Annotated in this window: 45 protein-coding genes (2 of these 45 cut by a window edge); 19 read left to right on the plus strand and 26 right to left on the minus strand. The window is 40.6% G+C overall.

Annotation, left to right across the window (positions count from 1 at the left end):
- From BLS32_RS11110 to BLS32_RS11135, 6 genes are all read right to left on the minus strand, one after another.
- On the minus strand, positions 1-710 hold the start of the coding sequence (locus tag BLS32_RS11110; RefSeq protein WP_091395524.1) for a family 16 glycosylhydrolase. The gene continues 943 nt to the left of window position 1, outside the view; only the first 710 of its 1,653 coding nucleotides appear in the window; the start codon lies at positions 708-710; its stop codon lies beyond the left edge, outside the window.
- A 5-nt stretch (positions 711-715) separates the two neighbouring features.
- Positions 716-2,269, minus strand: coding sequence for a hypothetical protein (locus BLS32_RS11115; RefSeq protein WP_139171758.1), 1,554 nt, complete (start codon positions 2,267-2,269; stop codon positions 716-718).
- A gap of 13 nt (positions 2,270-2,282) precedes the next feature.
- Positions 2,283-3,758, minus strand: coding sequence for a RagB/SusD family nutrient uptake outer membrane protein (locus BLS32_RS11120; RefSeq protein ID WP_091395530.1), 1,476 nt, complete (start codon positions 3,756-3,758; stop codon positions 2,283-2,285).
- 11 nt (positions 3,759-3,769) lie between these two features.
- Entirely contained in the window at positions 3,770-6,823 is a 3,054-nt protein-coding gene (locus BLS32_RS11125) for a SusC/RagA family TonB-linked outer membrane protein (RefSeq protein WP_091395534.1), read from the minus strand.
- A 239-nt stretch (positions 6,824-7,062) separates the two neighbouring features.
- Complete coding sequence (locus tag BLS32_RS11130) at positions 7,063-9,879, minus strand: helix-turn-helix and ligand-binding sensor domain-containing protein (protein ID WP_245699418.1); 2,817 nt, start codon at positions 9,877-9,879, stop codon at positions 7,063-7,065.
- 135 nt (positions 9,880-10,014) lie between these two features.
- Positions 10,015-10,857, minus strand: coding sequence for a T9SS type A sorting domain-containing protein (locus tag BLS32_RS11135; protein WP_091395537.1), 843 nt, complete (start codon positions 10,855-10,857; stop codon positions 10,015-10,017).
- 395 nt (positions 10,858-11,252) lie between these two features.
- Here BLS32_RS11135 and uvrA point away from each other — a divergent pair, with 395 nt between their 5' ends.
- The gene (uvrA, locus tag BLS32_RS11140; RefSeq protein WP_091395540.1) at positions 11,253-14,042 is read left to right on the plus strand and encodes an excinuclease ABC subunit UvrA; all 2,790 of its coding nucleotides are present in this window, start codon (positions 11,253-11,255) and stop codon (positions 14,040-14,042) included.
- Here the strand turns inward: uvrA and BLS32_RS11145 are convergent, their stop codons facing one another.
- Together BLS32_RS11145 and BLS32_RS11150 are read right to left on the minus strand one after the other, a co-directional pair.
- Positions 14,043-15,188, minus strand: a complete 1,146-nt coding sequence (locus BLS32_RS11145) for a M28 family peptidase (protein WP_091395544.1) — start codon at positions 15,186-15,188, stop codon at positions 14,043-14,045. It lies immediately after the preceding gene.
- 62 nt (positions 15,189-15,250) lie between these two features.
- Entirely contained in the window at positions 15,251-15,697 is a 447-nt protein-coding gene (locus BLS32_RS11150; RefSeq protein WP_091395548.1) for a hypothetical protein, read from the minus strand.
- A gap of 234 nt (positions 15,698-15,931) precedes the next feature.
- Here BLS32_RS11150 and BLS32_RS11155 point away from each other — a divergent pair, with 234 nt between their 5' ends.
- Entirely contained in the window at positions 15,932-16,477 is a 546-nt protein-coding gene (locus tag BLS32_RS11155) for a hypothetical protein (RefSeq protein ID WP_091395551.1), read from the plus strand.
- Positions 16,478-16,659: 182 nt separating this feature from the next.
- On the opposite strand, the gene BLS32_RS11160 is transcribed toward BLS32_RS11155, so the two are convergent.
- From BLS32_RS11160 to BLS32_RS11175, 4 genes are all read right to left on the minus strand, one after another.
- Positions 16,660-18,126, minus strand: coding sequence for an oligosaccharide flippase family protein (locus BLS32_RS11160; RefSeq protein WP_091395554.1), 1,467 nt, complete (start codon positions 18,124-18,126; stop codon positions 16,660-16,662).
- The gene (locus tag BLS32_RS11165; RefSeq protein WP_091395557.1) at positions 18,126-19,409 is read right to left on the minus strand and encodes a glycosyltransferase family 4 protein; all 1,284 of its coding nucleotides are present in this window, start codon (positions 19,407-19,409) and stop codon (positions 18,126-18,128) included. Before BLS32_RS11165 ends, BLS32_RS11160 begins: the two co-directional genes overlap by 1 nt.
- Before the next feature lie 33 nt (positions 19,410-19,442).
- Entirely contained in the window at positions 19,443-21,917 is a 2,475-nt protein-coding gene (locus tag BLS32_RS11170) for a YfhO family protein (protein ID WP_091395560.1), read from the minus strand.
- A gap of 92 nt (positions 21,918-22,009) precedes the next feature.
- Complete coding sequence (locus BLS32_RS11175) at positions 22,010-22,300, minus strand: DUF4834 family protein (RefSeq protein ID WP_091395564.1); 291 nt, start codon at positions 22,298-22,300, stop codon at positions 22,010-22,012.
- A gap of 214 nt (positions 22,301-22,514) precedes the next feature.
- On the opposite strand from BLS32_RS11175, the gene BLS32_RS11180 reads away from it, so the two are divergent.
- On the plus strand, positions 22,515-23,498 hold the full coding sequence (locus tag BLS32_RS11180) for a transporter (protein WP_091395569.1): 984 nt from the start codon (positions 22,515-22,517) through the stop codon (positions 23,496-23,498).
- Position 23,499: 1 nt separating this feature from the next.
- Positions 23,500-24,618: a GNAT family N-acetyltransferase gene (locus BLS32_RS11185; protein WP_091395572.1), complete on the plus strand. Its 1,119-nt coding sequence runs from the start codon at positions 23,500-23,502 to the stop codon at positions 24,616-24,618.
- Between the two features lie 34 nt (positions 24,619-24,652).
- Here BLS32_RS11185 and BLS32_RS11190 read toward each other — a convergent pair whose 3' ends face one another.
- Together BLS32_RS11190 and BLS32_RS11195 are read right to left on the minus strand one after the other, a co-directional pair.
- A complete protein-coding gene (locus tag BLS32_RS11190; protein WP_091395576.1) occupies positions 24,653-25,123 on the minus strand; it encodes a hypothetical protein in 471 nt (156 codons plus the stop codon).
- Positions 25,124-25,243: 120 nt separating this feature from the next.
- Positions 25,244-26,509: a cysteate-C-fatty acyltransferase gene (locus BLS32_RS11195; protein WP_091395579.1), complete on the minus strand. Its 1,266-nt coding sequence runs from the start codon at positions 26,507-26,509 to the stop codon at positions 25,244-25,246.
- Positions 26,510-26,715: 206 nt separating this feature from the next.
- Between BLS32_RS11195 and BLS32_RS11200 the strand changes: the two genes are divergently transcribed.
- The 3 genes from BLS32_RS11200 to BLS32_RS11210 all read left to right on the plus strand — a co-directional run bounded on the left by BLS32_RS11200 (position 26,716) and on the right by BLS32_RS11210 (position 29,094).
- Positions 26,716-27,228 carry a cupin domain-containing protein gene (locus BLS32_RS11200; RefSeq protein ID WP_245699420.1) on the plus strand — a complete coding sequence of 171 codons (513 nt, stop codon included), beginning with the start codon at positions 26,716-26,718 and terminating at the stop codon, positions 27,226-27,228.
- A gap of 5 nt (positions 27,229-27,233) precedes the next feature.
- Complete coding sequence (locus tag BLS32_RS11205) at positions 27,234-28,172, plus strand: hypothetical protein (protein ID WP_091395586.1); 939 nt, start codon at positions 27,234-27,236, stop codon at positions 28,170-28,172.
- A gap of 94 nt (positions 28,173-28,266) precedes the next feature.
- Entirely contained in the window at positions 28,267-29,094 is an 828-nt protein-coding gene (locus BLS32_RS11210) for an NYN domain-containing protein (RefSeq protein WP_091395589.1), read from the plus strand.
- Between the two features lie 75 nt (positions 29,095-29,169).
- On the opposite strand, the gene BLS32_RS11215 is transcribed toward BLS32_RS11210, so the two are convergent.
- A complete protein-coding gene (locus tag BLS32_RS11215; protein ID WP_091395593.1) occupies positions 29,170-29,388 on the minus strand; it encodes a hypothetical protein in 219 nt (72 codons plus the stop codon).
- Between the two features lie 231 nt (positions 29,389-29,619).
- On the opposite strand from BLS32_RS11215, the gene BLS32_RS11220 reads away from it, so the two are divergent.
- Positions 29,620-29,997, plus strand: a complete 378-nt coding sequence (locus BLS32_RS11220) for a hypothetical protein (protein WP_091395597.1) — start codon at positions 29,620-29,622, stop codon at positions 29,995-29,997.
- Here BLS32_RS11220 and BLS32_RS11225 read toward each other — a convergent pair.
- Complete coding sequence (locus tag BLS32_RS11225; RefSeq protein WP_091395600.1) at positions 29,994-30,791, minus strand: sensor histidine kinase; 798 nt, start codon at positions 30,789-30,791, stop codon at positions 29,994-29,996. The two genes, BLS32_RS11220 and BLS32_RS11225, sit on opposite strands and share 4 nt — an antisense overlap.
- Positions 30,792-31,126: 335 nt before the next feature.
- Between BLS32_RS11225 and BLS32_RS11230 the strand changes: the two genes are divergently transcribed.
- A complete protein-coding gene (locus tag BLS32_RS11230; RefSeq protein ID WP_091395604.1) occupies positions 31,127-31,489 on the plus strand; it encodes a hypothetical protein in 363 nt (120 codons plus the stop codon).
- 3 nt (positions 31,490-31,492) lie between these two features.
- On the opposite strand, the gene BLS32_RS11235 is transcribed toward BLS32_RS11230, so the two are convergent.
- The 4 genes from BLS32_RS11235 to BLS32_RS11250 form a co-directional block, all read right to left on the minus strand.
- On the minus strand, positions 31,493-31,858 hold the full coding sequence (locus BLS32_RS11235) for a hypothetical protein (protein WP_091395607.1): 366 nt from the start codon (positions 31,856-31,858) through the stop codon (positions 31,493-31,495).
- A 361-nt stretch (positions 31,859-32,219) separates the two neighbouring features.
- Positions 32,220-33,044, minus strand: a complete 825-nt coding sequence (locus tag BLS32_RS11240; RefSeq protein ID WP_091395610.1) for a sulfite exporter TauE/SafE family protein — start codon at positions 33,042-33,044, stop codon at positions 32,220-32,222.
- A 65-nt stretch (positions 33,045-33,109) separates the two neighbouring features.
- Positions 33,110-33,400 (minus strand): chaperone modulator CbpM, encoded by a 291-nt coding sequence (locus BLS32_RS11245; protein WP_091395613.1) that lies wholly within the window; start codon positions 33,398-33,400, stop codon positions 33,110-33,112.
- 6 nt (positions 33,401-33,406) lie between these two features.
- Positions 33,407-34,312, minus strand: coding sequence for a DnaJ C-terminal domain-containing protein (locus tag BLS32_RS11250; protein WP_091395616.1), 906 nt, complete (start codon positions 34,310-34,312; stop codon positions 33,407-33,409).
- A gap of 155 nt (positions 34,313-34,467) precedes the next feature.
- Here BLS32_RS11250 and BLS32_RS11255 point away from each other — a divergent pair, with 155 nt between their 5' ends.
- The 7 genes from BLS32_RS11255 (at position 34,468) to BLS32_RS11285 (ending at position 43,008) form a co-directional block, all read left to right on the plus strand.
- Positions 34,468-35,088, plus strand: coding sequence for a hypothetical protein (locus BLS32_RS11255; protein WP_091395618.1), 621 nt, complete (start codon positions 34,468-34,470; stop codon positions 35,086-35,088).
- 255 nt (positions 35,089-35,343) lie between these two features.
- On the plus strand, positions 35,344-36,561 hold the full coding sequence (locus tag BLS32_RS11260) for a hybrid sensor histidine kinase/response regulator (RefSeq protein ID WP_091395621.1): 1,218 nt from the start codon (positions 35,344-35,346) through the stop codon (positions 36,559-36,561).
- A gap of 3 nt (positions 36,562-36,564) precedes the next feature.
- Complete coding sequence (locus BLS32_RS11265; RefSeq protein ID WP_091395623.1) at positions 36,565-40,119, plus strand: response regulator; 3,555 nt, start codon at positions 36,565-36,567, stop codon at positions 40,117-40,119.
- Between the two features lie 15 nt (positions 40,120-40,134).
- Entirely contained in the window at positions 40,135-40,500 is a 366-nt protein-coding gene (locus tag BLS32_RS11270; RefSeq protein WP_091395626.1) for a response regulator, read from the plus strand.
- A gap of 1 nt (position 40,501) precedes the next feature.
- Positions 40,502-41,314: a CheR family methyltransferase gene (locus BLS32_RS11275; RefSeq protein ID WP_307725618.1), complete on the plus strand. Its 813-nt coding sequence runs from the start codon at positions 40,502-40,504 to the stop codon at positions 41,312-41,314.
- Positions 41,296-41,877, plus strand: coding sequence for a chemotaxis protein CheB (locus BLS32_RS11280; protein ID WP_091395628.1), 582 nt, complete (start codon positions 41,296-41,298; stop codon positions 41,875-41,877). The genes BLS32_RS11275 and BLS32_RS11280 overlap by 19 nt, the downstream gene beginning before the upstream one ends.
- A gap of 18 nt (positions 41,878-41,895) precedes the next feature.
- The gene (locus tag BLS32_RS11285) at positions 41,896-43,008 is read left to right on the plus strand and encodes an AI-2E family transporter (protein ID WP_091395630.1); all 1,113 of its coding nucleotides are present in this window, start codon (positions 41,896-41,898) and stop codon (positions 43,006-43,008) included.
- Positions 43,009-43,076: 68 nt separating this feature from the next.
- On the opposite strand, the gene BLS32_RS11290 is transcribed toward BLS32_RS11285, so the two are convergent.
- The 6 genes from BLS32_RS11290 to BLS32_RS11315 all read right to left on the minus strand — a co-directional run bounded on the left by BLS32_RS11290 (position 43,077) and on the right by BLS32_RS11315 (position 52,578).
- Complete coding sequence (locus BLS32_RS11290) at positions 43,077-45,086, minus strand: glycoside hydrolase family 97 protein (RefSeq protein WP_091395633.1); 2,010 nt, start codon at positions 45,084-45,086, stop codon at positions 43,077-43,079.
- A 23-nt stretch (positions 45,087-45,109) separates the two neighbouring features.
- Complete coding sequence (locus BLS32_RS11295) at positions 45,110-46,375, minus strand: glycoside hydrolase family 99 protein (protein ID WP_091395636.1); 1,266 nt, start codon at positions 46,373-46,375, stop codon at positions 45,110-45,112.
- Between the two features lie 79 nt (positions 46,376-46,454).
- Positions 46,455-47,957, minus strand: coding sequence for a RagB/SusD family nutrient uptake outer membrane protein (locus tag BLS32_RS11300; RefSeq protein WP_091395639.1), 1,503 nt, complete (start codon positions 47,955-47,957; stop codon positions 46,455-46,457).
- Positions 47,958-47,980: 23 nt separating this feature from the next.
- The gene (locus BLS32_RS11305; RefSeq protein WP_091395642.1) at positions 47,981-50,941 is read right to left on the minus strand and encodes a SusC/RagA family TonB-linked outer membrane protein; all 2,961 of its coding nucleotides are present in this window, start codon (positions 50,939-50,941) and stop codon (positions 47,981-47,983) included.
- Positions 50,942-50,969: 28 nt separating this feature from the next.
- The gene (locus BLS32_RS11310; RefSeq protein WP_091395645.1) at positions 50,970-52,049 is read right to left on the minus strand and encodes a hypothetical protein; all 1,080 of its coding nucleotides are present in this window, start codon (positions 52,047-52,049) and stop codon (positions 50,970-50,972) included.
- Positions 52,050-52,062: 13 nt separating this feature from the next.
- Complete coding sequence (locus tag BLS32_RS11315; RefSeq protein WP_091395649.1) at positions 52,063-52,578, minus strand: DUF5004 domain-containing protein; 516 nt, start codon at positions 52,576-52,578, stop codon at positions 52,063-52,065.
- A 383-nt stretch (positions 52,579-52,961) separates the two neighbouring features.
- Between BLS32_RS11315 and BLS32_RS11320 the strand changes: the two genes are divergently transcribed.
- From BLS32_RS11320 to BLS32_RS11330, 3 genes are all read left to right on the plus strand, one after another.
- Positions 52,962-54,563, plus strand: a complete 1,602-nt coding sequence (locus BLS32_RS11320; protein WP_091395652.1) for a DUF6377 domain-containing protein — start codon at positions 52,962-52,964, stop codon at positions 54,561-54,563.
- 155 nt (positions 54,564-54,718) lie between these two features.
- A complete protein-coding gene (locus BLS32_RS11325) occupies positions 54,719-55,297 on the plus strand; it encodes a hypothetical protein (protein WP_091395654.1) in 579 nt (192 codons plus the stop codon).
- A gap of 218 nt (positions 55,298-55,515) precedes the next feature.
- A protein-coding gene (locus BLS32_RS11330; RefSeq protein WP_091395657.1) for an RNA-binding domain-containing protein crosses the window boundary here: on the plus strand, positions 55,516-57,671 show its 5' portion. 1,291 nt of this gene lie beyond the right edge of the window; only the first 2,156 of its 3,447 coding nucleotides appear in the window; the start codon lies at positions 55,516-55,518; the stop codon falls past the right edge of the window.

A 57,671-nucleotide genomic window follows, 5' to 3' on the forward strand; every position in this document is an offset into this window, starting at 1 on the left:
TTCTGTCCGCCTGGATTGTAATCATAGCAGCCGTCATCACCACTTCCTCCAACAATGCCCAGGAAATCCTTGTTAAAAAAGGTTTTTCCATGATTGTTCAATTCAAATTTGATATTGTTGCCATCGAGTGTAAATTTAAGTTCGTTGTCGTATAAACAACTGCTCGTTGGCGATCCGGCTTTTTCAAATGGCGCGGCTGCATAATAATTCGGATAAAAATTGTTGTCTGCATTGGCATCATTCTGGCCTACGCCCAAATGTCCTGGTTCTGCAGCTGCCCAATACCATGTTTTGGTAGAACCGCCGGTGAGTTTTTCGACAGTTACCGGATCAGAGAAATCGCTGAAAACGGTCACTTCTATCGTTTTGCTGATTGACAATCCGCCGGTTCCATTTGCCAAAACAGTGACCTGGTATGTATTGACACCATTAGAACTGAATCGTTTTTGCAATACTCCGGTTGCAGAACTTGCAGAGCTTCCGTCGCTGAAAATATATTTGTAGCTGATTGCATTCGATGCTTCTGCGGTAAAATTCACAATTCCGGTTCCGTCACCGTTTGGATTGGCGCTGTCTACACCTTGTACGGTATTTGAAATCACCAGGTTTTCAGGTGCTGCAAGATTGCCAAACTCGGCCGTGTCTTCACAACTCCAAAGTGCCAGGAACAAGACACTTAGTATTCCTATTCGTTTTATATATTTTTTCATTTTTTTTAGTTTGATAGTTTAACGTCGTCAAAATAGTATGTTGCCCCAGTTCCAATATTTCCAAAGTCAAAAAAGAAGATCATTCTTTGGTAAGCATTTGCATTGACAATTCCTGAAAAGTCATAAGTAAGCTCTTCCCAGCCATTAGCAACGGTAGTAGTGGCATCTTTTTCAATATTGATCGTGGCTCCGTTGAGCAGGTTTTCAAGTTTTAATTTGACGATCTTGCCCGCTTGTGGAGACCATACTTTAATTTTGATTTTCTGCATTTCGGAAAAATCGATCGGATCTTCGAGTGCAATGAACGAACCGGCATAAGTTACTGCCCCATTAGCCTTAAGCACTGTCGCAACATGAGCCGACGTATTGATTCCGGTGCTGTGCGGATTGGCAATTACCGATGTTGGTGCGCCGCCGAATTCTGTGAAAGTATAATCAAGAGTAGCCGATTCAAATGTGAGCGGCAATTCTAAAACATCTGCACCTGATGCCATTTCTACATCATCAAAATAATAATCGGCACCAGTTCCCTGATTACCAAAATCGAAGAAAACCACGAGTCTTTGGTAATCAATTACAGTACTCACTCCCGTAAAATCAAAAGTCAATACTTCCCAGCCATTTGCAACGGTATTGGTCACATCTCTTTCAATATTAATCGTGTTGTCGGCAAGATTCTCGAGTTTCATTTTTACGACAATTCCGGCTTGTGGTGACCACACTTTGATTTTAATGCGTTTCATTACAGAAAAATCCAATCGCTGGCCCAATTCAATAAAAGAACCAGCCCAAGTTTCTGCACCTCCGGCTTTGCTAAGTTTGCCCACCTGCGCGCTGTTATTTCCAGCATCTATACGTGGATTATTCACTACTGATGAATTGGCGTTTCCAAAATTTGTGAAGATGTATGAGGCTGCAGGCAATTCAAAATTGATTGGAAGCAGGATCGGATTGTTGATCACAACGGTTTGGGTATACTCAGAACTTGCTGCGCCGCCGCTGTAAGCTACAACTTTTATAGTGTAAGTTCCGGTCGCGCTGTAAGCATGTGATGCGATTTGATCCTCATTGATTTGTACCGGCGTTTCTGTATTAGATTCGCCAAAAAACACTTCAAAATAAGTTTCAAAATCTGCTTTTGCAGTGACGTTGACCTTAAAAGGATTGCCTGGTTCGGCAGTTACTTTTACATCAAGATTTTCGGGTGCGATGAAAGAAACCGTCAATTTTTGGGTATAAGCCGTTTCTTTTCCATTGATGCCAATCCCGGTAAATTTGACATCGTAAACACCTTCAGCGTACTTGTGTTTCGCAAATTCACCTGAAAGAATCTCTGCAGTTTCTACTGATCCGTCGCCAAAATCGATCCTGTAAACCGTAGCCCCTTTTCCGTTTGGCCAAATCGTCACTTCGCCCGAATTGTCTTGTTTGATCGTAAATAACGCCGATAAATCTGTTGGAGCAGCCGCACTGTCTATAAAATTGGTATCGTTGTCATCGTTACATCCCAACAGCATCGCCATCAGGAATAAGCTAAAAATATATTTTAAATTTTTCATATCTGTTGGTGTATTAGTATCCTGGATTTTGCTTCCAATTGCCGTTTGCAAACTGAATTTCCTCTATAGGGACGGGAAACAATTCATTTTTTCCTGTAACAAATCCGTCGATTTCTGTGCCTTTGCCTGTACGAACCAAATCAAAAAATCGATGGCCTTCGCCAACAAGCTCTACCCTTCTTTCTGTCCAGATCGAATTGATAAGCGGTTGTCCAGAGGCTGTGATGTCATGGCTGTTGTCACCAAATGCGCGACGGCGTACCTGATTGAGATATTCCCTGGCTTTTGCATCGCTGATTCCACCTCGGCTGTTGGCTTCAGCTGCCATTAACAATACATCTGCATATCGGATCGCCCTGTAATTGTTAGGATTTGTAAGATTTACATCGCCCGGCGCATCTGTAGTCCGGGTTCTTGGAAGGTATTTTTTGTTGAAAAAGCCAGTATGCTTGTAGCCTACGCCATACGTTGCGTTATTGGCTGCAGCCCAGGCTACAATATCGAGTATCGCTACATCTTTTCTTTTGTCGCCAGGCTCGAAAGCGTCTACCACTTCCTGTTGCGGAACATTGAAACTGTAACCTGAAGAAAACATTGGCCCACTGTAATTTCTGATGCCGCTAAATCCTACAGCTACATTTCCTTCGCTGCATTGAAGGCAGTCAAAACTGGCGCCTTGTGCTTCGCTGTATTGGATTTCGAAAACCGATTCAGGGCCGTTTTCGCCTAAATTTTCGAAAATCGAACCGTAATCCGCTACCAGTGAATATTTGCCGCTGCCAATCAAATCTTCAAAAACAGCTGCTGATTCAGCGAATTTTTCATGGTACAGATACACTTTTCCAAGCAACGCCTGAGCAGCGCCTTTAGTTGCACGGCCTGTTTGTTCTGCATTTGGGGATAGATTATCAACGGCAAACTGAAGGTCTGCTTCAATAGATGTATAAACATCGTTTACCGGAGATCTTGGAATCAAAGTGACATCGATCGGAAGAAATCTTTTGTCGCCTTTCATCGGGATCGGGCCAAACCATTTGACCAGTTCGAATTGGAAATAAGCCCTGAGGAAACGCGTTTCCCCAATGACCTGGTTTTTATTCGGAAAATCTGTTTTGTCCTTAAATTCCAGGATATAGTTGGCACGCTGTACACCGGCGAACATCCAATCCCAGATATTTTTCAGGTTTGGATTTACAGGCGTGTGGGTCATGTCGTCAATTTGCTGAAATCCGATGACATCTGTTGCGCTGCCACCACCGGAAGCCGTGTTGTCTGAGGCAATTTCGCCAAGCAAAACATTTACATAGCTCGCATGTAATAGATCGTAAGCGCCGATAAGTGCCTGGTTGTATTCGGCTTCGGAATTAAAATAATTCTCAGAACCAATGGTATATGGTGCTTCCCTGTCGACAAAATCGTCGCTGCAGGAAATGCTTATTAGTCCGAATACAGCTGCAAAAGCGACTGTCTTAAATATATATTTTTTCATGATGTTTAAAATTAAAAGTTAAGGTTTACACCGAACATGTACGTTCTTGGCGTTGGGTAAAAACCGTAATCAATACCTCCGCCAATCGCTGCTCCACTGGTCGCTGCAGGGTCAAATCCTTTGTATTTGGTGAAAGTATACACGTTATTTACGGAAGCATAAAGCCTTAATTTTGTAATGAAAGCCTTTTTAGTAAATTCTGGATTCAGGGTATAGCCCAATTGGATATTCTGGATCCGGTAAAATGAAGCATCTTCGACAAAATAATCTGAAAAGAGGTCGTTAGCCGTTGCACCTGTCGTGACCCTTGGCACGGTGTTGCTTGTTCCCTCGCCTGTCCATCTGTCGAGCACATAATTCAATTTGTTGACATCGGTAACCGATCTTTCATAGTTTCTCACCATGTCGTTTCCTAACGAAGCATAGGTGTACACGGCAAAATCAACACTTTTGTAGCTTAGGTTCAGGTTTAATCCCATCGTACAGTCTGGCAATGGGCTTCCCACTTTCGTACGGTCATCAAAATTAATCACACCATCGCCGTTGATATCTTTGTACCTGATATCGCCGGGAGCCGCCGGTGCGCCTAAAGCTGCTTGTGAGGGATGTGCGCTTACTTCGGCTGCATTTTGAAAAATCCCGTCGGTTTGCAATCCGTAGAAATAGCCGATAGGCTGTCCTTCTTGCATTCTTGCGATTGGCTGTTGCCCGATCCCGAAATTTCCAGCTTGAAGATAGCCGGCATCGCTCCTTACCTCTGTCACAACATTTTTAATTGTCGTCACATTGTAATTGACGTTAAAATTAAAGTCCTTCCCTATTTTATCGGTATAGCCAACAGAAAACTCAAATCCGTTATTTCTTGTTCCACCCGCATTTACTACTGGCGGGCTGCTACCTGGTGCAGCAGCTCCTGCAATTCCAGATACTTGTAACCCCGTAATCAATAAATTTGATCTGGTTTCGATAAAATAATCCGATACGATATCTACTTTATTATTGAACAATTTCAGGTCGATACCCACATCAAATTTCTTGGCTTGTTCCCATTTTACGGCATAATTCGGCAGTCCGCCTACTGCAGTTCCGTTTACCAGAACATTATCAAATACATAAGTAGCTTCTCCGTTTAGCAAACCGATATACTTATTTTGCTCAATCTTATCATTACCAAGTATACCATAACTTCCGCGGAATTTCAGGAAGTTCAGCACATTAGAATCTTTCAAAAAGTTTTCATTGGTAGCAACCCAACCCGCTGTAGCGCCATAAAAATAGGCTACGGTGTTATCAGGTCCAAATTTCGTTGAAGAATCGCGGCGTCCAAATGCTGACAGTAAATATTTTCCATCAAAATCATACTGCAATCTTGTGAAATAAGAATTCAGGCGTTCATCATAATTATAAGAATTAACGTCGCGAGCGCCACCTGTACTCACGCCAGTTGCAAGTACTAGATCGGCAAATTCCCAGGAATTATTAGGCACATCATAACCTGATGCATACAATCCGTTACCCCATTCTTTGCTATTTGCAGTACCTAAAGTAAACGCGAAATTGTGTTTTTCGGCAAATATTTTTTTATACGTCAGATACAAATCAAGATTATAGCGGTTGTCGTTAATGGCATTTTGATCTACGCGGCTTCGGCCAACATCGAAAACTTTACCGCCATAACTCACCATTTTCGCGAAATTTCTACTTTCAGAGTTTGAAGTATTAAAACCAACCCTTCCGGTAAATACAAGGTCTTTAAAAACATTATAGTCCAAAGAAATGCTTCCAAAGATCTTTTTCAGATTATAATCGTTAAAAGTATTGTCGATTTGAGCCAATGGATTAATGACTTCAATACCAAAGCCTGGTGTACTGGGAACCAGCGAAAAATTATTGTTTTCATCCCTTGGCTTAAGCACTGCCGGCATATTAATCGCATTAAATAAAACCGATCCTATGGCGCCTTCGCTAAATGAATCCCTGTTTAAAAAAATGTAGCTGGCATTGGTTTGCAATTTTAATTTACTGGATAGGTCAGCAGTTAAAGCCATGGTTAAACTATTTCTTCTGAAATCTGCTTTGTCCCCACCAATAATTCCTTCTTGATACAAATGGGAACCGCTTACGCTATAAGTGATTTTATCAGAACCGCCTGAAACACTAAAGTCATGGCTAATGATTGGTGCACTATTATTAAAAACCTGATCCTGCCAATCAGTTCCCTTACCAAGACCAGAAACATTTGGATAAGGCAATGCCTGCCCACCGTTTGCATAACTTTCATTTAAAAGTAGGGCATATTCGGTAGCATTGAGCAATTTCATTTTTTTGGTGGTTTGCTGCATACCAACATAAGTATTGTATGAAAATGCAGTTGCCCCGTTTTTCTTTCCAGATTTTGTTTTGATTATCACAACACCATTTGCACCTTGTACACCGTAAATACCGGCTTGGGCATCTTTTAGAACTGTGATAGACTCGATATCTGATGGGTTGATGAGACTTATATCACTGATATTTCCATCAATAATGATGAGAGGCGAATTATCATTATTACTACCAATTCCTCGGATTCTGATGTTTAATCCAGCTCCCGGCGCACCTGATTGCGATGTCACGTTGACACCTGCAAGCGTTCCTACTAAGGCTTGTTCTGCTTTAATGGGCTTTAGTTTTTCGATTGTGGTTCCACTTACCAAACCAATAGCACCGGTAACATCCTTTTTTCTTTGGCTGCCATATCCGATAACCACGACCTGTTCCAACGATTGTACATCTTCCTGCAAATCGATTGCCACTGATGGATTGCTCCCGGAAACTTTGAATTGGGTTGATTTGAATCCGAGATAGCTAAATTCCAGAACGGAACCTGTAGGCACATTCTTTAGGGTGAATTTACCATCAAAGTCGGTCGTTGTACCTAAAGTGCTGTTTTTTACCTGAACATTGACACCAGGAATCGGAGATCGATTTGTCGATTCATTTACAACGCCTCCGATATCATAACTCTGGGCAAACCCAAAAGCCGACAGAAGCAGAAAATAAATTAAGAGATAATTTGATTTCATAAGTTAGTTTTTTGTGAATCCTAAAATTAGAACTGTTTTTTAAGAATTATTTAATAAATACCTCAACAAAAAACATACATCTTAAAAATAATGAAAAATTTTTCCGATTGAATAAAATGAAGCCAGCAACGATAACGTTTTCTTAAGAATTTGTTAATCTGAAAAAAATCTTAAAAAAGGCGCTTATATCGTTGTTGTTGTGGTGTTGTATAGGTAATATACGACGATGTTGTAAAATATCATATTGAAAGAATGTACTCAACAAGTCCCTGTTCATGCGACAAATCCATTTTTTTACGCAAACGATATCGTTTTATCTCCACGCTTCGTACTGAAATGTTTAATAAAGGTGCAATTTCCTTTGATGAAAGGTTTAGTCTAAGGTATGCACAAAGCCTTAAATCATTTGGTGTAAGTGACGGATGTGCGAATTTGACTTTCTTCAGAAAATCTTTATCAGCGTTGTCAAAAGCTTCTTTGAAAACATTCCAAGTATCTTCTTCACTGATGTTTCTATTGATGGTTGTAATTACCGATCTGATGTTTTTACTGCTATCATCTGAATTTTTCTTCAGGTCTTCCTTAATCAAAGCGAGCAATTCATTTTTCTTGATCAGGCTCATCGTAGAAACGGCAAGTTCCCTGTTTTTCGCATCAAAATCCTGCGCCAATTGTTCATTGCGGAGTTTCATCAATTGCTGCTCATTCTCAAGTTCCTTAATTTCCAGCAAAAGATTGTTTTCTTCGATGAGTTTTTCACGCTGCTTCTGGTAATAATTTTTATAAGCCTTATTGATAAAATGCGCCGCTACCAATAGTAAAATAAGGTAAATCAATATCGCAAAATTCGTGGCATACCAAGGTTTAAGGATTTTAAAATGATATGCAACCGTGTTTTCGGGAGCTGAATTCGCGATTTTTGCACGCACTTTAAACGTATAATCCCCAGGAGGAAGATTTTTAAAATTTATCGTTGGCTTCGCACTCCATTCACTCCATTGTTCCTGATTTCCCTCGAGCAAATATTGGTATTCGGCGCTGATGTACTTGTTGTATTCGGGAACTGTATAAGTAAACGTAATGTTATTTTCATCATAATGAAACTCGCCTTCTTCAGAGATGGGCCTGTTTGAAAATTTCTCATTCAGTTTGTTGCTGCTGATTTTCGAAATCGACACGCTATAATTCTTAAAACTCAGGTCGTTGATGTTGATCGTGTAGTAACCATCTGTAGTTCCGATGAGGTAAATAGCGTTTGTCAATTGGGTGATATTTTCATATCCAAGCATCGAATTGGTCAGTGAAGCCGGGATTGGAATTGCATTTTGCTTGAGTTCACTACTGAGTTTGCTCAGCGAAAAATAATGAATGTAACTCTTAGAAAACAACCACAATTTATTCGAATTGTCAATGATCAACTTCCCTGAGGTATATTCATCATTTTCAAAAACAGCACTTAAAAATTGATCCTTTTTAAATTGTTTTGTCGCCTCATCGAGTTTAAAAATACCGTCTTTACAGGCATAATAAATGACATTATTGAATTTTGCCAAACTTGCATTCTTTCCCTTTTTCGGAGAAGTATAAGTAATGAAATGAGTCGTCATTTTTTGAAATAGCGCATCCAATTGCAGCCTGAAAACACCTTTATATTCATGGCTGACATAAATTTCGCGCGCATTGTTAATTTCGAAATATTTGGACGAATAATCGAACCCAGAGATTTTATTGCGGAAAATCCATTGTCCGTCTATCTTCTGCAAAATTGAAAGTCCATAATAATTTCCCTGCAGCAGCAATTCGGGATGGTTTGGAATCGTTTCAAATTTCCAGGTTCCGGATTGCATGAAAATATTTCTGGCACTGCCGTTTTCTACTAGGAATGTTCCGGAATCATGGCCGCAAAAAATCGTGTTTTCATATTCAAAAAGCGACCAAACCTGCCCTTTTGTCCCTGGAATGAATTTAAATTCCTGGCTGGTTTCATAGCCTTTATAAAACAATCCCTGGTTGGTCCCGATATACAAAATGCCGTTATGCAGCAACGAAGTATATACGGTTCCGAAGCTTCCCGTGTCATCAGAAAAACTTTTTACCGGCGACTGCAAGTTGATGCAATTGATGCCGTTGTCTAATCCGATCCAAAGATTTTTGTCAGCATCTTCAAATAATGAAAGCGCTGTATTGTTGCTCAGGCCGCGGTTTTGCGTCAGATGGTATTTAATTTTTCCGTCTTTGGTAAGGATGAAAACGCCATTTGAAACGGTACCAAGCGCGTAACTTCCGTCAGATAAGAATTCGCTGCTGTAAATGCTGCTCGCCGCAAGTTCTGATTCGGCTTCGGTAGCAAATTTGGACAAACTTCCGTTGATCAACTTGTAGAATCCGCTGAGCTGCGTTTGGATCAGCAAACCTTCATCACTCGAAAATACGTTGACAATCTTACTGAATTTTAAAATCGGGTCATTTGAAACCAGTTTGCTTTTGCCATTTTCAATTTCAAAAAGTCCTTCATTGATTGTATGAAAATAGATCGAATTGTTGGCTCGAAAAGATTTCAGCACACCATTTTTCGGGGCAATGATGTTGAATTTCCCGGTTTTCGTATCGTAAATATAAATCCTGTCGAGCGACTGAAAGATCACCCATTGGTCATAATTGACGATATTCCAGAATTGTTCGTCGTCCTGAATTTTATTTTTAATGGTTTTGCTAAGAGAAGTATATTTGAGTTGCCCATTAGTTTGCCTGTTCCAAAAACCAAATTCCATGTAACAACCTGTATATATCTTGTTTTCGATTACTTTTACAGATCTGATAATGGTTTCGTTTGGAGACGGATACAACGTCCAGTTCGAGCCGTTAAATTCAAGCAATCCCTCATTATTGGCAAAAAACAAAAAATGATTGTCGTCCTGTGACATCATCCAGTTTTGATTTCCCGCTCCATACGTTGACGGACTGTATCTTACAATAGGCGGCAATTCCTGGGAAAATCCAAAAAAAAATGTCAAGAAAAGTGAAAAAGTATATAAGAATCGTATTTTTTTTTGCATGTGAAGACGTTGGTAACAGATGATTTTGAAGCTAAAGGTAGCGATATTTGATTTACAAAAACAACTGCAATTTTTTCAAACAAAAAAAGCACGTTTCCATTAAAAAACGTGCTTTTTTAACTAACTCAACTTAATTCAATTCTTAACAATTCTTGTGGTTTTGGTTTTTCCGGCTATGGTTGATTTTACAATGTAAATTCCGTTTTGAAGGTTTGAAATATTAACATTTACTAAAGAAGCCGATGGATTTCTTGACATGATTTCCTGACCTAAGATGTTATAAACAGCGATATTCTCAATATTTTTTGCCGCTTGGATTGTGATGTTATCCGATGCTGGGTTCGGGAAAATTTCAAAGTTTTCATTTGAAAATTGACTCACGGCTAAAGCTGCCGGAATTACCCTTGCATTGCCAAGTTCATCCGCATGTGCTGGATTTCCATTTAAACCAGTAACAGAAAAACCGTATTGTACCAGCAAACCTGCAGGAATATTTGGAGCTGTAATTGAGAAAGTTTGCCCAGCGACAAGCGGCGTTGTAACAAGCACATCTGTAGAGTAGCCATTTGCAGGGTTCAGTCCTTTTATAAATGCGATGACCGTATAACCCGAAGCAAAGGAATTGCTCTCAACTGTAGCAGTAAATGTCAGTGTCTGGCCTGCAAGTGCAGCATTTTCAACGAAAGTGTTTCCTTCGAAGGTTTTATTACCCAGTTCGCCATTCGACCAGTAAGGATCTGAAGCATTGTACGTATTAAAATTCGGATAAAGCGTGACTGAAATAGGATCGACTACTGATTTCAAATCTGCCAATGCCCAACCGTTTCCAAATTGGTAGGCACCATTGTCAAAAATATTGGCATAACCTATCCAGGCTGCACTGCCATCGACAGTAACAGTCGTTTGTGCATTGCTGTGAGGCGCAAATGCAAAAATGCAAACAGCAAGCATTGCAACAGCATGTAATTTTGTTTTCATAATGATAAAGATTTAAGTTAGTAATGTTTGTTAAAAGTATTTGATTTTTAAACGTTTGGTTCAAAACAGCATTATATAGAAACTATACATTAATCAAAAAGATATTTATTAACTTAATAATGTATGAAAATAGCAATAAATACAAAGCTTTTTTGTCAATTTTGTTTTTATGATATTCTTATTAAAATTCAAATACAACGGTTTCGTTGTGGTAATGTATAGGTAAAAACAAGTCTTCATCTGACATAAAATGTCTTTTAAAATCTTAAAAGACCTTTTATGATTTATACATAAGACCTGAATGTTAAAATAAATCTAAATGAACCCTGCGAAGGGTTGCATTATCCTAAAGGATACCGATATTTAATTACCTTTGCACACATTATTTTCCTGCTATGAAAACCACAGATATTTCGACTTTAGAACCTAAAAAAAACATCATCATCAAAGGCGCTCAGGTACACAACCTTAAAAACCTCGATGTTGCCATTCCAAGAAACAAACTTGTAGTCATTACCGGACTTTCAGGTTCGGGGAAATCATCCTTGGCTTTTGATACTTTATATGCCGAAGGCCAGCGTCGTTATGTTGAAAGTTTGTCTTCGTATGCCAGGCAGTTTTTGGGCCGTTTGGACAAACCGAAAGTCGAATACATCAAAGGTATTGCGCCGGCAATAGCCATCGAGCAAAAAGTCAATACGACCAATGCGCGTTCGACTGTTGGAACATCTACCGAAATTTATGACTACCTGAAATTATTGTATGCCAGAATTGGAAAGACTTTTTCTCCGGTTTCAGGCCGCGAAGTCAAAAAAGATACGGTTTCCGATGTCATCAACGATGTCAAAACTTTTGAGCCGGATAGCAAATGGATGCTCCTTGCACCAGTTTACCCTGAAAAAGACAGATCCATCGAAGAAAAACTAAAAGTGCTGCTGCAACAAGGTTTTTCAAGGATTTTTGTTAAAGGTGAAACGATTCGCCTGGACGAACTTGAATCTGTGAAATTACCGAAAAAAGATATTTTTCTGGTCATTGACAGGATTGTTGTAAAAGACGAAGAAGAATTTTTCAACCGCCTTTCAGATGCCATACAAACTGCTTTTTTTGAAGGAAAAGGCATTTGTTATTTACAGGAACTAAATTCCGAAAAACGCTACTCTTACAGCAATAAATTCGAATTAGACGACATTACGTTCCTCGAGCCGAACGTGCATTTGTTCAGCTTCAACAATCCATACGGCGCCTGCCCGGTTTGCGAAGGTTACGGAAATATCATCGGTATCGATGAAGAACTCGTCATTCCAAACACCGCCTTATCGATTTATGAAAACGCGCTTTATCCGTGGCGCGGTGAAAGCATGGGCTGGTATCGTGAAGAATTGGTCAAAAATGCATACAAATTTGATTTTCCGATCCACAAGCCGTATTTTGAATTGTCGAATGAGCAAAAAGAAATCGTATGGACGGGAAACGAATATTTTCAGGGCCTAAATGCCTTTTTCAAAGAGCTCGAAGAAAAAAACTATAAGATCCAAAACCGTGTGATGCTGTCGCGTTACCGCGGAAAAACGAAATGTTACTCGTGTAAAGGCAAACGGCTCAGGATTGAAGCATCTTATGTAAAAATTGGTGGAAAAACCATTTCTGACCTTGTTGATTTACCAATTAAAAATCTTGTCGCCTTTTTTAAAGCACTCGAATTAAACGAATTTGACACCAAAGTTGCCAAAAGATTGTTGCTCGAAATCAACAACCGCTTGCGTTTTCTAGATGAAGTCGGATTGAGTTATTTAACATTAAACCGAAATTCTGCTTCACTTTCAGGCGGAGAATCCCAAAGAATCAACCTTGCCACTTCTCTTGGAAGCAGTTTGGTAGGGTCGATGTACATTCTCGATGAGCCAAGCATCGGATTGCATCCAAAAGATACCGAAAGACTGATCAATGTCCTGATTTCACTCCGCAATCTCGGAAATACCGTCATTGTGGTCGAACACGACGAAGACATCATGAAAGCGGCCGATATGATTATCGACATTGGCCCCGAAGCCGGAACTTACGGCGGAAATCTCGTCGCTCAGGGCACATTTGAAGAAATCCTGAAGTCCGATTCCCTAACGGCGAAATACCTGAATGGCGAAATGGAAATTAAAGTCCCAAAAAGCCGCAGAAAATGGAGTCAATACATTGAAATCCTCGGTGCGCGTGAAAACAACCTGCAAAACGTTGACGTTAAATTTCCATTGGAAGTTCTCACTGTGATCACGGGCGTTTCAGGAAGCGGAAAAAGTACGCTCGTCAAAAAGATCCTGTTTCCGGCAATGCAGAAAAAGATCGAAGGCGTGGGTGAAAAAGCCGGACAATTTACCGACATGCGCGGCTATTACCATAAAATCCAGCACATTGAATATGTCGACCAGAACCCGATCGGAAGAAGTTCGCGTTCCAATCCGGTGACTTACATCAAAGCGTATGACGATATCCGTGATTTGTTTGCGAAAGAAAAACTGTCGAAAATCCGAGGTTATTTACCAAAGCATTTCTCTTTTAATGTCGATGGCGGACGCTGCGAAACCTGTAAAGGCGAAGGCTCTATCAATGTTGAAATGGTTTTTATGGCCGATGTCCAACTGCCTTGCGACACCTGTAACGGAAAACGGTTCAAAAAAGAAATCCTCGAAATTTACTTTGAAGGCAAAAACATCGATGACATTTTAACGATGACGATCGATGATGCGGTCGCATTCTTTTCTGCTGCAAAGCAAACGAAGATCATGCAGAAATTGCAGCCATTGCAGGATGTCGGACTAGGATATGTGCAATTGGGGCAATCGTCTTCTACCCTTTCGGGCGGCGAAGCGCAAAGAATCAAACTCGCATCGTTCCTTGTAAAAGGCGTCACCAAAGAGAAAGCATTGTTTGTTTTTGACGAACCAACGACAGGATTGCATTTCCACGACATCAAAAAATTGCTGGCTTCATTTGATGCATTGATCGACAAAGGCCATTCGATTATCGTAATTGAGCACAATCTTGACCTGATCAAATGCGCCGATTACATTATCGATCTTGGGCCGGAAGGCGGCGAAAATGGCGGAAAGATTTTAGCTGTCGGAACGCCTGAGGAAATCGTAAAAAACAAAGCTTCGGTTACTGTGAAATACCTGAAAGAGAAATTGTAATCAATCGATAATGATCTTCTTCGTGACTTCTTTATCGGATGTTTTGATCACCGCAAGGTAAATGCCTTTCGGCAGATCGGAAACAAAGACATTTTCAATCAGTTTTGAATTAGCAAATGATTTTTGAAGCGCGATTTTCCCGTTCATGTCAACCAACTTAAAAGTGTAATTCACAGATTTTAAAATGCCTTTGTTGATATGCAGCGAATTTTTGGTCGGATTCGGATAAAAGCGCACCTGGAAATCCGAATCAAAACCGGAAGTTTTTAAAGTTGCCGTCGATCCTTTTGCAAAATGCAATGTTGCGCCAACTGCACCTTTTGCCACATTCCAAACATAAACCGGATCCATATTGACCAAAAGATCGTTGGAAGTATGTTTATACGGCGTTTCGTTTTTCTCGAAAATCCCGCAAATAATTTCGCCATTGCTTTGAAACGACATATAATCTGAAGTATAAGCACGGTCTAAAAACGTATCAAGCGGCGAATACAATCCGTAACAGGCAATTAATTGGTTCGTATATGAATTCGACTGTGAATTATTCGCTGTTGGCGTGCTAGTATCGCGTTCGCAGGTAATCGTATTGTTGGTTTCCCCCGCAACGCCGCCCACTTCGTCAATGTTCAGCAACACGCGAATGTCCATTTTTGGCATGGTCGCATTGACAACATTGGCCACATAAGCCGCGCTGCCTTTTAAACCGTCTTCTTCTCCGCTGAAATTGATGAATTTGATTGAATATGCTGTCGGTAGATTTTGCAGCAAACGTGCTATTTCTAAAATCGTTACGACACCGCTTCCGTTATCGTTCGTTCCGGTTCCGGTAACCGAATCATAATGTCCGTCGACAATTACGAATGTATTCGGATATAAAGTCCCAATTTTTGTCAGTGACAGGTTTTTGCAGGTCGATCCTGAATAACTATAAGAATCTTCCTGCATCTGGCTCGTCGAATAACCGTAACTCAAATATTTATTTTTAAGCCATTCCAGCGTATTTTGCAATGCTTCTGTTCCGCGGTATTTCACACCCAATTGTTCATATTCCCGAAGATTGTTCAGTATATTTTCCTGAGAGCAGTTTTCGACTATCGCACCATAAGCAGGAACAACGTTTGGCTTTGACCCATACTGAACAAGCATAAAAAGCCAAAAACGAACAACGTTTTTACTTCGAAAATTTTCATAATGCGTGGCATTTAAATCTAATCATTTACCGCTTCTTCAGATTTGATATTAAAGATAAAGATTTTGACATAACGCTTTTCATTGCTTTCATAAGAATACGTAAAAGTCTTTTTCGCCGGGTCTAAAACGAGTTTTCCACGTGCTGTTTTCGAACGCATGATCCAGGTTGATATGCCTTTTTCATCAACAACATACGAAATGATCGAACCGTGATAGGTGCGCACTTTTCCGTCGTCAACCAGGCTGATTACTATATAGCCATTGGTTTTTGAACCGATTTCACGAATGTTGATCAGTGAATTTTCGAATTCGGTGTCACGCAGGTCGTAAGCGTCTTTTTCCTCATTCCAAACATAAAACATGCGGCTGTCCGAATCATATTTCATCTGGCTGTTCATCGGCGTAGGCTGTGCCGTTGCCAATTTGCTGATCAAAAGCAATAAGAAGAATAATCTGTATTTCATTTCTGGGGGCAATTTGCGTCCAAAAGTACAAAATCAAAATAGATCTCAAAAAAATTTAAAAAAATGACCACGTTAATTTTTTCATAACATAAATCACTGGTAAATAATCGTTTAAAAACAAATCTGAAAAAACTTATCAAAGTCATTAACTAAATATTACTTTTTGGCACGCTACTTGGAAACGCAAAACCAAACCGGAAAAGTTCCGGCATCAAAATCCCAATACCATTGATTATGAAAAAAATTACTTTTTTAGCAGCTGTACTTTTTGCTTTCGCAGGTACCGCAAACGCATCAGGAATAATCAATTTTTCTGATGGTTTTACAAAAACACGTTTCAGCGCCGACGAGCCAATCGTGTTTACCGAAAGAGGAATCGAATTTTACATTTTTCCAAATGGCGAATTCGACTTCAACACCGTAGAAACCTCAGGTTCAGGAACCGTTTATAAAAACGGCAGGCGAAACAACACTTACGCAACGCCAACCGGAACCAGGATCGAACATGATGCCGCCGGAAGAATCAGAAGAATCGGAAACGTTTTCATGAATTACGACAGCAACAACAGGATCAAAAGAATCGGAAGCGTATATATGTCTTACAACCGTTTCGCGCTCACGCAAGTTGGAAATCTAAGGATTTTATACAACAGAAACGGCCAGATCATCAATATGATTGGAAATGTAAAATACGAACATTCAAATGCGTACAGTTACGGAAATGGATACAACAACGATAGTCAGGACGACGATCAAACGTATTACAAAGCAGGAAAATAATTAGAAGTTGGGTTAAATTGGTTGTTGGTTTTTGTGAAGCTCCGGAGAATTTTTCTTCGGAGCTTCTTTTTTTCAGGAGCTATTCCTGCTATCCACTGCACCCGAGCGAAGCGAACTGGCGAAGCAATCTTTTTATTTATTCGTACCTCACAAAATAAAAAGGATTTTCGTTTCTATCAGGGCTAGGGCATTTTCACACGTTTCAGCATCGTTCTAACGATCACGTTCAGTTCTTCCGAAACTGCCAGTCTGTAATTCGCTACCACATAAAAAACCGTGATCAAACCCGATTTCAAAGCGATATTCACGATCGGATGAAACGGGAAATCCCAAAAGTAAAAAACCACAAAACACACCGAAATTATCCCGAAAGACTGCACCGTTTTATTGGTAAACGGATACAAATCCATATTCCGAACCACAAACAACAATTTAATCGTATTGTAAACCAAAACCGAAAGCAAAGTCGCCAAAGCCGCACCTTCAATGCCGTAAAGCGGAATAAAAACCATATTCAGCACGATCATCAAAAAAACCAGCAGCAATCCAAACAGTAAAACCGAACGGTAATACCTCGAATTGAAAATGATCGCGTTGTTGTTTCCCAAAATCACATCATAAAACTTCGACAGCCCAATCATAAAAACCACTGCAATTCCGCCGCTGTAATCTTTCGGGATTAGATGGTACATTTCCTTGATATTCAGGAAAATGTACAACATCACCAATCCGCCGATCACCTGTAAATTGATGGCACTTTTTTTATACAGATCGTTGAGTTCATCGTGTTTTCCCTGCGCCATCAGTTTGGCCGTGATCGGATAAATGATCTGCGTCATTGCGCGGCTTGGAACGGCAATGACCGTCGCAATGAAAATCGCCACCGAATACAACGCATTGTCGCTGATATTTCTATAGGCCGGAATCATCACTTTGTCAAAATCCAATAACATCACAGCCACACTTCCCGACAAAATAATGAACATCGAATACCCAAAAATTGATTTCACATTGTGCGGAACCACAAACCGAAACACCGGCATTTTCACGTAAACGGCGTAAATCTGCATCGCAACAAGCTGCAACAAATACGCAACAGCGACGGCATAAACAAAGGCCGTTTTAGAAATCCATCCGAAATAAACCGCAAAAAGCAACACCATGATCGTCACGCGAACGACGACTTCACTAATAAAATTCCCAAACACAGATTGCATGTGGACTTTCACCCATGCATAAAAAATCTCAAAATAACCCATGCAAAACCCAACAACCGGAATCAGCCATAAAAACGACCGCAGCATCGGGTTTTCCTTTGCCAGAAAATCGGAAATTGGCTGTTCAAAGAAAAAAATAATCCCCAAAAGCGGAATGATAAATGCCAGCGGCATCACCAGCATAAACGTCAAAAATTCCTCGCGTTCTTTCTCATCTTTGCAATGTGCATAAAAACGAATTAAAGTATTGTGTACGCCAAAAGCCATCAGCGGCATCAAGATATTCGCCGCCGAAAGTACATAAGCGACCACCCCATAATGCAGTTTGCCAAGAAAATTCGTGTATAGAAAAAGTGCATTGACCGCGCCTATCCCAAATCCGAAGAACGTAATGATCGTATTTTTGATCGACTGGCTCTGAACAATACCCATTAGATTGTATTTAGGATTTTTGCGAGTTCCGAAGTCAGGTTTTTTCGGGAATATTGCTGCAAACCGATTGGATGGGAACGCAATTTGCTTTCTAAAAATTGGTTGTAGTAATCGAGAATCTGTGCCTTTAGTTTTTCTTTTTCATCATATGTAAAGAAAACGCCCGTATTCGTTGACGTAATGATTTCGGCGAAGTCAGAATCCTGCGGGCCAATCGCCACAATCGGGCGCTCAGAAACCATGTATTCGAATAATTTTCCGGGAATAATACTTTTGGTTTCGTCTGAATTGATTTCAATCAGCAGCAAAACCTGCGATCTTCTTTGGTGTGCAATCGCTTCTTTGTGGGAAACATAACCCAGATTATTGACGTATTTGTCGAGCTTGAATTCGGCAATCGCATCGAGGATTTCTTTGCTGACCGCGCCAATCAATTTCAGTTCAAAATCCCTGGAAAAATCTGGGTTTTCTTTGATGAGTTCCTGCAATGCTTTCCATAAAATCCGCGGATTTCTGTCCGATAAAAACGAACCGATGTGCGCCAGGGAAAATTTGAAATCCAATGTTGGTTTTATAATATTCTCCACATCATAACCATTGGTAATGACGTCGATCGGTTGTGGAGTTAGTGCCTGAAATTCGGTTTTTGTCGTTTTGCTCGTGACCAAAATCCGGTCGGCCGTATTCAAAACTTCGCTTTCTAATTTTTTGTGTTTTTTCGCTGCCGAATCGGATAAACGTAGTGATTTATGATAACCGATTGTCGTCCACGGATCACGGAAATCTGCGATCCAGTTGACTTTTATTTTTTGTTTCAATTGCAATCCGATCAAATGCAAACTGTGCGGTGGCCCGGAAGTAATGATCATTTCAATATTATTTTCGGCAATGTATTTTTCAAGAAATTGTACAGAAGGTTTCACCCACAACACGCGTGCATCTGGAATAAAAAGATTGCCGCGGATCCATAAAAAAAGCTTTTCCAAAAACGATTGTTTTTTCTTTCCGGGAATAATTCCGGAGCTGATTTTTTTGGTTTTATTTTTTGAAAATACCGACGCCAATCCATAAGGCTCCAGTATTTTTTTCCTGATGATAATTGCCTTATCGGAAATCTCGCTGACCAAAGCTTCATCTACAATCGGATACGTAGGATTTTCGGGAATGTAAACCACCGGCTGAAACCCGAAATCGGGTAAGTATTTTACAAATTTAAGCCAGCGTTGCACGCCCGGACCGCCTGCTGGAGGAAAATAATACGTAATGATCAGTACTTTTTTCATTTGGAAAAATTTATTCCTGCAAAATTTCAGAACTTATTTCTGGTCTTTATACCAGTATTTTCTTCTTTCAAAATACAATCCGCCAGCAATTAAAAACAGCATTCCAACTGAACTTGCAAGTGCAATTGCGCCTCCGGTTTTTACGACTTCAGGTTCAAATTTGAATTCAATCGTGTGTTTTCCTGCCGGAACTTGCATCGCGCGAAGGACGTAATCGGCACGGAAATGGTCGGCTTTTTTACCATCGATAAAAGCATTCCAGCCTTTTTTATAATACATTTCAGAGAACACGGCAACACCCGCATTCACATTATCCGATTCGTATTTCAAGGTGTTTGAATTGTATGATTTTAGCACAATGTTTGCTGTCGAATCTTTCGCAAGCGTTTGAGGCAAATTCAAATTCGGGAACTCTTTCGTGTTGACCACTGCGGTGTTTTTACTATCGATTTTGTCAAGCGATTTCATTTCATCATCTGCGGAAGCGACCGTTTTCAAACTACTCACAAACCACGCATTGCCATTTGCATACGGATTGACCAACGGCACTTCGCCGCTTTCGACAGGAATGATCACATATTTTACATTCAACAAGTCTAAAACCGGGCTGTTTTTTGTAAATGTCAGCGTTTTTTCATTCGTCGATTGCACGACAGCCGGAAGGTCTTTATCGATCTGGTATTTGAACAATTCCTCGAATCTTCTTGGGCGAACCGCACTGTATCCGCCAACGGTTTTATGGAAATAAGACGATTTTCCCTGCAACCTGCCCTGAATATCATAGACCCTGAAATCAGATTTGTCCTGAAGGATTTGCTGGTCTGCAGCAGAAGCTTCAAACGGAATATCAACCTGGCTCGCGCTAACAAAATCCTCGGCATTGACGTATTTTTTATCTACGAAAAACAAGTCGGCAACCATTACAATTCCGATAATGATGATCGCTGTATTTTGCGCCAGTTTATTTTTTAAGACCAGCCACAACATTCCGGTACAGATCAAAACTAAAAAAGCAGAACGCGCCAAATCGGCTGAATACAACGTTTTACGGTCACTTTTCAACGCTTCAATAAATTGCGGCCCATATTGTTTCAGCATCATATCGTCGTGCATTCCGGCGAATGTGAATTGCGATTTGAATAAGAATAAAACCAGTATAATTCCGAAAAAAGTTCCTGCCGATTTGTATAATGATTTTAATTGTGTTTGTGAATCCGATTTAAAAAACGATTGCAATCCCATGATCGCAAGCACCGGAATGCACAATTCCAAAATCACCTGAATCGAGGAAACTGCACGGAATTTATCATACATCGGAACATGGTCTATAAAGAAGTTCGTCAGTTCCGGAAAGTTTTTTCCCCACGATAAAAACAACGATAAAATCGCCCCGGCGAGAAAGGCATATTTGAGTTTTCTCTGGTCGTTGAACAATGCCAATATGCAGAAGAAAAAAACCACAGCGCCAATATAAGCCGGTGCTTCCACGATTGGCTGGTCGCCCCAATATACAGGAAGCTGCTTTACGCCTTCGCGCGCATCGTGTTCGGGAACATTGTTGTTAATCATCAGTTCATACATCGCGCTGTCCGGGCCAAGGTCTTCACCGTTCCCACCTCCAAAAAGACGTGGCGCGATCAGGTTTAGGCTTTCGGCAATTCCGTAACTGTATTCTGTAATATAATCATAATCCATCGCAGATTTGGTCGTATTGGTCGTGCCGTCGGGATTGTAAGTCAGTTCGCTTTTTCCGCGGATGCTGTCATTTGCATATTCTGAAGTCGCCAGTAAATTCGCAGCATTGACACCGATCGCCAGAATTCCGGCCACGGCAAATACGCCAAAAGCATACAACAATTGCCGGAATGATTTTTCTGAGATGTACTTGTAGCAATAATAAATGGTAATTGCCAAAAGCAAAAACAACAGATAGTACGTCATCTGAAAGTGGTTCGCATTTATTTCAAGCGCGGCGGCAACCATTGTCAGCAATCCGCCGGCAACGTATTTTCGTTTGAAAACCAGTAAAACACCGGCAACAACGAGCGGCATATATGCAATCGCATGCGCTTTTGCATTGTGGCCTACGCCAAGAATAATAATCAGATACGTCGAAAAACCGAAAGCGAGCGCTCCGAAAAATGCTTTCAGCGGATCGGCTTTTAAAACCAGCATCAACGCATAAAATCCGAGGAAATATAAGAAAAGGTAGTCTGCAGGACGCGGCAAAAACCGCAGCATATCGTCTAATTTACCTATGTAATCGTGCGGATAATTGGCGCCAAGCTGGTACGTTGGCATTCCGCCAAAAGCCGAATTCGTCCAATAAGGTTCTGTGTGGTTTGCAGCGCGAAAATCGTTTTGCTCCTTTGCCATTCCGGTAAATTGCGCAATGTCTGACTGAAAGATTTTTTTGCCTTGCAGCACCGGATAAAAATAAATAAGGGAAACTAAAATGAAGCCTGCAACGGCTAAAAAATGGGGATAAAACTTATTGAGTCTTTTCATTTGAAACGTATTCCGTAAATTAGAATCCAAAAATAGTTAAAAAAAAATAGTCCTGAAACTATCAGGACTGAATTGCTTTTAATCGTATGCTTTTAATCAATTTCTTCGTAATCTACATATTCGCCGACTTTTTTAGTTTCGTGCGGCTTGTCTGATTTTGGTGTATTGTAAATGATTTCGTCTTTTGGGTTTGATTGATAATTTTGGTTTGGCTGATACTGGCTTTGTTGCTGTTGCTGAAACTGCTCACCTGCTTTTTCGACTGCTTTCTTCACAAGGATTGGGAAAAATATACGTGCCAGAAATCTGAATATGTAATAGAATGCCACCATGTAAAGCAGCGTTTTGATAAAACCGTTGAATGATGCCGTTTCCAATTCCATAAATCGAAAAATTTTATCAAAAATAACAAATTCCAATTGGAATCGCTCTTAAATAAATAATAAAAAATGACTTTAGGATTTCAGATGTACGATTCACGAAGTGCTGAAATCGTGCTTTAGGTAACTTCATATTGGGGTAAACTTCCCGATAAATCATTTAATAAAATATAGTACATTTGGATTCCGTTATACCTACAACTCAAAAAAAGAAAATATGTTTGCTACAAAACGTGCCCTATTGCTGTTCTTTTTGCTCACGACAGCAGCCAATTATGCCCAATTTACCGATGTGATCAATTCGAACAGACCTGGCGAATCGATGGCGGCGTTCTCTGTCGGAAAAACCGTGATCCAGGCCGAACTTGGCTTTTACGGATTTAAGGAAGAGCATGATTTACTGGGTTATGAAGCCATTGGCGGCGGAACCGATCTTTCGGTACGTTATGGTGCCTTTTTCGAACAGCTCGAATTCAGCCTTGATGCCCAGTACCAAATGGAGAATTTCACTGCGCCACTGATCGATGAAAGACACAGCGGCTTTAAGCAAATGACACTCGGGGCAAAATATCTGATATATGATCCAACTAAAAAATACATCAACAGGAAACCAAATTTATACAGCTGGAATGCCAACCACAAGTTTAGCTGGAGGCAATTTATTCCCGCAGTCGGCGTTTATGCCGGTTTTAATGTCGACCTTTCAGATGGCGTTTTTGACCGCGGTTATTTTTTAAAAGACAATAAGTTAACGCCTAAATTTGCATTGCTGACGCAAAACCAACTTGGGAGATATGTGTTGGTTGGAAATGTCATTATGGATAAATTTAGCTCCAAACGCGAATCACTCGACTTCATCGTAACCTTAACCAGAGGTTTCAGCCCAAGATGGTCCGGGTTTTTAGAATGCCAGGGTTACAGCGGCGATTATTATTCAGATGTTGTAGGACGTGGCGGCGCAGCATTTTTACTGAAGCAAAACATCCAGATCGACGCTTCGGTTGGAACCAATTTTAAGACTACGCCATCCTTATTAATGGGCGCAATAGGTTTATCCTGGCGATTTGACGCCAATTATGAAGAAGTCATGATCCGACTTCCGAAAGATGAAAAAGGCAAAGAGAAATCGGAAAAAGACAAGAAAAAAGAAAAAGAGAAAAAACGCATTGATGGCGTTGAAGAAGGCGAAAAAGCAAATTAATATGATTACAATTAAAGAAGCGGTTTCAAAAAAGGAAATGACCGATTTTGTCAAATTTCCTTTCACCTTATATAAAGACAATCCGAATTGGATTCCGCCCATTATCAGCGACGAACTCGAATCGTTTGACAAAACAAAAAATCCGGCATTTGACCATGCCGAAGCTTATTTTTATCTGGCATACAAAGACGGAAAAATCGCTGGTCGCGTTGCCGCAATTATCAATTGGTCTGAAGTGAATGATCAGGATAAGAAAAAAGTCCGTTTTGGGTGGTTTGATGTCATCAACGACATTGAAGTGACCAAAGCACTTCTTGAAAAGGTGTACGAACTCGGAAAAAAACACAACTTAAAAAATGTAGAAGGCCCGATGGGATTTTCCAATTTGGATAAAGTTGGCGTACTTACGGAAGGCTTTGACCAGATCGGAACAATGATTACGTGGTACAATCTCGCTTATTATGTGGAGCATTTCGAAAAACTTGGTTTTGTAAAAGAAAAAGAATTTATTGAAAGCCGGTTTTCCTTTTCGGATGTAAGTGTCGAGCCATTTTTAAAGGCGGATGAACTCGTAAGAAGAAGATACGGATTGCGGTTGTTGACGTTTGATTCAACCAAAAAACTAATGCCGTATGTCGATCAGATGTTTGATTTATTCAATGCCAGTTATGCAAAACTGTCTTCATTTGTAGCTGTTTCAGAACGTCAGAAAGAATATTTTAAAAAGAAATACATCAACTTCATCAATCCCGAATATATCATGTTTGTTGTAGACAAAGACGACAATATGGTTGCTTTTAGTATTGTCATGCCTTCATTTTCAGAAGCGTTGCAGAAAATTAAAGGCAAACTTTTCCCTTTCGGTTTTTTGCATCTGCTGAGTGCCAAAAGAAACAGCAAAGAAGTATTGTTTTACCTGATTGGCATTTCACCCGATTATCAGAATAAAGGCGTTACAGCGATTATCATGCGAAAGTATTTTGACGTTTTTACAGATAAGGGAATCACGAACTGCATCCGCACGCCGGAACTTGAAGAAAACCATGCGATCCACAATCTATGGAAAAACTTCAACCCGGTGATTCACAAGCGACGTTGTACCTATATTAAAGATCTATAAATAAAAAGCTCCATCAAAAAATGGAGCTTTTATATTACCTGCAAGCCGTTCTGGCAATCTTTACCGCATCATCAAACTTAATGCTTTTGGGATCTTTAAAAACCTGCTTGTTTTCTTTTTCAACCATTTCTCCGTAACCCGGATAAAAGACATCGCCTTTTTTAAGAAAAACCATTTCCCGCACAGAACTTGTTCCTTCGGCTTGAAACGTATAATCTGCAACCAGCGTATCGCCTTTAAACATGCCTTTAAAAATCCCGTTGCTGTCGTCTTTTTCAAACCAGTTGAAAGTGAGTGAACCGCTGGCATCGTTTTCATTTCTGGTCAGCGAAAGCGTAACCGTATCTTTATTTTTCACGAACTCGTAACATTCTTTTTCAACGGCAACTACTGCCGGCGCTTCTACGTCGGGCGCAATGGTTTCTTTGGCTTCGGTTTCTGCCTTTTTATTGCAGCTAAAAGCCAATGCGCCACAAAATCCGGCAATTAAAATCTTATTTTTCATCATTAAAGGTTTAGTGTTGTTGGATAAAGTTAGCCTTTTTCGCTAAACAATGCGTTAATAAAAAACAAAACCGACTCATTTCTGAAGCGGTTTCGTTATTAATTGTCAATTGTCCAGTAACTAAACAGCATCCATATCAACTGTCGTCGCGTCGGCTATTTTTTTATAAGTTCCGTTGACCAATTTCTCACGGATGATCTCAAATGCCGCAAGCGTCTGGTCAATATCTGCCAAAGTATGCGAAGCGGTCGGAATCATACGCAATAAAATAATCCCTTTCGGAATCACCGGATAAATCACGATCGAAAGGAAAATCCCGTAATTCTCACGCAAATCATTCACCATGACCATTGCTTCGGGAACGCTTCCTTCGAGGTACACCGGCGTTACACAAGTGTTGGTGTCGCCAATATTAAATCCTTTATTGCGCAATCCGTTTTGCAAAGCATTCACGTTTTCCCACAATTTATCTTTCAATTCCGGCATTGAACGCAACATCTGCAAACGCTTCAATGAACCGATTGTCTGAATCATCGGAAGTGATTTTGCAAACATCTGCGAACGCAAATTGTATTTTAAATAATCAATAATGTCTTTATCTGCAGCGATGAAAGCGCCAATATTCGCCATTGATTTGGCAAACGTAGAGAAATATACATCGATCTGATCCTGAACACCTTGCTCCTCGCCCGCCCCGGCACCCGTTTTTCCAAGCGTACCAAAACCGTGTGCATCGTCAACGAGCAACCTGAAATTGTATTTTTTCTTGAATTCAACGATTTCCTTCAATTTTCCCTGCTGTCCGCGCATTCCGAAAACACCTTCGGTAATGAATAAAATCCCGCCGCCGGTTTCTTCGGCCATTTTTGTAGCACGCTGCAGGTTTTTTTCCATACTTTCCAGATCATTGTGTCGGTAAGTAAAGCGTTTTCCCATGTGCAGGCGAACACCGTCGATAATACAGGCGTGCGAATCGACATCATAAACAATAATATCGTTTTTAGTCACCAAAGCGTCGATCGTAGAAACCATGCCCTGGTATCCGAAATTCAGCAAATAAGCCGATTCTTTCATTACGAATTCAGCCAGTTCTTTTTCCAGCTGCTCGTGAAAATCGGTTTGCCCGCTCATCATTCTTGCACCCATCGGATATGCCGCGCCATATTGTGCTGCCGCTTCCGTATCTGCTTTGCGTACTTCAGGATGGTTTGCCAAACCTAAATAATCATTAATGCTCCAGTTTAGAATTTCTTTTCCGTGAAACATCATTCTCGGGCCTAAATCGCCTTCAAGTTTAGGAAAAACATAATAACCTTCGGCCTGTGAAGCCCATTTTCCCAACGGCCCTTTATTGTTCTGGATTCTTTCGAATAAATCTTTTACCATAATATATCGTGATTTCCGGAGATCAGTCCCGGACTTTCGGGTGCAAAAATAAATATTTAAAAATTATTACCACAGGGATTCTGGATTTATTTTAGAAGCTGTTCCTGCTGTCCGCTATATCTTTTGCCCGCTGAAAAAGCGGATCAAAAGGATGCCGCTTCCATCAGGGCTAAAAATTGCGTTTTCAAAACAAAACCTTCGTACCTTTGGGTAAAGCACCAACCGACATGGAAAATCCGCGAAACATCCAAACCATAAGCGACACAGACGGTAAACATGTTTCCATCGCAAGAAATACTTACCGCATTATCATTTCAGGAAATCAAACCGACGGAAAATTTGCAGTCATTGAAATGAATGTTCCGCCCGGTGGCGGCCCAAATCCGCATGCACATGCCGCTATCCATGAAACATTTCTCGTGACCGAGGGTGAAGTAGAATTCAGGAATGAATCGGGTAAGTTCCTTGCCAAAAAAGGCGCGTTTATCAACATTCCGCTTGGCGGCGCAATCCATTCCTTCAAAAATACATCTGCAGAAAAGGCGCGCCTGATTTGTACCGTGATGCCTTCGGGATTGGAACAATTCTTCATTGAAGTCGACGCTCTCATGCAGCAACAAGATCCAAAATCGCCACCTGACCAAACGACAAAGGCAAAACTCGATGCATTGGCACAACAATACGGACAAGAATTGTTTCCTCCTGATTTTTTAGATTGATAGCTATGAAATACACATTCATCGCAATCCTGCTTTCCTGCTTGGCTTTCGGGCAAAATGCAGAACTAATTTTCCCCAGTCAGAAGCAGTTCATCAATAAAAAATTGGCCTTTTATACTTTGGAAGATGCCAATGGAAATTCAGTTTTTACCAAAAACGATGGCCTAAATGGTGACATTACGATGTTATTTGCATCTGATTATGACAATCAAAAGCGTTCTACACGAAATTGGTCAGCGCATTCGAATGTTGGTTATTCCGTTGGTGAGAAAGTTTATAAAGACAACCAGGTGTTGACGTTCTACTTCGTTGGCGATACCGCAATTGTTTACGATTTCGATCGTAAAACGCTGCAAAAGATCAATTCTAAAGAAGATTTTCTCAAAATGCCCGGTATCAAAAACCTGGAGCGCGGCAAAAAAATCCACACCAGCACCGAAATATTGGATGACCGAAAAAACGTGCTTCAAACGATTTACCTTTCGGAAAATGGCGATACAACACAAGTCAATATCAGCCGCTACAATGCGCAGGGCAAAGAAATCTTTTTTCATTTGGGCGATTGCGGTTCCGAAGATTGGGTTTGGGACATTTACACTTCATTCAACGATCATGGAGATGAAACCCAATCGGTTCGTCTTCAGATGGTAAATGGCATTCGCGACACCACCGAACTTCGGACCAACAGTTATAATTCAAAATACCAATTGGTTTCCACAACAGATTATTGGCAGAAAAAATTCAGTTCCAAAACCGAATATTTCTATGACCAAAATGATTTGCTTATTCGGGAATTGCTTTATCAGCCAGATGAAAAAAAACGATCTGCCGAAACTACTTATAAATATGACAAAGCCGGAAAACTGCTTAAAAAAATTGTTGTAGACTACCACTATTCTGAAAAAGGCACCAAAGAAATATTCGTGACCAAAGAAAGTCCGTAACGTCTTAAAAAAATCAATTATATTTACTGTGAATACGCCGTCTGGCTGAGAGCATGCAAATTATTTTGAATCAGCCCTAAACCTTTATTACAATATGCAACAAAACAACACCAAAGAATTAAAGCTCGCCGTACTTATTGATGCAGACAATGTGCCTTACAGCAACGTTAAAGGCATGATGGAAGAAATTGCGAAATTCGGAACGCCAACAACCAAACGCATTTACGCCGACTGGACGCGCCCAAACGCCAACGGCTGGAAAGCGGTTTTGCTGGAACATGCGATCACACCAGTACAACAATACAGTTACACGACAGGAAAAAATTCTTCAGATTCAGCGCTCATCATTGACGCAATGGATTTGCTCTATACTGGAAAAGTCGACGGATTTTGTATCGTTTCAAGCGATAGCGATTTTACAAGACTGGCGATCCGTTTGCGGGAATCGGGCATGAAAGTCATTGGCATTGGCGAACAAAAAACGCCGGCTTCATTGATTGCTGCCTGCGATCGATTTATTTATCTTGAAGTGCTTGACGGCGCGATCAAAAAGAAAAAACCAAAAGCGCCCCCTGTTTCAACAGAGCCTGAAAATAAAGAAAATAAAAAAATTGCGCCAAAAGTTGCGGCACCAAAAACGCCTGAAAAACCCGCGCAAAAACCGCTCAATAAAATTGACGAACCTACGATCGAACTCATCGAATCGACAATTGAAGATATTGGCGACGATGACGGCTGGGCATTTCTTGGCGATGTAGGAAATCTGATCGTGCGTAAAAAACCCGAGTTCGATCCGCGGAATTACGGTTTTGCAAAATTAACGCCCATGCTCAAATCCTTAACCGACATCCTTGAAATCGACGAGCGCGAATCGGATAAGAAAAATATCAAGCACGTTTATGTAAGGCTTCGGTTCAGCTAAAACATAAAAAAAACGCCGGAAACAAATGCTTCCGGCGTTTTTTCATTTATAATAAAGTAAGCAATTGGATGCAAATCAAATGAACATCGGATCAGAATCTTCAAGTTCAGGACGGCGAAAAGGCCGGAATTTCAAATTTTCAGGTTCTGGCAACTGTTTCTGATGTCCGGGAATAAATTCGGCATCAAAAAAAATATCATCAAATATCCCGGCATTTTTCCTCAATAATTTCCTGATAATTAAAATCGCCACAATTCCTGTGACACCAGCCGCCAGAATTTTAGAATAGTTCATAATTGTAATTTTTGTGTGTTGTAAATTGCGATTTCAAAGCGATTGTCATTGAAACCCGCTTAAAATTACGAATAATATTGAAATTTTGAAATGCTTTAATACAAATTTAATATCTGCATACAAAAATTGTTTTTATAAGCTTTGAATTGGAATCCTGCAACATATCTGTAAGAACGTATAAGAAAATATAACGCCAAAAGTGGCTATTTTGCTTTTTCTAAATCGAGACAAATGACAGAAATAAAATTAGTCCTTCTTGCGTTGACCGTTACCTGCCTGATACAATTTTTTGAAACTTCAACTGCGATTTTATGGCATAAGACTACCAATAGAAATCAATTATCATCAGCATTTTTGAATCTCATCGGAATTGAAAATTACACCATCTGCGAAAAAGCGCTATGCCAGATGGTTCAGTTCACTATCGGTTTGGCATTCATCTCCACGTATGAAATGTTTGGGTTTGAATTGGATTCTGAAAACAGGTTTTTAATCGCTTTGACTTGCGGAATTATTGGCATCTTCAGTGTAAAATCGTTATTTTCGATGTTGATAAAACCTTTATCAGAAGAATTCAAAAAATCATCAGATGCCTTAACCGTAAATTAATTCTTGGTTTCCTGATCTGGTAAAAACACAGAAAACACCGTTCCTTTGCCAGGTTCACTTTCCGCCGCAATAAATCCGTTGTGGTTTTCGACAATCTTTTTACAAATAGCAAGCCCGATTCCGGTTCCTGCGTAATCGTCTTTTCCGTGCAGCCTTTTAAAAGGTTCGAAAATCACTTCGCTAAATTCGTTCGGAAAACCGATTCCGTTATCAGAAATTGCAATTTTATAATAAGTCATTTCTGGCTGCGTATTGAGTTTCGAAAGTGAATCGGCCGTTGCCTTTTCGCAACTTATATGAATTTGTGATATTTCATCTGCTTTGCTGTATTTTATAGAATTGCTCAGCAAATTGGTAAAAAGCTGTGTCATTTGTGATTTTAAGGCGTGAATCGTCGGGAGCTCATCAGCGGTAATTTCAACATTTTTTGCTTTGATCGATTCCTTAAGTTCAGATTTTGCAGCTGCTACAATTTGGTTTAGATTTGTCTTGGTAAATTTTATTTTTTCGGTTCCCGTTCGTGAATATGCGATCAGGTCGTCTATCAAATGCTGCAACCTGTCGGCTGATACTGCGATGCGTTCCAGGTATCTTGCAGAAGTTTCAGAGACTTTTTCTTTTTCTGCATCGATCACAAGCTTGCTGAACAGCATGATCTTCCGCAAAGGCTCTTTAAGGTCGTGGCTTGCAATAGAACTGAATGAATCGAGTTCTTTGCTTTGCTTGCGTAGTTGTTCCAGCTCTGTTTCGAGTTTTCGGATGTATGCTTTTTCGTTTTCAGTTTCGCTGCTCATTCGTTCTAAATTTGGGCTTCTCTCAAAGATATAAAATCTGACAGAAAAATTGAGATACGCCAAAAAATTAATTGGTGGTTACATAAATGCAAATCTTATAACACGCGGCTTTTAATGTTATAAAGAAAAGTGCTCAAAAATGGCAAACTTTGAGCAGTACAAAATCAGATAAAAACATTAGAGGCGAGACAACGGTAACAGATCCGACTGCTATTGGAAAACCGCCTTTGAGATTGGAGCGATAGCAATATCGCTCCTTTTTATTTGGATTGTTAGTTAGAAACTATTCTTCATCAAATCCGATTTCCTAAAAAATCGTATCTTTAAATAAAAACATGGATCAGATCAAACAACAATTGCTCGATGATATTTTTAGGATAGACATGGAATACATCGATCCTGTTGTATGGTATGTTTACAATCCCGAAACCGGATTAATCGATGATTTCAGGGACGCGATACATTATAAAGTTCACATCGACCGGTTTTTAGAATTGGGCGCAGTTGAAACTGATGTAAAAAAAATTGGCGCGAAATACATTGAAATGCTCCGCGCCAAATCTGGTACCGTTACTTATTTTAAAATCCCACAAAACAGCGCCATCGAAGTGGTGGAAGCCACTGATGACCTTGCTTCATTTTTCGACATCGAACATGGTTTAAATGCTTTCGTTGCCATAAAAATCGAATTTGAATAAATGCTATTTGTCCCCGGCTGTCGTTTTCTTGCCGTGCGTGCTGCTCTGTCCGGCCATATTGGCGTCTTGTCCTGAACCTGGCGTCACAGATGGTGACGTATTTGAATTGTCAACCGTGTTTTTTCCTTCGCCATTGTTTGCGGGTGAATTGCTCGTTCCCTGATCTTTCAGGTCAACCGAATTGCTTCCTGGACTAGTCACAGTATCAACATCTGACGGTGTACGCTGTTCTTCCATTTCAGCATTTACATTATTGGTTTGAACCGTTCCTTCACTGCTGGTATTTGATCCGCTGCGGCTGTTGTTTGTACACGAAATTGAAAATGCGATCCATGCAGCCATTGGAAATATTAATTTTGTAGTTTTCATAATGATATTTTTAAGTTGAATTATACAAAATTCAGAATTTCACGGCCAATTGCGTTATAAGATTTCGCTCAAACAAATCATCATTATCGCATTTGGTTAATTATTAATCCTTTTACTGTTAACGTGTTAAATAAATTAAAAATGCAAAAATTTCGTTGCACGGCAAAATTTATTTAACTACTTTTATAATGTAATCCTGACGCATAAACAGAATTTTACAGGTTCAATAGAATTTTATTTCTAAAGCAAAGTAATTCTCAAAGCCGGCGATACTGAAACGTTGAATCCGGAATTAAAAGCACAGGAAAACAGAAGAGCCACTTATTTTTAGTAAGCGGCTCTTTTTATTTTATATCAGATTTTAAATAACTTTCAGTATAATTCTGATGCCAACCAATATCAGGCAGCAAGCCAATATTTTAATAATGGTTTTCCCTTTGATTTTATGAGACAAATAAGCACCCAATTGTGCGCCTGGGACCACGCCGAGGCACAACAATAAAATCATCTTTACAATTTCGGGATTATTGTATTGCCCGTCTAAAAAGTGTACAACGACACTAACTGTCGCCATCACCGATAATATAAAATGCGAAGTTGCCGTTGCGATATACACCGGAAACTGCAGCCAGTTGACCATTGCAGGAACATGAATGATTCCGCCGCCAATGCCCAATAATGGCGATAAATATCCTACTAGTATGCTGACCACAATGCCGAGCGACTGTTTGTAACTGTATTCATATTGAACGCCTTGTTTGTCTGTCAAAATGCGATGTGTAAGATTATTATCATCAGATAAAACCTTTGGATTTGTCTTTTGTGAATTTTTATAAAACAGATAAGCCGAAAGCAAGATCATCAAAATCCCAAAGATCAGATTGAAGGATTTTATCGGTATGTACTTGACAGAATAAACGCCCAAAATCGATCCCGGAATCGTAAACAAAGCAAATAAAATCCCGGCTTTATAATCGATCCTGCCTGATTTTGCATAAGCGATCGTTCCTGAAATCGCATTGACAGCCACAACTGCCATCGAAATTGCAGTCACCGTTTGCGGAGGAAGTTCCGGATAGAACAACAACAGTAATGGCACCAATATGAATCCGCCGCCGGCACCGATAAGCGTTCCGAAGGTTCCGATAATAAATCCTGCCAATACCAGTAAAATGCTACTTTCCATAGTTGTCGATTGGCTTCAAATATCGGAAATTAAAATGATTTGGATTATTAGATTCAAATTAGGGCTTATTCATACAATCCGAGCCTGTTGCGAAGCACCGTGATTTCGTGCTGCATGTCGTCCATCCGCGAAAGCAAATTCATCACGACATCAATTCCTTCTGCATTTACATGAAGGTCAAGATACAATCGGATCATTTTTTCTGCCATCGGAAGCTGCTTCAGCGGAAAATAATATTCGCGTTCTATTTCAATGATTTCAATCAGCCCGAAATCACCGAGCGACGTGACAAACGAAGTTTCCACACCATGATGGCGGCTGAAAATGGTTATGGCAATATGATCCTGTGTTTCCATCGTGTTTTATTTAGAAATTTCGGCTAATTGTTTTAATAATGTTTTTTGTTCTTCGGTCAGATTCGTTGGGAGTTTGACGTTGTAAGTCACATACAAATCGCCAAATTCACCGTCCTTTTTATAAATAGGAAATCCTTTTCCCTTGAGCCTGATCTTTGAATTGTTCTGGGTTTCGGGAGCGACATGCAGTTTGATTTTTCCGCTGAGCGTATCGAGAACCAAATCGCCGCCGAGCAATGCCGTATAAAGATCAATGTCAACTGACGTATAAATATCGTTTCCGGTTCGTTTAAAATCTGCCGTATTGGAAACCAAAAATGTAATGTACAGATCGCCGTCCGGGCCGCCGTTTGCACCTTTTCCGCCCTGCCCTTTTATCTTGATCGTCTGACCATTTTCGACACCGGCCGGAATCGTAATCCTGATATTTTTCCCATTAACTGAAAAAGTCTGCTTGTGAGACGTATACGCTTCGGTCAGGGTCAATTGCAATTCGGTATTCAGGTCCTGCCCGCGAAAACCTGCAGATTTGCTGCTTCCGCCGCGATTTCCAAACATCGACCCGAAAAAATCTGAAAAATCACCTCCGCCAAAATCTCCTGAAAAACCTTCAAAGCCACCTTGAGTAGGTGATCCGGAATTTTGGGAATGCTGTTGCTGCGCGCGGCTTTGCTCATAAGCTTCGCCATGTTCCCAGTTTTCACCATATTGGTCGTACTTTTTTCGTTTGTCAGGATCGCTCAAAACCGCATTGGCTTCATTGAGCTGTTGGAATTTCTTGTTCGCTTCTTTATCATCAGGATTCAAATCCGGATGCAGTTTTCGCGCCAGTTTGCGGTAGGCTTTTTTAATATCATCAATACTTGCGGTTCGTTCTACGCCAAGGGTTTTGTAATAATCGATAAAATCCATACAGTTTCATTTATCTTTTAAAGGTAAGAAATCGGAATTCAAAATACAATGCGAATTTTTCTAAAAATGAATTCAGCCACGGTTTTATTTCTTGTTGCAAATTGTAGAAACCTTTTATGGCAAAATGCTATATTCGTACTTTACCAAAACCGATTATGGATACCGATATCAAAAAATTAAACCGCTTTACCACATTCCCTTTTGTCGTCGATTTGCTGAAGCGAAAAAAACTCACCTTGCTAAATCCGACTTTCTGGGAAGATTACAACGACCGTGAAACGATGGAAATTTACCGGCAAAAAACTAAATCGGAAAGCATTTATGCCCTTTGTTTTACCCACAGGAACGAAACGATTCACCACTGGAACGCATTTGCGAACGGAACCAGCGGTTGTTGTATTGAATTTAGCCCTGAAAAATTGTTTGACATTTTAAGCCGAGACAGCCGGATCAGCCACGGTAAAACACAGTATATGAGCCTCAAAGGGCTTTGCGATGTTGAAACGGCACAGCTCCCGTATTTAAAAAGGCTGCCATTCGAACCTGAAAAAGAATACCGCATCATTGCCGCATCAAATGAAAAGCAAAATGCCACTTTGGAGATCGATATCGATTTGAATGCGATCAGGAGAATCACAATCAGCAATAAAATTCCGCAAACCGTTTTTGAAAGCATGAAAAAAGTATTGCTTGAGATTAATCCGGAATTTCGTGGAAAAATTTATCATTCTACGTTGTTCAATAATCAAACCTGGATCGGTCATTTCAAAAAATAAAAAACATGGGAATCTTGTAAACAAAATATAAAATTTTGAAAAGTGTATGTTTTTTGTTTTTATAAGTTTGTGATCCGAGACAAATTCGTTTTTACAATTTCTGTATGTAAATTCATTCAAAATAACGCCAATTTGAGCGTATTTTTTTTGTATTTTTGAAATGCCACCTAAAAAAGCAAACATTGATTTTCTAACAATTGATAACCCGCTGATTTTGAACAGTACCAAATCTGTCAAAACGGCAACCCCTACATTATGATATTAATTGTTGATGATAAAAAAGAAAATATCCTGCCTTTACAAAAGATCCTGCAGCTTCACGGACTCGAATCGGACGCCGCAGAATCAGGCGAAGAAGCATTAAAAAAAATCCTCAAACGCAATTACGCACTCATCATTATGGATGTGCAGATGCCCGGAATGGACGGCTTTGAAGTCGTCGAAACCTTATCCGGAAGCAACCGCACCAAAGACATTCCCGTGATTTTCCTGTCGGCGATCAACAAAGAAAAAAAATACATTTCGAAAGGTTATGAAACCGGCGCGGTAGACTACATCACAAAACCTGTCGATCCCGATTTGCTGATTTTAAAAGTCAAAACGTTCCTGAAATTATACCACCAGCAAAACGAACTCAAAGCAACGCGCGATTTGCTGACCAAAGAAATCGAGATCAGGAAAGAAGCACAGGAAAACCTTGAGGAAAAAGTCGCCGAACGCACACGGGAATTGCTTTTTAAAAATGAGGAACTCGAACTCAGGAACCACGAATTGCAACAGTTTGCCTGGGTGGTTTCGCACGATTTAAAGGAACCCATTCGCAAAATAGAGATTTTTGTAAGGCTGATCAAAGAGCGTTTCCTTTCGGATGATGCTGTTGCGGTGGATTATATTGACCGCACGATCAGCGCATCAGAAAGAATGACAAGGCTAATTTCTGATTTGCTTGAATTTTCGAGACTTTCGTCAAATGTCGTTCCTAAAAGTACCGACCTGAACGAGATCATTACCGAAGTCTTGGCTGATCTCGATTACCTCGCCGAGCAGAAAAATGCTACTGTAAATACCCAAAAGTTACCTGTGATTGAAGGCGTTCCGAGCCAGTTGCGCCAAATATTCCAAAACCTCATCGGAAACGCACTGAAGTTTTCAAAACCCGGAATTGCACCCGAAATCAATATCGAATGTGAACGCATTTCCGAAAAATCATTCGAAAGCGATATCACTTCAAACGGAAAATTCTGGCGCATTACCGTCACCGATAACGGAATTGGGTTCGACGAAGTTTACCTCGACAAGATCTTTGTCATTTTTCAAAGGCTCAACGACCGCGAAAGTTACGAAGGCACCGGAATCGGGCTGGCGATCGCCAAAAAAATAATCGAAAAACACAACGGCCTAATCTCAGCGAAAAGCCAGATCGGCATTGGCTCCAGCTTTATGATCATCCTGCCTGTAGAAAACAACCTGTAAGATATGAATGGCAACTTTAAAAGAAATTTATTAGTCAGCACCGGCGTTTCCATGCTGATTTTAATTGTGAGTTCGACGGCTTCTTTTTTAAGCATCAGAAGTCTGGTAAAAAGCAATGATTGGGTCAACCATACCCAGGAAGTGATTTACAACCTGAATGCTGCTTCAAGTGTGTTGACCGATGCGCAAACCAGCATGCGCGGATTTCTGATTACCGGAAAGAATGATTTCCTGACGCGTTATGATGATGCCGAAGAAAGATCGAATACTTTTTTTAGCAAAGTCGACCGATTGACTACTGACAATCCCGCACAGCAACAAACGCTAAGAGAACTCAGGCCGTTGCGGTTGCTGTTTTTTCAATACCTGCAAGAACGTGTTAATGACAAAAAAGCAGGGAGAACGCTTTTAGCGGATGATCTTGAAGGCGGCCGACGGATCATGAACAACATCCGGAGTTTATTGTCCCGAATGGAAAAAGAAGAACAACGATTACTGGCAGAACGCGTTGGCGACTCGCAGCGTTATGCTTCTTACAGCACCGTTCTCATTATCTGCGCGGCTTTAATCGCCTTGTTGATCAGCATTGTGTTTTTTATCAGAATATTAAATGACTATAAAGAACGCTTAAAATTGCAGCTCGAACTACAGGAAAAAGACCACGAAACTGCCGAAAGAATCCGAGTCATTAGTGGCATCGCAAGCCAGATTTCGCAGGGAAATTACAGCATCCGGATAGACGATAAAGAAAGCGACGCGCTTGGAAGTGTTGGCGGTTCCTTAAACAATATGGCCGAATCACTCGGAACTTCTTTTAAATTATTGGCCGATAAAGAATGGCTGCAGGCCGGAATTGCCGGTTTGAACAATGTCATGATCGGAGAAAAAAGCATCAGCACGCTTACCAAAGACATCATCACCTTCATCGCCACTTATACGAATAGCAATGCCGGGGTTTTGTACCTGTTGAACGGTGATGATTTGTTTGTGGCATCGGGTTACAGTTATGTTCCCGATAAAACACGCGAACGCATTAAAGCGGGCGACGGATTGATCGGGCAGGCGGTTGCTTCAGAAAAAATCCTCGAATTGAAAACAGCTTCTCCTGATGACATCCGATTTACATTTGCCCTGGGCGAAGCAAAACCAAAGCACATTGTCGCGGTACCGTTGACCGATACCAAAACCGTCGGTGCTTTTGAGCTTGCAAATATTAACAATTACACCGCATTACAACTCGAATTTTTCGCGGCTGTAGCCAATAACATCGGGATCGCTATCAAAGCGTCACAAAACCGTGAGCGTGTCCAGGAATTATTGGAAGAAACCGAAGCACAGTCGGAAGAATTGCGCGTGCAGCACACCGAACTCGAAAGTATGAACGCCGAACTCGAGACCCAAACCGAAAAATTACAGGCTTCAGAAGAAGAACTTCGCGTGCAGCAGGAAGAATTGCAGCAAACGAATGAAGAACTCTCGGAAAGAAGCGTTTTATTGGAAGAAAAAAATACTGAAATCCAGAAAAAATCTGAAGATTTAGAACGCAGCACACGTTACAAATCGGAGTTTCTGGCGAATATGTCGCACGAACTTCGCACACCATTGAATTCGATTCTTTTGCTGAGCAGACTGTTGTCTGAAAACGACGAGAAAAACCTCAACGACGAACAAATCGAATTTGCAAAAGTGATCCAAAGCTCTGGAAATGGCCTGCTCGGACTGATCGATGAAATCCTCGACTTGTCCAAAATCGAAGCCGGAAAAATGGAACTCGAATTCCAGGATATTGCCACCAAAGAAATCACCGACACGGCAAAAGGGCTTTTCAGCGAAGTGGCAAAAGAAAAAAATATAGAATTCAAAATTCTTGCGAAAGACGCGCCATTGGTCATTAAAACCGACAAAATGCGACTCGAGCAAATCATTAAAAACTTAGTTTCGAATGCGATAAAATTTACTTCCGAAGGCTCGGTGACGCTCGAAATCAAAAAACACGCTGCAAATGACAAACTCGTTTCATTCATTGTAAAAGATACCGGAATCGGGATTGCGCGCGAAAAACAACTGCTTATTTTTGAAGCGTTTCATCAGGCCGACGGATCGACAAAACGCAAATATGGCGGAACAGGCCTCGGACTTTCAATCAGCCGTGAATTGGCAAAATTGCTTAAAGGAGAAATCACCCTTAAAAGTACGGTGAATGAAGGCAGTGAATTCACGTTGACAATTCCGATTTCGGGAGATGCGACCGGACAACTCATCACCACATCTGCTCCAGCATTCGAAGAAAAAACACCTGAAAAACCGAAACCTGTCAATCAATATCTAAGCACCGTTATTCCCGAAGCGATTCCGGACGACCGCGACACGATCGGCGCAGATGACAAAGTGATCCTGATCGTGGAAGACGATACGAATTTTGCCAAATCATTACTTGAATTCACACGAAAACGCGGTTATAAAGGCATTGTTTCCGTACGCGGTGATTATGCGTTGAACCTCGCTTTGGCTTATAAGCCTGTGGGCGTATTGCTCGACATCCAGCTTCCGATAAAAAGCGGATGGGAAGTCATGGAAGACCTGAAAACCAACGGAAGCACGAAGCACATTCCGGTGCACATCATGTCATCACACCATCTGAAAAAAGAAAGCTTACTGAAAGGCGCTGTTAATTTCCTCGATAAACCTGTTGCCTTTGAGCAGATGCCTGATATTTTCAAGCGCATCGAGCAAATCATTAACCGGGAATCCCAAAAAGTCCTGATCATTGAGGACAATCCGAAACACGCAAAAGCACTCGCCTATTTCCTGGAAACCTACAACATCAACTCTGAGATCAAAAGCGAAATCACCGAAAGCGTGCATGCGCTGCAAAAAACCGACGTGAATTGTGTCATTCTCGACATGGGAATTCCCGATAGGCAGGCATATGATATTCTCGAAGGAATCAAGAAAAATCCGGGGCTTGAAAACCTTCCGGTAATCGTATTTACGGGAAAAAGCCTGTCGATGAAAGAAGAGCACAAGATTAAAAAATATGCCGATTCGATCATTGTAAAAACAGCACATTCGTATCAGAGAATGCTTGATGAAGTATCGCTGTTCCTACATTTGGTCGAAGAAACCAAATTGGACAACAAAGGCGTTTACAAGAAATTGCATCTGATGAATGACGTGCTCAGCGGCAAAACCGTGCTGGTCGTTGACGACGATGTCCGGAATATCTATTCGCTCACGAAAGCGCTCGAAGTCCTAAAAATGAATGTTATCACTGCGATCGACGGAAAAGAAGCCCTTAAGGTTTTAGCCGAAAATCCCAATACCGATGTCGTATTGCTCGACATGATGATGCCCAATATGGACGGTTATGAAACCGCTACAAGAATCCGTGAAAACAGGGACTGGAAAAACCTTCCGGTGATTGCCGTAACGGCAAAAGCGATGACCGGCGACCGTGAAAAATGCATCAATGCCGGCGCTTCCGATTACATTACGAAACCTGTGGATGTAGACCAGTTGCTATCACTGCTTCGGGTTTGGCTGTATGATAAAAACTAACCCGAAACTATTCAAATGGACAAAAAAAAGATCCTGATTGTTGATGACGACGCCCGGAATATTTTTGCTTTATCGGCAGTATTGCGCGCGCGCAGTTTCGAATGCATGTCGTGTTTAAGTGCTGAGGAAGCCTTGAAAATTCTCAAAAGCGACGAGAAAATCGATTGTATTTTGATCGATATGATGATGCCCGATATGGATGGTTACGAAGCCATTCCACTCATCAAACAAATTCCAGATCGAAAAAAAACACTCGTGATTTCAGTTACGGCACAGGCAATGGTGGGCGATCGCGAGAAATGCCTCGAGGCCGGAGCCGACGGTTATATCTCCAAACCGGTCAATGTGGATCGTTTACTGGAACTTTTAAAAAACATTTAAAATGATCATCAGCGACCAGGAATTAGAAGTATTGATCAATGACGTATATGAATATTACGGCTTTGATTTCAGCAGCTATTCGATGGCATCGTTTAAAAGGCGCGTCGACCGTTTGTTTCAACTGGACGGCTTTAAAAGCTTTCCGGTTTTCCTGTCTAAAATCAGGACCGACCCCGAATATTTCAAACGCATGGTGGAGGAAATTACGGTCAATGTGACAGAAATGTTCCGCGATCCGTTGTTTTATAAAGTGTTGCGAACAGAAATTTTACCGGTATTGGCAACCAAACCCTTCATCAGGATCTGGCATGCAGGCTGCTCTACGGGCGAAGAAGTTTTTTCGATGGCGATTATGCTCAAAGAAGCAAACCTTCTTCATAAATCATTATTGTATGCAACAGATATTAGCCCGGCTGTTCTGGAACTCGCTAAAAAAGGGGTCTTTCCTTTACGGATGATCAAGCAATATTCTGAAAATTACATTGCTTCAGGGGGAAAAGAAGATTTTTCCCGCTATTACATTGCGAATTACGGATCGGCAAAATTTGGAGAAGACCTCATCGAACGCATGGTTTTTTCCCAGCACAACCTGGTTTCCGACCGATCATTTAATGAATTTGACATTATTCTTTGCAGAAATGTCATGATTTATTTCGACAAAGATCTGCAGGAGCGCGCGCTCGAACTGTTTGACGGCAGCCTTTCGAAATTGGGTTATCTCGCCTTAGGCACAAAAGAAACCATCAAATTTTCGGCTTTGCAGACCAAATACTCGCAGCTTAACAAAGAAAAAATATGGAAGAAGCTGCGGTAAATAATAATTTTAAAGTACTGATCATTGGTGGATCGGCGGGAAGCCTAGAGGTTTTAATCCGCATCCTTCCGCAACTGACAGCAATCCCTTTTGCGCTCGTGATCGTATTGCACCGAAAAGCCGGGGACGATTCGATGCTCGAAGAGTTGATCGCCGCAAAAACAACTATTCCGGTAATGGAAGTCGATGACAAAACACCGTTGGTTCCAGGTTCGATCTGCATTGCGCCATCCGATTACCATTTGTTATTTGAAAAAGACGACATTTTATCTCTTGATGCTTCTGAAAAGATCAATTTTAGCCGTCCAAGCATCGACGTTTCATTTGAATCTGCCGCAGAAATTTATGGCAGCCGGCTTACGGCAATTCTTTTATCGGGCGCAAATTCTGACGGCACAAACGGCGCAATCGCCATAAAAAATGCCGGTGGAATGGTTGTCATCCAAAAACCTGAATCTGCATCCATGTCATACATGCCAAACAGCGCTATCCAGAACATGGTTCCCGATTATATTCTGGATGTCGACGGAATATTGGATTTAATCCATAATATCGTACCTTAACACTCCAAATTTCATAAAATGGTGCAAACTACTCCCTTTTACACCCGGCTCGCGCATATATTGGTGGGCATGATCTGCCTGTTTTACATTGCGATCATCGGGCAAACCATATTGGCACCGCTGCTGTTTGCGCTGCTTTTTTCATTGTTGCTTTTGCCGGTCGCAAACTTTTTGGAACAGCGTTTTAAATTCAGCCGTTCGATATCTTCAATAGTTGTGCTGCTTGGATTGATTGTCATTATTTCGGGTTTGGTTTCTTTGCTATTGAGCCAATTGAGCGCTTTGACACAGGACATTCCGGCATTTAAACAACAATTATTGGTCGCAAGCAAAGAAATTCAGGATTGGATTTCGCGTACCTTTCATATCAATAATACGCAACAACTCAGTTATATCGACAGTGCGGCGACAGACGCTTTGAGTACGGGAACAACATTGCTCGGACACACCTTATTGTCGGTTTCGTCGCTGATGCTGTTTTTGGTATTCACCTTTTTGTATACTTTTTTCATGTTGCTTCACCGCAAATTACTGCTTCGGTTTATCATTTCACTGTTTCGCGACGAGCATACGATCATCGTTTATGACGCGGTGAACCAAATCAGGTACATCGTAAAAAAATACATTGTCGGTTTGTTTACACAGATGCTGATCGTTACAATATTGGCTTGTGCTGCGTTTGAGATCATCGGGATCAAATATGCTTTTTTACTCGGATTAATTACCGGGATTTTTAATGTAATTCCGTATATCGGGATTTTCACGGCCTTGTTGTTAAGCACTTTGATCACTTTTGCAACAATGGGAACGACCGATGTTTTGTTCGTATTGATGTCGGTTATCGCCATTCATTTGGTAGACAGCAATTACATCATGCCGAAGATTGTTGGATCAAAAGTCAAGATCAATCCGCTTGCCGCGTTGCTCGGACTTGTCATTGGCGAAATGGTCTGGGGCATTTCAGGAATGTTCTTATCAATTCCCGTGATTGCCATTTTTAAAGTCATTTTTGACCGTGTGGACGGAATGAAACCTTGGGGAATGGTGCTTGGCGACGAAGACAATCCACCGGTTGTTCCCGCTGCTGAAACCATTCCGAAACCAGAATTCGTCCAAAAAGAAAAGCCATGATCTAAAAAGAAAATGGCTTTTCACACAGAAAACAAAATGAAATGTGGTTGGTTGGTTTTTTTCTTTAATTAATTGTTCAATGTAAATTTAACAGCCGTTCCGCCACCTGGCGCAAGTTTCAGGTTTAAAACCGATGCGCTTGTAACGGTTTGTTTAGTAATTGTAACTGGATAAGGATTGGTTTTGTAATCTGCTCCTGCTCCATCGGCATAAATTTCTGCGGTGTATGTTTTTCCGGAATCAAGGAATGACAACGGCACACTTAGATCACGTGAATCTTTATTTGTAATTGAACCCAAATACCAGTTTTTTCCGTTCCAGTCTTTACGTGCGATGGTAGTGTATTCGCCCATTTTTGAATCGAGTACTTTTGTTTCCGACCAGATGCAAGGCACTTCTTTTACGAATTCGAATTCTCGCTTTCCTTCATAATTTTCAGGCAGGTCCGAAGCCATTTGCAGTGGACTGAAAATAATCACATACAAAGCGAGTTGGTTTGCCAAAGTCGTTTGCACTTTTGCGCCCTGTGGTGTTTTGTAATCGAAGTCGAAATTTCCCGGCGTATAATCGAACGGACCGGAAAGCATTCTGGTAAATGGCAGTAATGTTAAGTGTTCCGGTGTGTTTCCGCCATCTGCCGACCAGGCGTTGTATTCCTGTCCGCGGCCGCCTTCCTGTGACATAAAGTTTGGATAAGTGCGCTGCAAGCCAGTTCCTTTTACAGGTTCATGGTTGTCGATCATGATGTGGTATTTCGCAGCAGTTTCGATCACTTTTCGGTAATGGCGTACGCCGTATTGGCTGTCATGCCATTCTTTTTTGTCAAGATATTTATTAACGTAGCCCGTTTTTACCGTGTTCACACCGATTTTATTGTACAATTTGAACGCCTCTTCGAGTTCGCTTTCATAATGTTTGGTTGCGCCTGCAGTTTCATGATGCCCGATCAAACGCACATTTTTCATTGCGGCATATTTCCCAATTTCCACAATGTCAAAATCAGGATACGGTTTTGTAAAGCTGAACGCAGATCCATCAGCAGTCCAATCGCCATCCCAGCCTACATTCCAGCCTTCTACTAAAACGCCGTCTAGTTTGTTTTTGGCAGCAAAATCGATGTATTTTTTCGTATTTTCAGTCGTTGCGCCGTGTTTCGGGCCTTGTCCCCAAGTGTATTTTTCGAGGTGCATGCCCCACCAGATCCCAATATATTTTGAAGGTGCGATCCAAGAAGCATCTTTGATTTTTGATGGTTCATTTAAATTCAGCATGAGTGTTGAAGTGGCCAGATCTCCGGGTTTTTCACCAATAATAATGGTTCTCCATGGCGTTTGAAAAGGCGCTTCGGCATATACTTTTACGCCGTCTTTCCAGGGTACGAGTTCGCTTTTGTATTGCTTATTGCCGGATTTTGATAAAGTCATGGATGCAAAATCGGTTAAATCAGCTTCGTGGATAGCAACGAACAATTTGTTTTTGGTTTCAAAAGTCGCCGGCGTGTTGATCGTATCTGTTTTGCTGATTGGTGTTTTTCTGTAAAAGCTTTCATAATAGCTGTTTTCAGCATGTACCGGAATCCACCAAACATCGTTGTCATCCGAAAAAGTAAACTGCGTGATTTCATTCGAGATTTTGACTTTCTTGAGATTTGGCTGTTGCGGAAATGAATACCGGAAACCCAATCCGTCATCAAACACGCGAAAGATCAGGTCAACCAGCCGGTTCTCGCCACCCGACTCCTTCAGGTGAATGATAAGCTGGTTGTGATGATCCCTGACTTTCCTAAATTCGCCCCAGGGCTGTTCCCAGGTTTGATCGGCAGTGGTTTGTTCGGCATTTACAACTTTGAATCCGTCAGTCATTTTTTTGATGTCCTGAAATTCAAAACCCAATAATGACGGTTCGATCACAGATTTTCCGTTTGATGTGAATTTGTATTGCGGCTGCCCCGATTTCGTAAGCTCAAAAATAAGCTCATTATTTTTTCCTGGAGATTTTACAGTATAGGCTTTTTGGGCATTACAGGACAATAGCAAGACAAGCGCTATCGCACTGAAACTGAATTTTAAATTTTTCATTCTTTAATTTTGGAGGTTAACGCTTATTGGATTTCATTCAGGGCCGTGATCGCTTTTTCAGGCTGCATCGACACAAAATAGCCAAAGATGACATCAAGTTTTGCCTGAATGGCTGTGTTGGTTTTGTATTGTCTTCTTAAATTAAACATTTTGCTGATAGATGGAAAAACATCTGTTTGGTTTTGAACCCCGGCAAATGTTTTTACTTTCTGTACGTAAGTATAGCCTGTCTCAACTGTTGGCTCGATCATCGTGCCTTCGCCAAAGTCATTCCATGTTATGAGCTGCAAATAATTGACGTGTGCATTTTGCGCCATTGCCAATGTTGCATCTAAAGTCGCTCCGTTGTTGTGATTGATCGTCCAGTTAATCCCGGCTGGCGCGCCACCTTCATCATAAAAATCATTGAAACCCGGATAAGCGCTTCCCATCGAAACACCAAGACTTGGAACACGCGTGTTATAAAAACTTGTAAGGTGTGTATTGTCTTGATATACCCATGAATATTCGCCCGAAGCATTCATTCCGGCATCGGCAGATTCATACCAAAGCGTCAGAAAGGTTGGTTTCGTAGTCAAATCTGCGAAAGCGGTTGTCCATTGTGCAGGTGTCGACAACGAAATCGGGCCAAAACACATTAATAAAGGTTTGTTGTTGATTTTTATGTAATTCGCATCGTTGAAATAATTGGCCTGCATGTAATTCATATCGACCTTTGCGGCAGCGGCATTTGTCGGCGCAAGCCCGGCGTTAACGATATTCGGCAAGAATCTGTCTTCGTAAACGATGGCATATTCGAGTCCGACTTTTTCAATCATCGCGATAAATTGTTCTGCATTTTCTTTGTTCGAGCGGTAATCATTCAAATTGTAAGTTCCGTACCAATCGATTAAAATCCCATCTACACCGGAATATTTCATCATCAGCAAATGGTTTTCGATCACTTCCTTATCGCCTGAGTGGTATGGGCCGATCAGCGGATAATAATGCGACGCGATTTGCCTGTGCCCGTTGGCATCGATAATATTCGGGTTTTTATTGTTCATTTTCCAATGGTAGCCCCATTGTCCGTCAGAACTGCTTTCATTGGTTTCAAACCACGGCATGTAATGCATATAGATCTTTGTTGCATTGGTTTTGGCAGCCGGAATAGGATTAAGAACTTCTGCAACAGGAGGAACAACTGGCTCGGTTACTGAAGGATCAGGATTTGAACTGTCGTCGCTGCATCCAAATGCAAATGAAACACTGAGGACAATTGCAAAAAGCGGAATGAGATATTTTTTCATGGTATTGGATTAAAGGCTAAGATATAAAAAATGCCAGCCTTCCGCGACTAACTCAACATGGAAGACCGGCATTTAACAACTAATATTGCGGATTTTGGTGCAAATTTGAATTTGTGGCCAATACGGTAGCCGGAATTGGGTAAATTCCGCGATAAGCCGGTGTTGATCCTTTTTCCCACCAAGGCTGGAAGAACGTTCCAAAACGGATGTTTGTAGTTCTTCTCGTTCCTTCGAATGTAAATTCACGAAGGGATTCTTTGTTGATGAAATCAAGATCGATGGTTGCAGGCATTTCAGTTCCTGCGCGGGCCGTGATTTGCTGGAGGAATGGCGTTGCCAATGTTGGCGAACCCAAACGAACGTAGCATTCTGCCTGCATCATCAGGATCTCTGAATAACGGATCAGGACGAAATCGTGGTCGCGTTCCCAGGATTCCCCGGCTTTCATTTCGTATTTTGCCAGACGAACGCCTTCGTTTTGTTTTGCATCTGTAAAATTCACGATATCTTCTGTATAAGTCAACGGTTCTCCACTGTCCATAATAATTACAGAACCTGTTCCAAGGTTGATCTGGTCGCCAATTAACATGCCTTTTCTTCTTTTATCGTTTTCAGCAAATGAAGAATAAACACCTGGCTGCGCGCTCATTCCGTTTCCGCTCCAAGGATAATCACCTGTTGGCGAAATGGTGAAACGGTGCAAATAATGCGCACTCATTGATGACATGTAATTTCCTAAAGTTCCCGCTTTTGAATCGTAAGGAATGGAGAAAATAATTTCATTTGAAGTTTGATTCTGCGTCGCAAAATTCGCAAAGTAATCTGCAGTTAATGTATGTCCCTGAACATTCTGGCACATGTCGATGCAATCCTGCCAACGCGGCGTTCCGATGAATGCCTCGGAGTTGATGTACAATCTTGCCAATAAAGAATACGCCACATTTTGCGTCATTTTAGAATATACGATATTCGATTTAAGATGCGGCAAAGCAGCAAGCAATTCCGATTCTACGAAATCATAAACCTGGCGGCGCGTTGAGTTTGAAGGCAAGGATTGGTCTTCAAAGTTTGTTACGATCGGCACATTCCCGAACATGTCGAGCAATTGGTAATAGTAATATGCACGGATCGCTTTTAATTCGGCATAAATCGGCGCTTTTGCTTCCGGGGTTAAACCCGATTTGTCGACTTGATAGATGATCGAATTCACTTTAGAAATCCCTGCGTAGCAGTAACGCCAGGCTGATAAGATCATTCCGTTGTCGGCTTTCCATTGGTGCCTTTGCACATCCTGGTAACGTCCGCCGTCATACCAATCGGTTCCCCTTGTTGGGATCGTAGCTTCATCAGACGCCACTTCATTCAGGAAAAACACATATTCACACGTTGGATACGCATTCGAAATTGCATCACTGAAACCTCTTAACGAAGAATAAGCGCCGCCCACAAGGGCATCAATTTCATTGGGCGTATTTCCAAAATTGTCGTCTGCTACTTTGTCGTATAGATCTTCGCTCAAATCTGTACAGGAAAAAGTAAAAAGCGTGCTAAAAAGTATTGCAGCTATTATTTTGACTTTCATTTTCTTTATTTTATAGTTATAATTTAGTTTCCAAGTGTAAAGTTTAGACCCAATGAAATGGTTCTTGGCCTTGGGTAGTTGTTAAACCTGTCGATTCCAGGGCTTAACCTGTCTGAGAATCCCGGAGTATCAGATGCATTTGCGGTGTTGTTGATCTCAGGATCGACGCCATTGTAACCTGTGATTACGAAAAGGTTCTGGCCCAAGACAAACACCCTCAATTTGGCTTTGCTTTCTTTGAACGGAATCGTGTAACCGATTGTCGCAGTCTGCAATCTGAAGAACGAAGCATCTTCAATCCAGTAGCTTGAATAGGTTGGCGCCGATTTGATCGGGCTGCCTACGAAATCATCCTGGATGTTGTATGACGGCATCCTGTTTGGATCGTTTAGCATCATCGCGGTGGCGTTCAAAACATCCTGTCCAAAAATCCCGTAACCTGTAAATCCAAGATCGAAGTTTTTGTAGGCGAAGTTCATTCCGAGTCCGGCTGTAAAATCCGGCTGTGCATTTCCAATTTCTTTTTCGTCTTCGCTCAGGATAAATTCTCCTTTTTCGTTTAATCCCTGATATTCGCGTCCCCAGAAAGTACCAACAGCATAACCTTCACCAATGATTTGTGAAAAAGTGTTTGACATTCCAGAAAGTCCATGTAATGAACCGCTCTGGATCGTTTCCGTTTTATATGACTGATTCGATAATTTCGTGATTTTCTGCTTGTTTTTTGCAAACGTCACATTCACATCCCAGGTAAATTTATCCCCGCGGATGATATCGGCGTTCAGCGTTACCTCAAGTCCTTTATTAGACAAATCGCCAACGTTTGCAAGCATAGTTCCCACTAAATATGGCGGTTGCGGCACTTGATAAGTATACAATAAATCTTTAGTTTGTTTGTCGTACCATTCGATCGAACCGGTAACGCGGTTGAATAAACTAAAGTCAAGCCCGATGTTGGTTTGTCTTGTAGATTCCCATTTCAGATCAGGGTTTGGATTTTGCGTTGGCGAATAAGCCAAACTCCAGGTTCCTGTTGACGGATCGTAATAACTGTCCTGGCCCACGCCTAAGATCGAAAGCGATTTGTACTCCCCGATTCCGTCCTGGTTTCCTGTCACGCCATAACCTACGCGCAATTTTAAGTTGGTCAGCCAGTTTTCTGTTGGCTTCATGAATTCCTCACCTGTGATTTTCCATGCAGCTGAAGCCGATGGGAAAAGTCCCCATTTGTTGTTTGCCCCGAAACGGCTTGATCCGTCGCGGCGTAAAGTTCCTGTCAGCATGTATTTGCTGTCGAATGAATAATTTGCACGTCCGAAAAATGAAACCAAGTTTGATTTTCCTTTGTAAGAATACACGTCTCCAAGCCTGTAATTGTAACCAGCGCCTAAGTTGTTGTATCCGAAAAGATCTGTTTCAAACCCGCTTCTTTGCGCACCAAAACCTTTGTAGATATTTTCAAGGTAAGAATACCCTGCAAGCAAACTCAGATTGTGCCTTCCGAAAGTTTTGTTGTAGTTTAAATATGCTTCCACCTGTGCATTTGTATATTCTCCGTAGGTTTTTTGTGCGTAGCCATTCTCAGTTCGCCCTTCAAGCACTGCAAAAGAAGGCTTGTAAGTATTGCCCTGTGTGGCGTTGTGTTCCAGTGACAAATTCACGACAGCCTGAAGGTCTTTGTATAATTTTGCTTCGGTTTTGAAGTAGCCTAAGATCCTGTGGCGTTCGTTTTGGGTATCGCGGTCGGTTAAGATTTCGACCGGGTTTTCGTTTAAAGTTCCGCCCACTTCTGTGAATGAACCGTTGGTATTGCGCACCGGAATCGTTGGATTTAAGTTGAAAGACCTTTCGAAGATCCTGTAATCCAACGGATGCCATTTGTCGATATTTGCGAAAATCCCAGTATCAAATTTCAATGCTTTATCTAATGCATATTGGTATCCGCTAACATTGGCGCTCAAACGTTCCAATTGCGTTGTTTTTACCACACCTTCATTTTTTAAATAAGACAATGAAGTACGGATTCCGCTTTGCTCGCCACCTGTAGAAATACTTAAAGTATGTGATTGCGTGTAAGCTTTTCGGTACAATTCCTTTTGCCAATCGGTATTTCCACCGTAATCGATCGCATCTGTTAAGTTGTTTGCACGTACGTAACCACGCCACTGATCTGCTGAAAGCATGTCTAATTGGTTTGAAGCTTCGGAAACTCCGGTGTAACCGTTATATGTAATCGTGGTTGCTTTTGAGCCGCCTTTGGTGGTGATGATGATGACACCATTCGCACCTCTTGAACCGTAAATCGCTGTTGCTGAAGCATCTTTCAATACATCAACCGATTTGATATCTGACGCTTGAACGACATTGATATCAACACCTGCAATTCCGTCAACAACAATTAATGGGCTGTTGCTTGCTGTCAATGAAGTTCCGCCACGCAAACGCAAGGTTGATCCGCTGCTTGGGTCTCCGCTGCTTTGAAGTACCGTTAATCCGGCCACTTTTCCTTGCAATGCCTGCTCTGTAGAAGAAATTACGCCTTTGACAAGATCATCGCCTTTTACAGTAGAGATCGCTCCGGTTAAATCGGATTTTCTCATCGTTCCGTATCCAACAGAAACCAGTTCGACTGCATCAAGCATGAACGCGCTTTCGACGAGTTTGACGTCGATGTTTTTCGTATTGGCATCTACCTTTACATTTTGTGTGGTGTAACCAATGAAAGAAATCTGCAAAGTGCCGCCAACAGTAGCTTCAAACGTAAATTTACCATCAGCATCTGTCGTTGTTGCTTTTTGTGTGCCGACTTCAAGAATCGTCACGCCGGGCAATGCAATGCTGGTATTGTCATAAATGGTTCCTGTGACAAGCTTTTTTTGCTGGGCGTACATTCCGGCTGTTAAAAAAAGCAGGAAGATCAGGAACATTATGAACGTAGTGCTCCGGGATGATTCCGGATGTGTATTTGTATGTTTACTATTCATCAGAATGTGTGTTTAATTGAGGATTTGATTAATCGACCGTTTTCAGCGGAATGTTCGTATCTGAAATGGTGCGCCCATTGTTGTCTTTGATCAATGCATGGATTTCTGTAACATTGACATTTTGCAGAGGCGTTACCAGATTGACAAAACCTTTGATCTCGCTTACCGTTCCGGTAAATTCGCCCGTGAGCGTAACGGTTCCGGCGGTAATGGTATAAATTAGTTTGTTTACGCCGGTTTCATTATTTTTCCTGATGATCCCGAGAAAGTCTTTTTTACTCAATTGCAACGGGAAAAAGCTGAAAACAGGATCTGGTGGCGGAACATAATCAGCGGCATTTATCACCTGGTCAGGAGTTGTTGCTGCCCACTCATCTTTAACCATTAAGAACACAAGGTTTGTCATGATGAATCCGTCGGGAATGTCAGGATAATACTGCGACGGGATCAGATCCATCTTATAAAATCCGTCACCCATATTTTTAAGTTTGGTTTTTTCTACGATTTCCGGAAGCCATGCCTGGTATTCCTGTTTTACCGCCCAATTGTTCATTCCGCTATGGAAATGTACGCTGGTTGCGGTATCAAAACCCGGAACGAGATTGGAGTTGAACAAAATACTGATCCCGTCATTTAAACTCACCCTTGACGGATATGAACGGATGACTTCGTTTGCCGTGTAGAAAGTAGAAAAGTCAGTGTAGGCAATTTGCGTTACCACAGACTGCTTGGTTCCGGTTTTGTCTTTCAATCGGCACCAGAAACCTGCGCTTGCCGCAATTTCTGCAGGCGTTTTTGAGAAGTAAAGCGTTGGCGTAAGCGTAAACTTCCAGGTTTTATCGCTTACGTAAGTCAGTTTTGCGAAATCAGAAGAGTTTTCCCAGTTTCCTGCATCCGGTTCAGATGGCGACCAGATCCATAAATAAATGTCTTCGCCTGCGGCAAAAGTCGTTGTGGAGAGATCGAAATACCAGGTTACCTGTTCGTCGTATTTGTAAACGACAGGATAGGACCAGATTTTATTTGGCGTACCCACTTCTTCCTGTGCTGACATAAAATTTGGCAGCAGCATCAGGGCGAATACAATAAGGTGTATAAATTTTTTCATGTTTGTTTGTTGATTAATTTTGCCCCAATTTGAAGATGTAAGTAATAAACGGTGTTCCGCCGGAAGTCCTTACAAGCTGGATTTCCATTTCGCGTTTGGTTCCGGGAACAGAAGTCAGCCTGAGTTCATCAGTTTGCTGTGTTTTCTGGGCGTCGCTATATAAAAGGATGCGGACGGCCTGTGCGTTTGGTTGTGCAAAGGCAGAACTTAATTGCCAGTAGCCGTTGAGCGCGAATAATGGCGGCACATTTCCAAGCACTTCATAAGTGGTCGGCTGGTGGTTTGCATCGACGTTGAGCTTGATCTTGAAGTTTTCGTAATTGAAAAGGCCGCTAAGGTTTTCTTCGTTTGGTTCGATAGCATTTGCTTTTGCAACCTCATCAACCATTTTAAGGTTCATCAGATTCCATTCGCCACCTATCTTTTCATAGATCGTGATCGGATCGACGTGGTTTCCGTCGTCGACGTCGTTGCATCCGATGGCGAGCATTCCGATCACTGCCATCAAACAGATAATTTTGCGTTTCATAAATTTTGGGTTTTTGTTAGTTATTGCATGCGTTAATTTGAACGAATCGAAATTAGACGTTAAAGAAGTCTTAAAAAAAATGTTTGCGAAAAATCAAGATACTATAACGTTTGAAATCGCTGTAAGATCCATATCCATAAGGTTTTAAATAGTGCAGATATATTCGAAAATCAAGTCACTATCGAGTAACTATTTCGATGTAATGACTGATAATATGGAAAATTTAAGGGATTATTTTTTGAAATACTCATTTATAAGAACGATAAATTATCGAATTAGAAATTTTAAAGTATATTTAACAACTCTAAAATTTTGTAGCTATTTTTATGGTTCGGCAATACTTTATTTGCGGCCGTGATACGATTTCAAACCAATAACCTAAAATGTTAAGATTACCTTTTTTTCTGCTTTTAATTTTTTCTACGATAGGCATCTATGCCAAGAACATCAATCCGGTGCTTGACGAACTCGACAGGGCTTTGATGAAGAAAGACATTTACATGCAGCAGAAGTATGCGAAAATTAAGGCCATCGACCGCAACATCCACAAATACACACTGAGCAAGGACGACCGCAATTTGTACAATTCTTATATCTCGTTGTTTGAGGAGTATAAATCGTTTAAATATGATTCGGCCTATTATTATCTGGAGCAGGCGAAATCGAAGGCTTTTTTACTGAAAGATTCGGAGATGATCGCCAAAAGCAGGATCAAGGAAGGTTTTGTATTGTTGTCTTCGGGGTTGTTTAAAGAGGCGATTGATACTTTAAACAGCATTGATGCATCGAAACTTGTCCGGAAGAACCAGTTTGAATATTATTCGATCAAGGCGCGTGCTTATTATGACCTTGCCGATTATACGCGTGATCCGCGATACAACATCAATTATGTGCGAACGGGGAATTTATATCTGGAGAAAGCATTGTTATTGGTAGATTCTAATACGAACGAATATTGGTCGGTGGAGAGTTTAAAAAGGCTGAAGCAGCAGGACTGGAAAGGCGCTGAGTTTGCTTTCAATTATTGGATCAAAAACTACAAACTTCCTGCGGAATATTACGGGATTGCGACTTCAAGTCTGGGATACATTTATTCGGAGCGCGGATTTACCGAGAATGCGATCCATTACCTGGCGCTTGCGGCGATTGCTGATGTGAAAAACGCTACAAAGGAAACGGTGGCGCTTAGAAACCTTGCGAATGAGTTGTTTAAGATGGGCTATCTGGAAAAAGCCAATAAGTATATCAACCTGGCGATGGACGATGCGACGTTTTACAATGCGCGGCACCGGAAAATTGAGATTTCATCGATCCTTCCGATTATTGAAAAGGCGCAGTTGAATAAGGTGAACAGTAAGAACGACACGCTTCAGAAGATTGTGATCCTGCTTACGATATTGGCACTGATCATTATTTTATTTCTGGTCATTATCTTCATCCAATTGAAACAGCGCAACGCTGCGAAAAAGGTGATGGCGGAATCTTACGGGCAACTTCAGGAAATGAACGTGAGTTTGAGCGAGGCCAATACGATCAAGGAAGAATATATTGCATACTTTATCAAGGCGACATCTGACCTGATCAATAAAATGGATCATCTGCAGAAAAGCACGATACAGAAAGTGATTTCGAAGAAAACCGATGAGATTCTGGTGAGTTTGAAAAAGTATGACGTGAAGAAGGAACGTGAAAACCTGTACCACCAGTTTGATGAGATCTTTTTGAAATTGTTCCCGACGTTTGTGAATGACTTTAACAGATTATTCCCGGACGATCATAAATCGGTTGTTAAGAAAGGGGAATTGCTCAATACGGAAATGCGGATCTTTGCGCTTTACCGATTGGGGATACAGGATTCGAATCAGATTGCGGACTTTTTAGAACTTTCGGTGGCGACGATTTATACTTATAAGACGCGGATCAGGAGCCGATCGGAATTCAAAGAAATTTTTGAAGAGAAGATCATGGCGATTAAAACGATCTAAATTCGTTACGGTTTTTCCGCATAATATGTTAAATGTGTACTAAAATTCAGCTAAATCGATGTAAATCGGCTGTTCGCATGACGAACATTAGTTGATAGGTATTGTTTCGCTTGAAATTTTAGTTATTTTTGTGTTATCATTAAAATACCACAACAATGATCAGATTTTATCCAAATGAAGAGTTTAAGGAGTTTTTGATCCCTTACCCTCTAAAATACCGCTACGCTGTTTCGAACCGCGGCAGGCTTGTTAGTTTTACGGACGAGATCCGTCAGGGAAATTTGCTGAACGGTTCTAAAATGGGTGGCTATAACGCTTTTCGGTACAAGATTAGGGAAAACGGCAAGGTGCGCGACAAGCACTTCTTTATCTTTAGGCTGGTTGCTGAGCTTTTTATCCCAAAACATTCTGACGAACAGACTTATGTGCTTCACCTTGATTATGTGAAGGACAATGACCACACCAACAATTTGAAGTGGGCGACTTATGCCGAAATGCTGGCACATGGGTATAAAAACCCGACGATGGCGGAAAACAGGCGGAAACTTAAGGAATTTAAACTGAAGTCGGATGGTGCGAAGCTGACCGTTACTAAGGTGATCCACCTTAAAAAATTACTCAAAGACCCGAATAGAAAGACGCGTTTGAAGATGCTGGCGAAGCAGTTTGGCGTGAGCGAAATGCAGATCAGCAGGATTAAGAGTGGGGAGAACTGGGCACGCGTTGTGGTTTAGGATTTTGAACTGATGTTACTTTATATCGTATATGGGAAAGCCTTTCTTTTTAGAGGGGCTTTTTTTTGTGGGTTTGATTTTGGAGATTTGGGTTGTTTTATAATTTGGTTTTGACACCAGCGAGAACCGGTGTTTTTTTTGTTTATTAGGTGTATTCATATAGCCTACACATTTTCAATAAATTTGATATATATTGCAAATTATTATAAAAACAATATATGGCTATAGATTTTGAAATCGGCACATTATCTGAGTATAAAATTCTAAAAAAGGAAAGGTTTAATGATCTGTTATTTTTTTATATTGAAACTCCATTTGGAGAAATAAAAATTAAGGGGTTTGATTGGCAAGAAAATCAAGCTACACTTATATGTAAAATAATCCGTCATATAAAACAATATCCAATCCTAGAAAATAGTGATTTGCGAAATAACTATTACCAACTTAACCAAATATTCTCTTTTGATATTAAAGATTTTGGATATTTTATAGACAAACGGGAGGAAAAATGTAATTCAATAATTGTAGCTGATATACATTTTAATGAAATTGAAATCCGTGCTAAAGAGTGGCAAACTAAAAGTTTGTGGAAATTTAAAGATTTAAATTGTAAAGTCATCGGTCTAAGAGCTGACGGTATTGTCAAATTGGAAAATATGGATGAACGCCATCCGATTTATGAAAAGGGAAAATCGTATAAATTCGAAATCACTGGCTCTAAAGAATATCAAAAAGATGATCGGCTGTTTAAAGTAATATTGTTAATAGATAAATATGGATTTACATACGAAGTACCAGCATACAGAACGAGTATAATAAACCTAAAAATTACAGAACAAATTTCTTGTATTGTTGATAAAGTTACATTTAAAGTTTTTCTAAATCAAGAAATTTCCGACGATCCCTATTTTTTTGAGTTTAATGAAATTATCGATAATCACCACTATTATAAAAGTTACTTTCTACCAAAATTGCTAGATTCGGAGGATAAAAATTGTAAACAAATGAAGTCGCAATATGATGAAAAAAGCGGTTTTTATATTTTGACATATTGCAATAAAATACTCCCAAATATTCTTTCTGAAAATATTAAACGCAAAAATTTTAAAATTGCTATTGAGGTAAATTCTTTGCTTTTTGAAATTGAAACTTGGATACTAAAAAGAGGCATTATTAGGGCTTTGCCTAGTGAATCGGCAAGAAAATTAATTAAAGAAAAAGTAAATCTACAAATTCAAACTTCAAAGCACTTGGAAGTAGTTCTGCCAATAATCCAAAATAATAGGTTTGCTGATTATTACGATCAAGAAACATATTACATTGAAGAAATATTTTATTTACTATATTATTCAGACATCAAACTATTGGAGCCTTTAAAAATTGTTGATTGTCTAAAAAAAACAGACTTAAAAAACCCCAGTCATACATATTATTTAGAAAAATTAATACGTACAGTTGGTGTGAAAAAAAAAGAATTTCAGCAATTTAATAGTGAAGATTATTTTTCAATTGCAAAACTGGATAAAGTCCAAGATAATCAAGATTTAGAATTGTACATGAGTTGGACATATTGTCAAATTCTGATTTTGGATGCATTGAATAAAAAAGAAGAGAGTAATTATTTTAAAGCTCAAATTCTCCGATATTCGCTTTATTATGAAAGTGACATAAACGTAAAAATCAAGCTTTTACAAAATGCTTTTCACTTTGTTGAAAATTATAATGATTTAGAGTTAGAAATACCAATTCTAAAAAATCAAAAGTTTGCAATTGATTCTTTTAAATTGGTAGACAATCCAAATATTATTCGGAATGGGATTGATAGTTGGGAAGAGATCAAAGCAAGTATTAATTCAAACAACTACTTGGAAGTTGAAGTTTTACAAGAACATTATTTAGGATTTAAAGTGAGGTATAAGGGTGTCAATGGCTATCTACCAACCCATCTCATAAATGATGTTAACTTGAAAAATTATCTTCATGAAAATATAAATTGGATAACCCGAGTTAATTGTACTAGCTATTCTGAGGATTTTAATTATTTTATATGCGAACAGCTATCAATAGATCATGAAAGTTATTTCTCAAAAAACCTTCTAAATATTTCGTCACTAAAAATTGATCAGATTTTAAAAGGAAAAATCAAGTCTATTACAGAATATGGATTATTTGTATCTACAATTCATGGTGATGCATTATTACATAAAAGTAAACTTTCAGACGATTATTGGGATTTTAATCAATTGAATAAATTCTTCAAAATCAGACAGCACATAACCGTTGTCGTAAAAAGGATAACACCTGACAATAAATTTGAACTTAGCTACAGAGACCTTGATTTCACCGACTTTAGAGATGAATATCAACATTTCTT

This window comes from Flavobacterium noncentrifugens (assembly GCF_900100375.1).
GTDB lineage: Bacteria > Bacteroidota > Bacteroidia > Flavobacteriales > Flavobacteriaceae > Flavobacterium > Flavobacterium noncentrifugens.

Excerpts from the sequence above, each read along its gene's own strand:
- BLS32_RS11170 (WP_091395560.1), bottom strand. The coding sequence starts at position 21,917 with ATGAAAAGACTCAATAAGTTTTATCCCCATTTTTTAGCCGTTGCAGGC.
- BLS32_RS11235 (WP_091395607.1), bottom strand. The coding sequence starts at position 31,858 with ATGAAAACTACAAAATTAATATTTCCAATGGCTGCATGGATCGCATTT.
- BLS32_RS11165 (WP_091395557.1), bottom strand. The coding sequence starts at position 19,409 with ATGAAAAAAGTACTGATCATTACGTATTATTTTCCTCCAGCAGGCGGT.
- BLS32_RS11220 (WP_091395597.1), top strand. The coding sequence starts at position 29,620 with ATGACAGAAATAAAATTAGTCCTTCTTGCGTTGACCGTTACCTGCCTG.
- BLS32_RS11295 (WP_091395636.1), bottom strand. The coding sequence starts at position 46,375 with ATGAAAAAATATCTCATTCCGCTTTTTGCAATTGTCCTCAGTGTTTCA.
- BLS32_RS11135 (WP_091395537.1), bottom strand. The coding sequence starts at position 10,857 with ATGAAAACAAAATTACATGCTGTTGCAATGCTTGCTGTTTGCATTTTT.
- BLS32_RS11285 (WP_091395630.1), top strand. The coding sequence starts at position 41,896 with ATGGTGCAAACTACTCCCTTTTACACCCGGCTCGCGCATATATTGGTG.
- BLS32_RS11160 (WP_091395554.1), bottom strand. The coding sequence starts at position 18,126 with ATGGGTATTGTTCAGAGCCAGTCGATCAAAAATACGATCATTACGTTC.
- BLS32_RS11145 (WP_091395544.1), bottom strand. The coding sequence starts at position 15,188 with ATGCTTGTTCAGTATGGGTCAAAGCCAAACGTTGTTCCTGCTTATGGT.
- BLS32_RS11180 (WP_091395569.1), top strand. The coding sequence starts at position 22,515 with ATGTTTGCTACAAAACGTGCCCTATTGCTGTTCTTTTTGCTCACGACA.
- BLS32_RS11225 (WP_091395600.1), bottom strand. The coding sequence starts at position 30,791 with ATGAGCAGCGAAACTGAAAACGAAAAAGCATACATCCGAAAACTCGAA.
- BLS32_RS11255 (WP_091395618.1), top strand. The coding sequence starts at position 34,468 with ATGGATACCGATATCAAAAAATTAAACCGCTTTACCACATTCCCTTTT.
- BLS32_RS11270 (WP_091395626.1), top strand. The coding sequence starts at position 40,135 with ATGGACAAAAAAAAGATCCTGATTGTTGATGACGACGCCCGGAATATT.
- BLS32_RS11240 (WP_091395610.1), bottom strand. The coding sequence starts at position 33,044 with ATGGAAAGTAGCATTTTACTGGTATTGGCAGGATTTATTATCGGAACC.
- BLS32_RS11185 (WP_091395572.1), top strand. The coding sequence starts at position 23,500 with ATGATTACAATTAAAGAAGCGGTTTCAAAAAAGGAAATGACCGATTTT.
- BLS32_RS11205 (WP_091395586.1), top strand. The coding sequence starts at position 27,234 with ATGAAATACACATTCATCGCAATCCTGCTTTCCTGCTTGGCTTTCGGG.
- uvrA (WP_091395540.1), top strand. The coding sequence starts at position 11,253 with ATGAAAACCACAGATATTTCGACTTTAGAACCTAAAAAAAACATCATC.
- BLS32_RS11290 (WP_091395633.1), bottom strand. The coding sequence starts at position 45,086 with ATGAAAAATTTAAAATTCAGTTTCAGTGCGATAGCGCTTGTCTTGCTA.
- BLS32_RS11130 (WP_245699418.1), bottom strand. The coding sequence starts at position 9,879 with ATGCAAAAAAAAATACGATTCTTATATACTTTTTCACTTTTCTTGACA.
- BLS32_RS11275 (WP_307725618.1), top strand. The coding sequence starts at position 40,502 with ATGATCATCAGCGACCAGGAATTAGAAGTATTGATCAATGACGTATAT.
- BLS32_RS11230 (WP_091395604.1), top strand. The coding sequence starts at position 31,127 with ATGGATCAGATCAAACAACAATTGCTCGATGATATTTTTAGGATAGAC.
- BLS32_RS11125 (WP_091395534.1), bottom strand. The coding sequence starts at position 6,823 with ATGAAATCAAATTATCTCTTAATTTATTTTCTGCTTCTGTCGGCTTTT.
- BLS32_RS11305 (WP_091395642.1), bottom strand. The coding sequence starts at position 50,941 with ATGAATAGTAAACATACAAATACACATCCGGAATCATCCCGGAGCACT.
- BLS32_RS11250 (WP_091395616.1), bottom strand. The coding sequence starts at position 34,312 with ATGGATTTTATCGATTATTACAAAACCCTTGGCGTAGAACGAACCGCA.
- BLS32_RS11150 (WP_091395548.1), bottom strand. The coding sequence starts at position 15,697 with ATGAAATACAGATTATTCTTCTTATTGCTTTTGATCAGCAAATTGGCA.
- BLS32_RS11265 (WP_091395623.1), top strand. The coding sequence starts at position 36,565 with ATGAATGGCAACTTTAAAAGAAATTTATTAGTCAGCACCGGCGTTTCC.
- BLS32_RS11175 (WP_091395564.1), bottom strand. The coding sequence starts at position 22,300 with ATGGAATTGGAAACGGCATCATTCAACGGTTTTATCAAAACGCTGCTT.
- BLS32_RS11300 (WP_091395639.1), bottom strand. The coding sequence starts at position 47,957 with ATGAAAGTCAAAATAATAGCTGCAATACTTTTTAGCACGCTTTTTACT.
- BLS32_RS11245 (WP_091395613.1), bottom strand. The coding sequence starts at position 33,400 with ATGGAAACACAGGATCATATTGCCATAACCATTTTCAGCCGCCATCAT.
- BLS32_RS11325 (WP_091395654.1), top strand. The coding sequence starts at position 54,719 with ATGATCAGATTTTATCCAAATGAAGAGTTTAAGGAGTTTTTGATCCCT.
- BLS32_RS11315 (WP_091395649.1), bottom strand. The coding sequence starts at position 52,578 with ATGAAACGCAAAATTATCTGTTTGATGGCAGTGATCGGAATGCTCGCC.
- BLS32_RS11260 (WP_091395621.1), top strand. The coding sequence starts at position 35,344 with ATGATATTAATTGTTGATGATAAAAAAGAAAATATCCTGCCTTTACAA.
- BLS32_RS11280 (WP_091395628.1), top strand. The coding sequence starts at position 41,296 with ATGGAAGAAGCTGCGGTAAATAATAATTTTAAAGTACTGATCATTGGT.
- BLS32_RS11115 (WP_139171758.1), bottom strand. The coding sequence starts at position 2,269 with ATGAAAAATTTAAAATATATTTTTAGCTTATTCCTGATGGCGATGCTG.
- BLS32_RS11210 (WP_091395589.1), top strand. The coding sequence starts at position 28,267 with ATGCAACAAAACAACACCAAAGAATTAAAGCTCGCCGTACTTATTGAT.
- BLS32_RS11195 (WP_091395579.1), bottom strand. The coding sequence starts at position 26,509 with ATGGTAAAAGATTTATTCGAAAGAATCCAGAACAATAAAGGGCCGTTG.
- BLS32_RS11120 (WP_091395530.1), bottom strand. The coding sequence starts at position 3,758 with ATGAAAAAATATATATTTAAGACAGTCGCTTTTGCAGCTGTATTCGGA.
- BLS32_RS11155 (WP_091395551.1), top strand. The coding sequence starts at position 15,932 with ATGAAAAAAATTACTTTTTTAGCAGCTGTACTTTTTGCTTTCGCAGGT.
- BLS32_RS11190 (WP_091395576.1), bottom strand. The coding sequence starts at position 25,123 with ATGAAAAATAAGATTTTAATTGCCGGATTTTGTGGCGCATTGGCTTTT.
- BLS32_RS11320 (WP_091395652.1), top strand. The coding sequence starts at position 52,962 with ATGTTAAGATTACCTTTTTTTCTGCTTTTAATTTTTTCTACGATAGGC.
- BLS32_RS11310 (WP_091395645.1), bottom strand. The coding sequence starts at position 52,049 with ATGAAAAAATTTATACACCTTATTGTATTCGCCCTGATGCTGCTGCCA.
- BLS32_RS11215 (WP_091395593.1), bottom strand. The coding sequence starts at position 29,388 with ATGAACTATTCTAAAATTCTGGCGGCTGGTGTCACAGGAATTGTGGCG.